Below are 57,671 nucleotides of genomic sequence, written 5' to 3'. Positions count from 1 at the left end.
AATTCTCCGAGTAGACCTGCTTGTTGAAGGTCGCGAGGTCGTAATCGAGTTCGACTTCGTCGGGCAATTCGAAAAGGTCGATCTGGCCGGTCTTGCGGTCGATGATCTCGACCTCCTCACCGCCCTGAAAGTGGATGCCCGCTTCGGCCAGGGCCGTGACGATGCGCTTGGGCGGCAAGTGGTCGATCAGGTAGCCTTCGACCACGGCCTGACGATAGCCGTAGTGATAGACGGGATGTCCGAAGATCTCCCGCGTGTGCAGGGCGGGTGTCGCGGTCAGGGCCACTTTCACCGCATCGAAATAGTCGAGCACCTGACGATAGGCGGACTGATAGTCTTCAAGGCTACGGAAGGTGATGTCGCTCTCGCGCAACTCGGCATCCAGCGTGTAGCCCCGGTGGGCCTCGTCCACGATGATGCAGTCATAGGTGCCGGGCGTCGGGCGCTTGCTGACGTCTTCGGCGTCGTTCTCGATGCGGGAAATGAGCGACTGGACCGTCGCGACGTGGACCTTGGTGTCCTTTTCCGGGAGCTTGTCTGCAAGACCGGCGACACCATAGACCTGCGCGAAGTTGAGCATTCCTTCCAGACTTGTGGTCTGGAGGGCATCCTCGGTCTGCTTGCCGAGCGCTGTGCGGTCCACCAGAAACAGAATGCGGTTGAACCGCTTGTGCTTCAAAAGCCTATACATCAGGGCGATGGCGGTTCGGGTCTTGCCCGTTCCCGTCGCCATGGAGATCAGGATCTCGCGACTGTCCTGCGCTATGGCGTTCTCGATGGCGTCGATGGCCTCTTCCTGATAGGGCCGCAGAGCGCCTTTGCCGAAGCTCTTTTCAGCCATACCTTCAGCCGCCGCATCGACATCGATTTCGAGCTTGGCGAGGAGATCCTGAGGTGCGAACCACTGGCGCATGGCAGACGGATGATTGGTGCTGCGTCTCAGGTCGCAGTGCCAAATGCCTGACTTGTTCTGCCACTGGCGAACGAAAGGACGCCCGTTCGTGGCGAAGATGAACGGCACCCGGAAGGGATCGTCCAGACCGTGCTGCCATGGACCGCCCTCGGCAACGTTCTCCGGCCCCAGAACAAGTGTCCTGGCGTAGCGCTCGGCCTGTGCCAGCACACCGGGCACGTCTGCAGCCTCACGCTTTGCCTCGATAACCCCGACGCAGGTTTCCCCGACAAACAGCGCGTAGTCCGCCCTGCCGCCCTTCGCGGGCCATTCGGCGATTGCGAGGTTTCTGCCCTTTTCCGGCCGCGTGCCCTTTCCGTGGAGCAGCGACTTACTGTCGGCTTCCCAGCCCATGTCGATCAGTTGCACGTCGATCAGAAGGCGCGTGTCTTCCTCGTCAAGCTCCAGCCTGTCAGCGGCCTTCCAGGCGGCCTTCTGGAGCGCCATCTGAAGCTGCTCCGGCTCAGCCTCGGCCTTCTTCTGCAGACCGGCCAGCTTTGCAGCGAGTTCGGCTGCCGTGGCCTCCTGAGCCAGCGCCGTCTTGGCCCATTCCTCGCTGTCCTCTTGGGCTTGCCTCGCAAGCTCCTCTGCCGCTGCCTTGGCTTGAGCCAATTCCTCCGCCGATGCCGCTGCCTTTTCCAGAAGCGCTTCGGCATCCCGGACGCGCTGCCGGTATTTCTCGATCTGCTCCTCGGTGTCCTTGTCGAGGTCGGCAGAACTCTTAGGGGGCACGAAGGGACCGGGCTTGAAATCGGGATCCCGGCCATAAGACCGGCGGTACCAGACGCCGAGGCTCCGGCAGAACTTCAGGGCCGAAAGGGCAGCACCTGGACTGCTGGTGAATTCGTGATTGGCTTCGTTGCCATGTCGACGCACCGCATGAAAGACGTCCACGACTTCCTTGGGGAGGACCTGGGAACCGGAAAGGCGGCGCAGCAGGTCGTTGGTCGTGTCTCGGCTCTCCTCATCGTAAAAACCAGAGAGCGCAGCAATCTCCTTTACCATGTACTCCGCAAACTGGCGGCTCTTCATCAATGAAGTGTTCGGATCTTCGACAAAATACCGTTCAGCCCTCAGTCCAAGTTGATGCAATTCCGGGCTGAGATCCTGCAGGTGATCGAAATTCGTTGAAGACATCAGAGGAAGCCTTTCAAATCATATATTTACAATGTCAGATTTGAGAGTTGCCGTGTCAAGGCTTCCAGCATCTCGGCTATCGCGCTGAGAGTAAAGTTGTCCGTCGCCAGTGTCTCTTGGAAGCACGGAAGCTCAAAGCCGAGTTCGCCAAGGCCGGGCCCCTTTCGCTGAGCGGCTCTGCAGCACCGTTCACTCAGGAGATCCGCCGAGCCGTCGTTAGCAATCACGGTAACTTCGGCCAGACCAAGCGCCAGTGTATCCGTCAGGCTGGATAAGGCTCCGGAACAGATCGCAGGGGTGGCAGCAGATGGCTTGAACAACGCAATAGCCCGGCAAAAACAGCGCAAAAATCCGAAGTGGCAACCTCGACTGACAATGAGTGCGGATCCCCCCCATAGGGGTCCACGACCGCCGTCACTGCCACCCCAGCATCGACACGAAAATGGACTTCGCAAGACTGGCGCACCTAGACCTGCGGGCAATTGCAGTGGTGACCGGCCTTATGCGTCAGTCGTTTGCAAACCTATACATAGTTCACACTCCTGCTTGACGCGTGAGCTTTGCGTGAACTAACTAACTGTGATCGGATGCTTTAGAGGAAAGGTGACAGCCATGATCGTCGGATATGCGCGCGTCAGTTCCATCGGACAGGACCATGCTGGTCAGATAGAGCGGCTGAAAGTGGCGGGGGCTGAGAAGGTCTACCAAGAGAAGCAGTCGGGCCTCGACCGGGATCGACCGCAGCTTGCAGAGGCGCTGCGCTTCGTGCGCGAAGGAGACGTGCTCATCGTCACTAAGCTCGACCGGCTTGCACGTTCAGCGGCTGACCTCCACAGGATCGTGGAAGACCTCGCCAGCCGCGATGTCGGCTTCCGTGTGCTGGACGATCCGTCGCTCGACACAACCACGCGTACGGGCAAGCTGGTCTTCGGCATCCTCGCATCCATCGCCGAGTTCGAGACAGCCATTCGCCGAGAACGCCAGATGGAAGGCATCGCCAGAGCGAAGGCGGAAGGCAGGACAGGCGGAAGGCCCGCGAGCGTCACTGACGAACACCGTGAGGAAATCGTTCGGCTACGCCGCGAGGGAACCTCTATCAGAGCCATCGCCACCACCGTTGGCTTCAGCACCGCGACCGTTCAGAAGGTCCTGAAAGCGGCTGACAAGTCCCCTGAACGGGCCTGAACGACCCCATCAGAGCGAATGCGGGGAACTTGAAGTGCCGGTTCGACAGCTTACACGCCCTGAGCAGCGAGAAGATCCGACACACATCCTAGAGCAGTGCTTGGAAAATTCGCAGGGCAGGAAGTGGCTGAACTGTCCTTTCATCGGACCGACCCAAAAATTTTTGGGCACAAATGATCGATTTGGGCACATGTTGCGCCCCAAAACCCGCTGAAATCATTCATTTGCAAAGGATATATTATTCTATGTGTTTGTTTTTATTGATATTTTTTTCGTTTCAGCCATTGACGCGAGCGCCGTAGCTTCCTATCTTTCGGACATCGGAGCGCTTCAGCCCCGAACGGCATACCGGTACGGCGGGCGTTCCGCCGACTTGAATCCGCGTACCCCACCCAAGCGGCCCGACGGCCCCAACCAAAATCTCAAGCGACGATCCCGAAGGGGACCCTAATCACGGAACCAGCCGGTTCCGGGAGCAGGAAAGGCGTCTCCTTCGACAGGCTCCCGCCAAACGGAGCCTGGGCTCTTTGACAATTGAATCAGAAAACCCGGAACAGCTCGAAAGGCTCAACCGGGGCTGGAATAGCTCGCCGGCTAGCAAGCAGCGGAGACGCTTCGCGCGAAGTCTTGCGAAGATGAAACAGAGCAAACGCACACGAGGCAGGAACTTGCCTTTTTATTAAAACAATCCGCTCCCGTCTTCCTGAGGGCGGATACGAAAAGGAAATGAACTATGGAATTTCCAACAATCGACAACTCCATTATTCAGGCCCTCCAAATCATGGCAGAGGAAACGATCACCGAAGTCGTGGCGGGACTGGATATAAAGACGACGCTTCACGGCACCGCGTTCACGCTTGAGGACGGCGTGTTCATCTCCCTCATGGAGGCGGGCTTGCTGTTGCAGCGAGCCGCTCGCATTCTGGCGGAGACTGAAGACCTTACGAACCCAGAGATGCGGATAACCATCGCCGAAGGGCTGCAAATCGCAATGGATGCCCAGCCATTCATTGATAAAGCAGCACGAGCGCGCGCCTCTGCATGATCCGGCAGTGCCACGTTCCGCATTGTTCGAACCCGACCGCCTCTCGTTACTCACCTTATTGTCGACATCACAAGTCCGTCTTGCGTCGTCACGGCGCGACAGGACAGAGCGGCATTCGAAAGGCTGAACTCGGGCCGTATCTATCACGCCTACGTGCCCGCGTTGCGAAGAACCCCGACAGCCCGTTATGGCCCGAACTGGATCTCGCATGGCGAACAATCGTGGCCGACGCGACAGCAACGGCCAATAGACAGGTCGGCAATCGCTACGAGCGATCCGCCGCCCACGAAATCCTGAACATCGACGCCGATGCCCCGGTAAGGGAAATCGTCCTGACGGCTCTTGCACTCTTCATCATGTGGCACGACCGACCTGGACGTTTTGTCGATGATCGCGCGTTCAGGATGCAACTCGCGAAGCGCATCCGCGCACTCTCCTCACGCCATCGCGGCTCCCGCTATGACCACGCGACCGGCCGCCAACATCACATCTACCGCGAACTGACACCCAAAGCCGGAGCCATCATCGGCCACAAGCTGGCGCTCGTCTTCGGCTTCGCGGGGCTGCAACTCGCAAAACTGGAGGAAGAAGAATGCAAAGCCGCCGAAAAATCCCGAACAACCATCATCAACTCAATCAAGGATCTGAAATGACTATCCAAACCAACAAAACCGCCCGTACCGAAGCCGACAGCCTGGACGTTCTCTTTGCCGAACTGGAGGAAAGCGGCGACCTGCGGGTGATCGAAGAGGACGAGACGACCGAGTTCAAGACAGTCTCGACCGAAGAATTATTCGACATGCTCAAGGCCCGTGTCCTGAAGGGCTTGCCCCCGCACGTCCGCCGAGAAATCGAAGCCAAAGAAACATCCAACCGCGCCTGAACCCCACCAACTGGAAAAGGAACACTGAATGAACTTGAACGCTACGAACACCGCCGTCCGGCACCCGAACGCCCCCATCCCCTCGGAAAGCGCCATCCTCGCACTTGTAGCAGAGGGAGATGAATACCCCCTCCTCCGCAAGGCCTCCCGCTTGGGCAATGAGCTCGCCCTCTTGCTTAGAGGCGGCAAGAAGGCACACCCGAACGTCACCAGCGCGGTCACCGTTGCAGCGGAACTGGAGTTGCATTTGATGGCGGTCCAGCGCTGCTTTCCGGCTCGGCAGAAACAGCACAATGAACCGGAACCCCGCCCGGACGTCCTATCCAGCAATGACCTTCCGACCGTCATCGGCTCTGCGGCCTCCGACACGCGCTATATCAAGTACCTCACGGAGGGCGGCATGGGCATGTCGGCGAATGTTGTAGGACCGCTCCGGGTGATCTGCGGGCTACGGGACAAGCTCGCCGTTATTCAGGAGCTCTGGCCCGAACTACAGGACGATGAAGCCGTAGCAGAGCGCGCCCGACCAAGCCGCTATGAGGGCCTTCTGCAAAAACTCATCGCTTCGGGCGATGTGTCCGCAGATATCCTGGCCCTGAAAAACTCAGAAAAAGCCTTTGAGCGGATCAAGGCGCCAGCCGAGCAACGGTTCGCCAAAATGACGGATTGCAGTTGGTGATAGCGGACGCCCTGCGCGAAAGGAAATTCCGTCACGAACTGTTCCCCGGAAGCGTCGCCCTTGCGGCGCTTTCCGAGGAGATTGTTACTCATGTCCTCCAGTACGAAGTCGCATCCTCCATCCGCCGGAGGCAACGCAAGGAAGCAGACCTTGAAGCATTCCGAAACGCAGTCGCTGTCATCGTCGCCAACCTTGCGCATCTCATAGTGTTTCCGGGAGATGATAGCGGCGGCATCATCCTCCCGCTGGGCCATGCTCGGGGTCACCGATCGAGTGACTTACCGGGCTTCGGGAAGGCACTAAAAGCGACAGTGGAGGCCCTTCAAGCTATTGATGTGCTTACTATCGTCTGGCCCGACAATCCCTCCCATGCTGCTTCCATTCGTCCGACCAGAACGTTTCGGCAACAGGTCGAGACCGGTGGCATCAACCAGCCGACCGACTTCGACCGGCGGTCGATGATCGATCCCGTAAGCCTGACCCGCAAGGACATCTACGGGCGGCGAGAGGAAATTCCCCTCCCGTCAGCAGCAACGGAAGCGCTCCGGGCAGAAGTTCGCCTATTCAACGCTTGGCTCATCCGTGCTGATCTTGGTTATGAGGGGCCGGAGAAGATCGACATCGCCGACAGGCTGCTGCGGAGACGGTTCAACCTGCCTCCCAACGTCGAGAGCCCGTGCCTTGATTACGGCGGGCGTCTGTTCGGCGGCTTTTGGCAACCGATGAAACGGACACTTCGGCATCACATACGCATCGGCGGCGAGCCCATCGCCGAACTGGACTACGGACAGATACTTCCGCGTCTGGCCTACGCGAGCACTCAGCAGGAGCCACCCTCGGGCGACATCTACGACCTCCCGCTGCCCGCAGCGTGGCGGACAGAGCGTTGCGTCGTGAAGAAAGCCTTCAACACGCTCCTGTTCTCGACAAAGCGGCTCAGGGCATGGCCCCTTGAGATCGCGCGCAAGCTTCCCGCTCTTGGTCCAGACGAACGGGCCTCGGTCGCGCGGTTCCGCAAAGCACTACTTCACCGACACCCGGCACTTCGTCCGATACTTGAGACTGGTGTCGGTCACGCCCTCATGCACACGGAAAGCCAAGTTCTCTGTTCCGTCCTGCACGAGTGCTTAAGCAAAGGCATCGTCGTTCTACCGATCCATGACGCCGTGCTCTGTCCCGTCTCCACCGTCCCTGCGGTGAAGATGATCATGGAGACGCAAGCTTTGCATGTCTCCGGTTGTTCCATCCCTGTCGGGGTGGAGCATTTGTAGGAGCAGACCTTCGTCTGCCCTCGTCAGTCTTGCCCCTGATCAAGGCTGGCTTCGCACACGCCCCCCTCGCCGCACCATAACCTTATCTATCCACCTCACTCCCCCTTAGTGAGGCCCATAAGGCGAGAGGGCACATTTCCGACAATCCGAACTGAAAAGACCCGAATGACACATCACGAAACTGCGCAACACATCACGATCCACACGGACGGTTCCTGCTCCCCCAATCCGGGACCCGGTGGATACGCCGCCGTGCTTCGCCGCATGGACGGCAAGACCCAACTTAAGCGGAAGATCATCAAAGGGTTTGAACCGCGAGAGACGACCAGTGTCCGAATGGAGATGATCGCCGTCCTCAAGGCGCTGGAATTCCTGAAACCCGCTGAACCGCAGCCAATCCACATCTATTCCGACAATGACCTTGTGGCCAACGGCATAACTCGATGGCTTCAAGACTGGATCGGTCGCGGCTGGCGAACGGCCCAGGGAAAGCCCGTCCAGAACGTCGACCTATGGCAAGCCATTGTCGCCGCCACGAAGGGCAAGCGGATCACTTGGAATTGGGTCAAGAGCCATGCCGGAGATCCTATGAACGAACAGGCAGACCGCATCGCCAGACGACAGATGGAAATAGCCCGCGACGAAGTCGGAGCAATCCTCTTCGCCGTCTAGCCGTCCCACATCTCCCACCACTCGGCCCCTGACGTTGCCCGCGCTGGGGGCCATTTCGTTTTCCCACTATCCCAACACACAGACAGACATCGCCATATGGCAAAAATGTTCGGAACGAATGGTCAAATCAGCCCGCTCCGTCCTATTTGACTATCAAGCGTTCAAATACGAAGGAACCTTCCTCATCTCGCGCATAAGGCCCGGTAGCAGCGCCTCGCTCCTGCCGTAGCCTTCCCCGGATTCGCCCGTCACACGCCCGGTGATGTAGTTGCGCGCAGCATCCAGCACCCCGCCGACGACACACACGTCCTCGAACAGGTGCCGCCAGCCGTGGTTCGGGGCGAGTTCGGCACGGGTTATGCCAAGCTTTCCCCTGATCCACTCAGCAACATTGCCTTGCGCTCTAGTCGAGAAAATCCGTTTCGCCGGCTTGCCCTTCAAGCCCGTCACGAAGGCAATCAAGCCCTCCCGCTCAAGGTCGGGATGCACAGGCACACGGCGTTCGCTACCGGCTGTCTTGAGCGTCTTTCCCCCCATTGTGGTCAGCCGATAAAACCACTGGCCGTCCACCTGAAAGAAGTCCGCAGCGGTCAACTGCGCCACCTCATTGATACGCGCGCCGGAATAGGCGCAGAGCCAAGGCAGCCACCGCTTGTCAGGCGAGGTTTCGAGACGCGCAGCTTCAAGCACCTTTCGCGCCTCTGCGAGCGTGAACGCCCTCTCCGCACTCGGAACGGTCTGATAGGAGGGCGGCTCGACAATGGAGAGCGGGTTTCCTGCCGGGAACAGATCGCCAAGACTGCGCCTCCGCGCCCACTCGACCACCGTCCGCAGGTTCTGAAGGCGTTGCGAAATCGTGTTGTTCGATAGCAGCTCAGCATCGAGCATGGATTGAAGCCACGCATCGGCCTCCTTGGCCGTCACGGTGCTGACTGCATCGTCTCCCCGGAAGGCCACAAACTCACTCGCTGCCGTGCGGTACTTCTTCTCGGTCGCCCTTCTCAAGGGAAGCGCAGTCATGCCGGAAGCACGGCGCTTAACCTCCTTGTCTATCACGCCCTCAAAGGTCAAAGACGGGGCAGAAACGGCCACAGGAGTCTGATCACCGGGCGAGATGAACTCAGGATACTTCCCTGCTCCTTCATCCTCTGAATAGTCCCCCTTGGCCTTTGCGAGGTTCACCCGCGCGGCTTCGGAGAGACTGAGAATGCACCGCTCAATAAGCTGGCTACGGCTTTCCGGCGTCGTCACGATGCCCTGCCCCGCCAGAACCCCGTCCACCAACTCGCCGCATCGCCGGTCCATGTCCAACGCGCGTTGCTTCTCCTTGTCCTTGTCGAGAACAATGCGCAGCGGTTCAAGACGCCCCTCCCGAGCCGCGCGATTCACCTTGAGCACGTTCTTCCATATCTCCGGAGCGCCGGGATTTTCATCGAAGGCATCGATAAACCCCTGACGAAGCGTCCCCGCCAGCGCCATTATCTGCTTGTGGCTGAGCGGCTTCGGACCACTCCGCAGCGTCTGCCAGAAACCCTGAAGCGCAGCGTGGGCTTCGCTGAAGCGCGCCTTGGCTACTTGCCGGTCAGACGTTCGCAACGAGACTTTGACGAAATCCCGGATAGTTGCGCGGCGTGGCGCTCCATCGACAGGAAGGGACACCACGCGGCCATTTGCGGCCTGTCTAAGGTCAGACGGAACGCGAACGCGCAGATACCAGACATTTCCGAACTGGGTGGGGGAAGGCATGGGAAGAAGACTCATTGTGCACCAGCGCTGTGTACCAGTTGGAGCGCCGGAAACCCAATGAAACGGGTTTATGCAATGAAATCAACGACAAAGAAATGGTGGGCGGTGAGAGACTCGAACTCCCGACATCCTCGGTGTAAACGAGGCGCTCTACCAACTGAGCTAACCGCCCTTTTCACACGCCGGTCAAAGCCGGTGCGATCTGCTGGACCGGGACCAGTCTGATCCCTTCACAGCGTGGCACCGTTTAAGGGCAAAGCTGCCAGAATGCAAGACGGTAGAGCCACCCCGCCCCCATCCGCATGTGGACAGATGCCCAGACCCTGGCCCCGCAACGCCTGCGCCTGCGCCCCTAAATGGCGCAGACTTCGAGATACAAAAAAGCCCCGTCGGCTTTGCGCGCGACGGGGCTTTTCAGACAAGCAGGAAACGATCAGGAGTTGACCGCGTCCTTCAGGCCCTTGCCGGCCTTGAACTTCGGCGTCTTGGACGCCGGGATCTGGATCGGGTCGCCGGTGCGCGGGTTACGGCCCTCGGTCGCTGCGCGCTCGGAAACGAGGAAGTTACCGAACCCGATGATGCGCACTTCGTCACCACCCTTGAGCGTCTCGGTAATCGCGGCAAAGGTCGCGTCAACAGCCTCGCCAGCCTGAGCCTTGGACAGACCGCTCTTCTCGGCAACCGCCGCCACGAGATCATTCTTGTTCATAGCAGTTCCTTTCATGCAAATGGCGGATCGCCGTCGATTCGCGCTAGGATCCGCGCGAGCGACACTCCGGTGAAACGCTCCCCAACGCAAGAGAATTTCGCGGAATTCCGCCAGTTTTCCGGGATTTTGACGATGATTTTGGGGATATTGCCCGTAATTCAGCCGGACAAGCACAGATTGTGGCGAAATCTGGTCATTTCCACGGCCTGAACACGCCCGGCGGAATCGGCCCTCAACCCCACAAACAAGCCATTTGAAGCCTCTGTTCCGTCGCGGATTCCGTCCCTTACCCGCTGCGCCTCAGCCCCTCCGATTCCCTATAAAAAAGGCAGGGCGATCGAAATCGCCCTGCCCTTGTCTTCGTCCGGCGAAAAGGAGCACAACCGCACCGCCTTGTCCGGATGATCGCCCTATGCGACCTGGCCCAACCCTAGTGGGCGGTCAGCCCGGAGGCTTCATCCTCGGCAACGGCCTTGGCCGCCGCGGCCTTGCGATCCGCCTCGTCCGCATCCCATTCGATCGGCTCCGGTGTGCGCACCAGGGCATGCTCAAGCACTTCGCTCATCTGCGAAACGGGAATGATTTCCATCCCGCTCTTCACGTTTTCCGGGATATCCGCCAGATCCTTGGCGTTTTCTTCCGGAATGAGCACACGCTTGATGCCACCGCGCAGCGCCGCAAGGAGCTTCTCCTTGAGCCCGCCGATCGGCAAAACGCGACCGCGCAGCGTGATCTCGCCCGTCATCGCCACGTCCTTGCGGACCGGGATGCCGGTCATGATCGACACCACCGCGGTACCCATGGCGATACCGGCAGACGGACCGTCCTTCGGCGTCGCCCCTTCCGGCACGTGCACGTGAATGTCGCGCTTGTCGAAGAGCGGCGGCTCGATGCCGAAATCCACCGCCCGCGAACGCACATAGGATGCGGCAGCGGAAATGGATTCCTTCATCACGTCGCGCAGGTTGCCCGTCACCGTCATCTTGCCCTTGCCGGGCATCATGACGCCTTCGATGGTCAGCAGCTCGCCGCCCACTTCCGTCCAGGCAAGACCGGTCACGACACCGACCTGATCCTCGCGCTCCGCCTCGCCGTGGCGATAGCGCGGCACACCGAGGAAGTCCTCAAGGTTGTCATCGGTCACGCGGATCTCGGTCTTCTTGTCCATGATCAGCGACTTGACCGCCTTGCGCGACACCGTGGACAGCTCGCGCTCAAGGTTACGAACGCCTGCCTCGCGGGTGTAGCGGCGGATCAGCGTCCGCAGTGCATCGTCGGTGATCTCGAACTCGCCCTTCTTCAGGCCGTGGTTCTTTTCCGACTTCGGCAGCAGGTGACGGCGCGCAATCTCGACCTTCTCATCCTCGGTGTACCCGGCGATGCGAATGATCTCCATGCGGTCCATCAGCGGGCCCGGAATGTTCAGCGTGTTGGCCGTGGTCACGAACATCACGTTGGACAGATCGTACTCAACCTCCAGGTAGTGATCCATGAAGGTGGAGTTCTGTTCCGGATCCAGCACCTCAAGCAGGGCCGAAGACGGGTCGCCGCGGAAATCCATGCCCATCTTGTCGATCTCGTCGAGAAGGAAAAGCGGGTTGGACTTCTTCGCCTTGCGCATCGACTGGATGACCTTGCCGGGCATCGAGCCGATATAGGTGCGGCGGTGACCACGGATCTCGGCCTCGTCACGCACGCCGCCAAGCGACACGCGCACGAATTCACGGCCCGTCGCCTTGGCGATGGACTGGCCGAGCGAGGTCTTGCCGACGCCCGGAGGGCCGACAAGGCACAGGATGGGCCCCTTCAGCTTGTTGGCGCGCTGCTGCACCGCAAGGTACTCGACAATGCGCTCCTTGACCTTCTCAAGGCCATAGTGCTCCGAATCGAGCAGCTTCTCGGCATAGGCGAGATCGTTCTTCACGCGGGACTTCTTGCCCCACGGAATGGAGAGCATCCAGTCCAGATAGTTGCGCACGACGGTCGCTTCCGCCGACATCGGGCTCATCTGGCGCAGCTTCTTCATCTCGGCCTGCGCCTTTTCGCGGGCCTCCTTGGAGAGCTTGGTCTTCTCGATCTTGTCTTCCAGCTCGGCCAGCTCGTCACGGCCTTCCTCGCCGTCGCCCAGCTCCTTCTGGATCGCCTTCATCTGCTCGTTGAGGTAGTACTCGCGCTGGGTCTTCTCCATCTGGCGCTTGACGCGCGAGCGGATGCGCTTTTCCACCTGCAGAACAGAGATCTCGCTCTCCATCAGCGACAGCACGCGCTCCAGCCGTTCCGGCACGGAGGTGATGGCGAGAATGGCCTGCTTTTCCGGGATCTTGATCGCAAGATGCGACGCGATCGTGTCCGCGAGCTTGGCGTAATCCTCGATCTGGCTGGCCGCACCGATGACATCGGGCGAAACCTTCTTGTTCAGCTTGACGTAGTTTTCGAACTCGCTGACCACAGAGCGGGCCAGCGCCTCAACCTCCACCGCCTCGCCAAGCTCTTCCGGCAAGGCATCCGCGCTCGCCTCATAGAGGTCGGAGCGGTCGGTGAATGAGGTGATCTGGGCGCGTCCGCCGCCTTCCACGAGCACCTTCACGGTGCCGTCCGGCAGCTTCAGCAGCTGCAGCACGGTGGCAAGCGTACCGATCTCATAGATCTGCGAGGCTTCAGGATCGTCGTCAGAGGCGTTCTTCTGGGTGGCAAGCAGGATCTGCTTGTCCGCCCGCATCACCTCCTCCAGCGCGCGAATGGACTTCTCCCGCCCAACGAAGAGCGGCACGATCATGTGCGGAAAGACGACGATGTCCCGGAGCGGCAGAACGGGGTAGACGTTCGAGCCGGCCCCTCCCGCCCGCGTTTCGAGGTCGTTCATTTCTTGTCCTCTCTGTCAGTGTCCCGGCACAGGCAGGAATGCGTGGGGACACGTCTTGCGGCTACCGAACCTGACACGCCCTCCCGCCATGGCGGGACGACAAAACGACAACCTTGCGCGCTGTCGGATGTGCCGGAACGGATATCTTCAAGCCAACTGCAACAGCCCCTTCAAAAGGCAGCCGTCGCAATCCCTGGCCGCTGGCTCAATCATTAGGTGGCGAGCCGGGGGGGAGGTGTCAAGGCTGGGACGCCTCCCTCCCCCGTAAAGATTTGGACTGCCGTGCGAAGATGGGCAATCGGAACAGGCGACGCCTCGCGATCAGGCGGAGGTGGCCGACGACTCCGCCCTGTCTTCGTAGATGTAGAGCGGCTGTGCCTTGCCCTCGACGACTTCGGCGGAAATCGCCACCTGCTTGACGTCCTTGAGGCCGGGAAGCTCGAACATGGTGTCGAGCAGGATGGCCTCCAGAATCGAACGCAGGCCGCGCGCACCCGTCTTGCGTTCGATCGCCTTGCGGGCGACCGCGCGCAGCGCGTCGTCGTGGAAGGTCAGTTCAACGTCTTCCATCTCGAAAAGCCGCGCATACTGCTTCACCAGCGCGTTCTTCGGCTCCGTCAGGATCTGGATGAGGGCATCCTCGTCGAGATCCTCCAGCGTCGCGATGACCGGCAGTCGACCGACAAACTCGGGAATGAGGCCGAATTTCAACAGGTCTTCCGGTTCCAGCAGGCGGAACAGTTCGCCCGTCTTCTGCTCGTCCGGCGCCTTCACCTTGGCCTTGAAGCCGATGGAGGTCTTCGTTCCACGATCGGAAATGATCTTGTCGAGACCCGCAAAGGCGCCGCCGCAGATGAACAGGATGTTGGTCGTATCCACCTGCAGGAATTCCTGCTGGGGATGCTTTCGCCCGCCCTGCGGCGGAACGGCGGCGACCGTGCCTTCCATGATCTTCAGCAGAGCCTGCTGGACGCCCTCGCCCGACACGTCGCGCGTGATCGAGGGGTTGTCCGACTTGCGCGAGATCTTGTCGACCTCATCGATGTAGACGATGCCGCGCTGCGCACGCTCGACATTGTAGTCGGCCGACTGCAGCAGCTTCAGGATGATGTTCTCCACGTCCTCGCCGACATAGCCGGCTTCGGTGAGCGTGGTCGCATCGGCCATCGTGAAGGGCACATCGAGAATCCGCGCCAGCGTCTGCGCAAGCAGGGTCTTGCCGCAGCCCGTCGGGCCAACGAGCAGGATGTTCGACTTGGCGAGTTCGACGTCATTGTTCTTTGCCGCGTGGCTCAACCGCTTGTAGTGGTTGTGCACGGCGACGGACAGCACCTTCTTGGCCTCGAACTGGCCAATCACGTAGTCGTCCAGGACCTGGCGGATTTCCTGCGGCGTGGGAATGCCCTCGCGCGACTTCACCAGCGAGGACTTGTTCTCCTCGCGAATGATGTCCATGCAAAGTTCCACGCATTCGTCGCAGATGAAGACCGTCGGGCCGGCGATGAGTTTGCGCACCTCATGCTGGCTCTTTCCGCAGAACGAGCAGTAGAGTGTGTTCTTCGTGTCGCTGCCGCTGGTCTTGCTCATTCGATCAACCCCGCATCGTTCGGAGGCACACTGCCTCCGCTTGAATCAGCACGGCTTTGCGGCACCTTTATGCCGACAGCCCCAGGCCGATTGACTTATAATTTTTCAGACCCACCGGAGCGCCCAATCATGACGCTGCGTTCCAACGGATCCAACCATGCTTCCATCGGAAAAATCAATATTCGCTTAAGCCGGCAAGATTGCGCCCATAGGGACGCGCGGCAACGACCATCGATCCTTCACCGCAAGACGGGCCCAGGGCCCGCCTCCGCGGAGCGATATCAGCTTTCATCCTCATCGGCGAGCGACGTCCGGTCGGCGATGACCTTGTCGATGATGCCGAATTCCTTGGCCATGTCGGCCGTCATGAAGTTGTCGCGTTCCAGCGCTTCTTCAATGTCGGCAAGCTCACGCCCGGTATGCTTCACGTAGATCTCGTTCAGGCGACGCTTCAGGCTGAGAATCTCCTGCGCATGCAGGATGATGTCGGAGGCCTGACCGCGGAACCCGCCGGAGGGCTGATGCACCATCACGCGCGCATTCGGCAGCGCATAGCGCGAACCGGGCGCACCGGCTGCCAGCAGCAGCGACCCCATCGAGGCGGCCTGACCGATGCACAGCGTGGAGATCTCCGGACGCACGAACTGCATCGTGTCATAGATCGCCAGGCCGGCGGTGACGAGGCCACCGGGCGAATTGATGTAGATGGCGATTTCCTTGGTCGGGTTCTCCGCCTCAAGGAACAGCAGCTGGGCACATACCAGCGTCGCCATGTGGTCTTCGACACCGCCCGTGATGAAGATGATGCGTTCCTTCAGCAGACGGGAGAAAATGTCATACGAGCGTTCGCCGCGATTGGTCTGTTCCACGACCATCGGAACCAGCGTGCTCATGTAGAAATCGACGGGATCTTTCATGTGTGGTCCATCACTCGGCGCTTCTCACGAGCGCACCAAAATTCGGTCTGCCGCGCCACGCAAACAGGCTTCACGAGTCGCAGCAGGGCACCCAATACATAGGGGATGATGCCGCGGCCCGAAAGAGTCGATCATACCCTGTGATCGGGCCGGATGCGAAGATAGCCCCTTATCCTTAACGAAGCGCGCACCGAAAAGGACAGACTTGCCTGCCGCGAGTTGCGGCTCCCACCCCTCGCAAGCCTGGTGGTCAAATAGGATTTCGTTTCGCCGGATCAAGGATTTCTCGGCAATGAAACGTCCTCCCCCGACAGACGAATGCCCCGCCTGTCGATCTGACAGGCGGGGCACGAAACGTCCGGACGTCCCCGTTTTCAGGGAACTGCCCACATTGGGGAAAGATCAGGCCTCAGCGGCCTCATCCTCGTCCTCGTCGGCCTTCAGCAGGTCTTCCTTGGTCACGACCTTGTCGGTGACCTTGGCCAGCTCCAGCAGATAATCGACGACCTTGTCTTCATAGATCGGGGCGCGCAGGCCGGCCAGCGCGGCCGGGTTCTTCTGGAAATATTCGAAGACCTGCTGCTCCTGGCCCGGATACTGACGCACCTGCTCGTACATGGCGCGCTGCAGCTCCTCATCGGAGACCTGGATCTTGTTGGTCTCGCCGATTTCGGAAAGAACCAGACCGAGGCGCACGCGGCGCTGGGCGATCTTCATGTAGTCGGCCTTGGTGGCCTCCTCGTCGGCGCCTTCGTCCTCGAAGGACTTGCCGGCGCGTTCCATGTCAGCCAGCACCTGACGCCAGATGTTGTCGAACTCGTTTTCCACGAGTTTTTCCGGCAACGGGAAGTCATAGCGCTCGTCCAGCTTGTCGAGAAGCTGGCGCTTGACCTTCGTGCGGGTCGCCTGACCAAACTGGCTCTCGATCTGGCCGCGGATGATTTCCTTCAGCTTGTCGAGGGATTCAAGGCCAAGACCCTTGGCGAATTCATCATCGACCACCAGCTCGCCCGGAGCCTCGATGTCCTTCACGGTGACATCGAAGGTGGCTTCCTTGCCGGCCAGGAAATCAGCGTGATAGTCATCCGGGAACTTGACGGTGACGACGGTCTCGTCGCCCTTCTTCACGCCCACGAGCTGATCTTCGAAGCCGGGGATGAAGCGACCGGAGCCCAGCACCAGCTGACCGTTCTCGTCGGCGCCGCCCTCAAACGGTTCGCCATCGATCTTGCCCACATAGGACATGGTCACGCGGTCGCCGTTCTCCGCCTTCACGGACTTGCCTTCCTTGGGCGCGAACGGACGGTTGGATTCGGCGATCTGCTCGACCTGCTCCATCACGCCTTCGTCGGAAATCTCGACGATCGGGCGTTCGATCTCGATGTCGTCGAACGCGCCGATCTCGAAGGACGGCAGCACTTCGTAGGACATGGTGTAGGAGAGATCGATCTCACCCGCGAGCACCTTCTCCGCATCTTCATCCGAAAGATTGATTTCGGGCTGCAGCGCGGGGCGTTCCTTGCGCTCATCCACGACCTTGGTCGTGGTCTCGTTGAGCATGGTGGAAACGATCTCGGCCATCGCCTGGCGCCCGTAGAGCCGCTTCATGTGCGCGGTCGGGACCTTGCCGGGGCGGAAACCTTTGATACGGACCTTGGACTTCAGGTCTTCGAGATAAGTGTCCAGCCGACCAGCGATATCATCGGCCGGGATGACGACCTTGAGCTCCCGCTTCAGCCCGTCCGACAGGGTTTCGGTTACCTGCATGGTTGTATTCTTCGTCCTCGATCTGGAACACCGCGTTCCCGGCGTTCGTAGAGATGACCGTTCGATAAACGGGCAAAGGCCTTCAACTGGCAAAGAGCCTTCAACTATTCAACTATGTGCCGAACCTGTGCCGAACCTGTCGGCAGACCAGCAACACTTCTTCCGAGCGGGCCGCACATCGGCCGGGCAAAGCCCGGATCAACACGGAACAACCGACACGGAACGTCCGAAATCGGGCCATGGTGCGGCTGGAGGGACTCGAACCCCCACGTCAGGGACACTTGGACCTAAACCAAGCGCGTCTACCAATTCCGCCACAGCCGCATCGGCGGCGACGTACTCCCATACAAGAGCGGTGAAGTCAATTGTCCTTCGACTTGCCGTCACAATCGGCGGCAAGCCGCGCAATCACTGGCTTCAGGCTCGGCGCGAGATCTTCCGCGATCAGACCGGCCCCCGCAACCCTGCCCGCTTCGCCGTGACACCATGCTCCCATGGCCGCCGCATCGAATCCGCTTAAGCCCTGCGCCAGGAGCCCGGCGATGATTCCGGCCAGCACGTCTCCAGACCCCGCGCTCGCCAGCCAGCCCGGCGCATTGTTGCAGATTGTCGCCCGTCCATCCGGATCGGCGACAACCGTATCCGCCCCCTTGAGCAGGACCGCCGCACCGCTGATCCGCGCCGCTTCACGCGCGCGCCACACGCGCGATAACGAGGTGTCGGACAATCCGGGAAAGAGCCGGGTGAATTCTCCCTCATGCGGGGTCAGAACCACATCACGGCACCGGCTTGCCCGGATCGCACCAAAAAGAGCCTGCGGATCAGCGGCAAAACTCGTCAGCGCGTCAGCATCCAGCACCACGGCACGGCGCGCGCTTTCTCCCGCAAGAACCGCCAAAACAAGCGCGCGCATCGGCTCGCCCACCCCAAAGCCCGGACCGGCGACCACCGCGTTCAGACGCTCATCGGCCAACAAGGCGGAAAAACCATCCGCATCGTCGACGGGCCGGATCATCACCGCCGTCAGATGGGCCGCGTTCACCGCCACCGCCTGTGAGGGAGAAGCGAGCGTCACAAGCCCAGCGCCGATACGCAAGGCAGCGCCCGCCGACAGCCGCGCCGCGCCTGTGGCATGCACCGGCCCACCCGCGACAACCACGTGCCCGCGCGTATATTTGTGATCCCTCGCACCCGGTACGCGCCACGCGGCCCGCCACAGGTCCGGCCCGTTGAGAGAAAGAGGTGGCACCGCCCCCGCCACATCCTCCACAACCCGATCCGGTATGCCGATATCCACAACCCGCACATCACCGCACAGCGCACGGCCGGGGAAAAGCAGATGGCCGGGCTTCAGGCGGCAGAAGGTGACCGTGACATCCGCCTCGATGGCAATCCCGCCCGCGGCATTAGCGAGAATCGCACCGGTGTCACCGGACACTCCGCTTGGCAGATCAACAGCCACGACCCTGGCGCCTGCGCGCCGACGCGCATTGACTGCTTCAACCAACTCGACAACGGCGCCTTCGAGCGGCCGATCAAGCCCCGCGCCGAACAGCGCATCCACGATGACATCAGCCTCGCGCACCTGCGCCGCCTGCGCGGGCTCCGCCGCGCCGGACATCTTTTCGAATGCCACCAGCGCGTCGCCCTTCAGCCGCTCCGGTGCGCTCAGAAGCCCCACGACGACCCTGTAACCGCGCTCCTCCAGAATGCGCGCGATCACGAACCCGTCGCCGCCATTGTTGCCCGGCCCTGCCAACACCAGGACCCGGCACTCCGGCCCGTATTCGGCACAGACCTCTTCAGCGACACCACGACCGGCCGCTTCCATGAGGTCAATTCCCGGCACACCGGCGGCGATCGTCCGCCGGTCGGCCTCTCCCATTTGCGCCACGCTCAGGACCTGCTGCATCAACACCGCCCCGCTCATTCCTTGTTCGTCAGCTGCCTATTTGATCGCATCGTCCGCCCTTGCACAATTTCCATCAGCGTGAACACGGACACATTTTGAAGGCAAAAGCGGTCACGTCCGGTCACTTGAATGGAGATTTGACCCTCCATGCCGCCTCAACGAGGCGGAAACTACATAATAATGCACCAAATCTGTGCAATCGCCCATTTTTGCGTCATACCCCACCGACACCGCGCGACCGCCGCCGCCATTCACTGCTCGAAAATCAGGCGCAATCGGCGCGGTTGAGCATTTGAAATCAACGACTGGCGCGTTGGCACGAACCATGCTTTCGTACACTGTCGAAGGGATGGGCCGGACTGTTTCTGCGCCCGCCAGCATGACCCGGAGAAAGGGAGGCGATGAAGAAGATCGAAGCGATCATCAAACCCTTTAAGCTAGACGAAGTGAAGGAGGCGCTGCAGGAAGTCGGCCTGCAGGGAATCACTGTCACCGAGGCCAAGGGCTTCGGTCGGCAGAAGGGACACACGGAGCTCTATCGCGGGGCCGAATACGTGGTCGACTTTCTGCCGAAGGTTAAAGTGGAGATCGTCCTCACGGATGATCTGGTGGAAAAGGCCGTGGAGGCCATTCGCACTTCCGCTCAGACCGGACGTATCGGCGACGGAAAGATTTTTGTTCTCAACATCGAAGATGCGGTTCGCATCCGGACTGGCGAGACAGGAAACGACGCGATCTGATCCTTGCCGGCCATTCCCTTCAGGATCAAAGGCCGCAATCTCGAATTCTAACATGTGTCCGAGGAGAGGCCGGTTTTCGCCATCTGGAACTTGAAAACCGGTACGAACACATCACACCACCAAGGCTCCATCCTAATAATTCCAGGAAGGTACAAATGAGCACTGCCAACGACGTCCTCAAGACGATCAAAGACAAGGACATCAAGTTCCTTGACCTGCGCTTCACCGATCCGCGCGGCAAGATGCAGCACGTCACGATGGACTGCTCGCTCGTCGACGAGGACATGTTCGCCGAGGGCGTCATGTTTGACGGCTCTTCGATTGCTGGCTGGAAGGCCATCAACGAGTCGGACATGACCCTGATGCTCGATCCGGAATCGGCCCACATCGATCCGTTCTTCGCTCAGTCCACCATGGCCATCTTCTGCGACATCCTGGAGCCCGCCTCCGGTGAGGGTTACAACCGCGACCCGCGCATGACCGCCAAGAAGGCCGAGGCTTACGTCAACCAGCTGGGTATCGGCGACACCGTCTTCGTCGGCCCGGAAGCCGAGTTCTTCGTGTTTGACGACGTCCGCTTCGCGGCCGACCCGTACAACACCGGCTTCAAGCTCGACAGCCAGGAACTGCCCACCAACCTTGATGCCGAATACGAAGCCGGCAACATGGGACACCGTCCGCGCACGAAGGGTGGCTACTTCCCCGTCCCGCCGATCGACCAGGGCCAGGACTACCGTTCCGAGATGCTGACCGTGATGGCCGAAATGGGCATCGAGGTCGAAAAGCACCACCACGAAGTGGCGGCTGCGCAGCATGAGCTCGGCATGAAGTTCGACACCCTGACCCGTCAGGCCGACAAGATGCAGATCTACAAGTACGCGGTGCACCAGGTTGCTGCCGCCTACGGCAAGTCTGCCACGTTCATGCCGAAGCCGGTCTTCGGCGACAACGGCACGGGCATGCACGTCCACCAGTCCATCTGGAAGGACGGCACTCCGACCTTCGCCGGCAACCAGTATGCCGACCTGTCGGAAACCTGCCTGTACTACATCGGCGGCATCCTGAAGCACGCCAAGTCGCTCAATGCCTTCACCAACCCCTCGACCAACTCCTACAAGCGTCTGGTCCCGGGTTACGAAGCGCCGGTGCTGCTGGCCTATTCCTCGCGCAACCGTTCCGCGTCCTGCCGCATCCCGATGGCTTCGTCTCCGAAGGCAAAGCGCGTCGAAGTCCGCTTCCCCGATCCCACCGCGAACCCGTATCTGGCCTTCTCTGCCATGCTCATGGCTGGCCTCGACGGCATCAAGAACAAGATCCATCCCGGCGACGCGATGGACAAGAACCTCTACGACCTTCCCGCCGAAGAGCTCAAGGACATCCCGACCGTCTGCGGCTCGCTGCGTGAAGCTCTGATGTCCCTGGATGCCGACCGTGAATACCTCAAGGCCGGTGGCGTGTTCGACGACGATCAGATCGATGCCTATATCGAGCTGAAGATGGAAGAGAACATGCGCTACGAAATGACCCCGCATCCGGTCGAGTTCGACATGTACTACTCGGTCTGATCCAGACCGTCGGATTTGCGCAAATCTTGCGCAAGCCAGAAGAAGGGGCGCCGATACCGGCGCCCCTTTTTTCGTTCCTGCATACCTTTTTCCGACCTGAAGGGAGCCACCGCGTCTCCTACCGGCTCATATCCGTCTCTTTTCCCCGATACCCGCCGACGCGGCCGACCTCTCATTCGCCCTGCATGAAAAGCAGGCACCCTTGACGGCCATTATCACGGGACATCCGCAAAACTGTCACGCACCTGTCATCCGTCGACTGTAGCGAGTGTGAGCCGACAGGCGGGCGCACCGCCGGGCGGTTCATGCATCCAGTATTCGGGGACTTTCACATGAAGCTCTTCATCGCCGCGCTGCTTGCAGGCGCCTCGATGGCCACCACCTGTGCCCTCGCGCAGGACAGCCTGCCGCAAGCCGGCAGCCCGTGGTTCAAGGTCGGTCAGGACACCCTCGCCGCCAATCTCGCCAAGAAGCCCAACACCAATCGCGCGAAGAACATCATCCTGTTCACCGCCGACGGACAGGGCGTTGGCACCAACTACGCCGTGCGCATTTTCTCCGGCCAGCTTGAAGGCCTGATGGGATCCGAATATGTCCAGCCCCAGGAGACCTTCCCGCACCTGGCGCTGGTCAAGACCTACACCACCAACGGCCAGACCCCGGACAGCGCGCCGACCGCAGGCGCGATGAACACCGGCGTGAAGCAGAAGAACGGCATGATCAATGTCGATCCCTCTGTCGCGCGCAGCGACTGCGCCGCCATCACCGGTCACGAGCTGACCACCTTCGGCGAGATCGTGAAGGCTCAGGGCAAGTCCGTCGGCGTGGTCTCCACCGCCCGCCTCACCCACGCCACTCCGGCCGGCGTCTACGCCAAGACCGTCGACCGCAACTGGGAAGACAATTCCAAGCTGCCGGAAGGTTGCACCGCCCAGAAGGACATCGCCGCACAGCTCTTCGATGCGATCGAGGCGGGCAAGATCGACATCGCGCTCGGCGGCGGTCGCCGCCACTTCCTGCCGAAAGAGGTCAAGGGCGATGAAGGCAAGTCCGGCAAGCGCACCGACGGCCGCAACCTGATCAAGGAAATCCAGGATCTCGGCGGCCAGTACGCCTGGAACCAGGCCACCTTCGAGGCCCTCGATCTCGCGAGCGACAAGCCGGTCATCGGCATGTTCGAATCCTCGCACATGAAATATGACGTCGACCGCACCGACGAGCCGTCTCTGGCCGAGATGACCGCCGCCGCCATCGAGAAGCTCTCCAAGAACGAGAAGGGCTTCTTCCTCGACATCGAAGCGGGCCGCGTCGACCACGCCAACCACGACGGCAACGGCGCGCGCGCCATGCATGACGGCAAGGCCTTCGCCGACGCCATCGCCAAGGCCATGGAGATGACCGATGAGGCCGACACGCTGATCATCGTCACCGCCGACCACGAACATGCCATCGCCTTCAACGGCTATTGCGGTCGCGGCTCGCCGATCCTCGGCCTGTGCTACGACGTCAACAAGGCCGGTGAAATGCACACCGACAAGCCGCTTCTGGCCGACGACGGCAAGCCCTACACCGTCATTGGCTACCTGAACGGCGTCGGTTCCGTGCTGAAAAAGCAGGACGACGGCAGCTATTCCGGCTCCCGTCCCGACCTGTCCCAGGAAGAGGCCCTCGACAAGGATTACGTCCAGCAGGCGCTGATCCCGATGTCCTCGGAGACCCATTCCGGCGAAGACGTCGCCGTCTATGCCCGGGGCCCGTGGTCGCATCTCTTCGATGGCACCATCGAGCAGAACTACATCTTCCACGTCATGAATCACGCTGCCAACAACGGCGAATAAGGTTCTGATCCGAAAGAGGGAAAGGGCTGTCTTCAAGCCCTTTCCCAACCTGTCCGAATTACCGAGCACCCGATCCCTGGCAGCGCTGTCCGCACGGCGCGCGCCACGATGGGGCACCCCACAATGAAGTCCGCGCCATGAACCGCCGCCAGTTCCTTCTCGCCACTGCCGCAACCACATTTCCGGGCACCCTGCCGGGCGCGCTTGCGGTCCTTGCCGGGGATGCCCCCTTGCGCATTCGCGATCTCTACAACAAGGACCTCTCCTTCTCGCCCTATGCCACCGCGCATCAGGACAAGGAGGTGTTCGTGCGCGGCTACATGGCGCCCCCGCTCAAGGCGCAATCGAAGTTCTTCGTCCTCACCTCCCGCCCCATGGCCGTGTGTCCCTTCTGTGAGAGCGAGGCTGACTGGCCCGACGACATCATCGTCATCTACACCGACGAGATCATCGACGCGGTCGCCTTCAACGTGCCCATTGAAGTGCGCGGCACATTGGAACTGGGCACCTACAAGGACGAGGAAATCGGCTTCGTCAGCCGCGTCCGCGTGACCTCCGCCAGCTTTGAGCGGATGTGAGCCCGTGGTCCTGGCTTGCGCACATTTTCATCGCCAGCGCCCCCTTGCTCGAAAGGAGCGGCGCGGCATGAACAGGCGCGATGGCCCGTGGATACGGAAAGCGCCCAACCCCTCACCCGGACCTGCGGCCCGACCTCTCCCCATGGGAGAGGTGCGCGGGCCGGGCTCTTCTTCGCCGCCGATGATGGGGCCGGGAAATGCGCTTGCATCCTTGAGCTTCCTGCGAGCTGCAATCTCAGCGTCCTATCGATACAGCCCCCTCTCCCCTGGGGAGAGGGTTGGGGTGAGGGGGGCAGCTCTCTCGTGGATACGAGAATCCCGCCCACTGAACTCACCCCGCCCTTTCCGCCACGATCCATCAGGCCTGCCCCATGTTCGCGATTGAAAACCTGAAACTCAGCTACCGTGACGACGGCAACCGCCCCTTCACGGTGCTGGAGTTGTCATCCCTCGACCTGAACGCGGGCAGCCTCGTCGTCGTGACCGGACCTTCCGGCTCCGGCAAGTCGAGCCTGCTTTATGCGCTTTCCGGCCTGCTGAACCCGACCACCGGGACCGTTTTTCACGACGGTGCCGATATCTACGCCTTGTCGGAAGCGCGGCGCGACCGCTGGCGTCGTGACACCATTGGCTTCATCTTTCAGGACTTCCACCTGATCCCGGAGCTGTCACCACTCGCCAATGTGACACTCGCCACCCATTTCGGCGGTGTCGGCGCTGGCGCCCGTCACAAGGCGCGCGCCGCTTCGCTGCTTGAAGACCTCCAGGTGCCAGGTGGGCGCCACCACGCCTCGCTTCTGTCGCGCGGCGAGCAGCAACGCACCGCAATCGCACGCGCGCTGCTGTTCGATCCGCCCGCCATCCTGGCCGACGAACCGACGGCAAGCCTCGATTCCGATGCCTCCACCCTCGTTGCGAACAAACTCCAGGACCTCGCGCGCAAAGACGGTCGTCTGGTGCTCTGCGTCAGCCATGATCCGATCCTGATCACCCGCGCCGACCGTGTCCTGCACCTGGACCGCGGTCATCTCAAGGAAACCACTCCGACCGGCAACGCAAAGAACGAGATCCCGGCATGATGAACCCCCTCCCCCTCGTGCTGGCCACCTTGCGCCGCAATCCGATCACGACCGTGACCTTCATGGCGCTGATCGCGGCCGCCGTCGGCCTCGGCGTGGCCATCACCGCCCAGGAACGCGCCCTGAAACGCGGCAGCGCCCATGCGGCGGATCGCTTCGACCTCGTCATCGCCGCCCCCGGCAGCCAGACCGACGCGATGCTGAAATCGGTTTTCCTGCGCACCGGCACCATCGAACTGCTGAAACCGGATGTGGTGGCGCGCGTCTTTGCCGAACCAAATGCGGAAATCGTCGCCCCCATCGCCTTCGGTGACAGCCATGACGGCGCGCCCATCGTCGGCTCGGTGCCTGACTTCGTCACGCATCTGAGCGGCGGCGCCCTTTCCGAGGGCCACGTCTTCGCCGACCACGAGGAAGCCGTCGTCGGCCATGCCTCGCCGCTCAAGATCGGTGACACGTTCCACCCCACCCACGGCGAGGGCCGAATGGGCGAGGAACACCATGACGACGATGACCATGATGAAGACCACGCCCATGAACATGGCGTGGAACTCACCGTCGTCGGCCGCATGGCCCCCACGGGCTCACCATGGGATACGGCCATCGTCGTGCCGGTGGAGCTGACCTGGGAACTGCATAACCTGCCCACCGGCCATGAAAAGGGCTCCGAGCAGGTCGGTCCGCCCTATCTGTCCGAACGCCTGCCGGGCGTCCCCGCGCTTGTCGTGAAGCCGGATTCCGTGGCCGCTGCCTATGGGCTGCGCGCACGCTACAAGGCACAGGACAGCACCGCCTTCTTCCCAGCCGAGGTTCTGGTGGAGCTTTACGAACTTCTGGGTGACATGCGCTCCCTGATGAACGTGATGGCGCTTTCCACACAGACGCTCGTGATCATCGCGATCCTCGCAGGCGTCATGGTTCTCCTGCGGCTCTACCGGGTGCAGTTCTCGATCCTGCGCGCTCTTGGCGCGCCACGCGGCTTCATCTTCCTCACCATCTGGAGCTACGTCGCGCTGATTGTGACCGTGGGCGCAATGGCCGGGCTCGCATTGGGCATGGGTCTGGCGGGCATCGTCTCCACCGCTTTCACAGCCGAAACAGGCATCGCCTTGCAGGCGTCACTTGGCGGACCGGAACTGGCGCTCGTGGCAGCCATCATCGCCATTGGCATGGCGGTCGCCACCGTGCCGGCCGCACTTCTCTATCGAAAGCCCGTCATCGACGCGCTCCGCTGAGCCCAAGGCTCCGCGCGCGCCGTCATCGCGGTGTCATCGGCATCGGCCACAGTCCGCCCGGGTCGATCGACACCCGATCTAGACCACACCCGCATCACTCAGGCGACCCGTCGGGTCGCCTTTTTTTCTCCCGGAGATGCGCGGCAAATGGCAGTTTTCTGCCGCAAACTCCCCTGGCGTCACATGCGCCCCCGCACACAATGTCGCACCGGGTGCATTGTTTCTTCCTGCATGATTGACAAACGGCTCAAGACGCCCCAGATTAATACTGCAAACAGAAAGCGGGAGGTCTAGAAAAATGACACCGCCGGCTAGTATAGTCTGAGGATCGCAGTCCGGAGTGACAACGGTTGCGGTCAATTCTGAAGTAAAATTTACTACCCTTACTGAACGGCAAGAGTTCCTTGTGAGACGTGATCGTCTACGTACGGGAGCGCGCTTCCTCTGAGCATCGCAAGATCTGCGAGCCAAGCCCATAGGCTTTTCAACGGAAGGACCGCCCGTGAGATCGAGAGCCCGAACGAGAAACGAGGCCGTGGTAACTCCACCCTTGAGGATATCCGTCTACAGCCACGTCTAGGAGCGTACGACGCCGACGTTGATTTGAAAACTGACGGACGAAGGGAACAGGGCCCTGCGGCAGAGATGCGCAGGGCCCTTTACTTTGGGGCCCGCAAAACGCGGCGCAGCCCTTTCACCGAAAGAGAAAAGAGCGACCGTCAGGCCGCCGCGCCCTTCGGGCGAACCAGCCATTCACAGGGCCACGCCTTCAAGTGGTCAGGCCCATCAGGCGGCCATATCCCGCTCGCCCCGAGCCGCACCATCACGCCGTTGCGGCGCCAGCACGGAAAGCCCCGCCCCGGTCTTGCTTTCCAGCATCCGTCGCGTGCGGTCCAGCGACGGCCCGCCGGAATGATCACCCGCCACGAGCACCACATGATCGGCCCGGGCAAGGAACTTGGCTGTCGAGACGGAAGGGGTCAGGCGGCCGAGATCGACCACAATGTGATCGTAAGTGTGCGCCAGCGCCTCCAGAACCGTGTCGAAGAGCGGCGCATCCGCCTCCTGATCGGAAAGCGGCCGCCCAGCCCCCGCGATCACATGAGCGCGCGAGCGCGGGTCACGCATGATCACCTGCGAGAAAGACGCCTCACCATTGAGCAGATCGACGAAGCCGCGATGCGGCTCGCCGTCCTCGCCACCCGTCACTGCAAACTGAGGTTCAGCGGACACTTCCAGCAGGATCGGGCACGTATTGTCGCTGACCGCCGCGCGCAGAAGCGCGATGGCGGCCCGACTGGCCATTTCATCGTCATCGGTGGAGACAACCACCAGACACTTGGGCGGAACATCCAGTTCCATCAAACGCGCCCACAGGTTCGCAGGGCTCGTCTCCACATCGGACAGCGGCGCAACAGGCACCTCTGGCGAGTCCATCTGCATCTCCGTCGCGCCCGCATCCTCGGCGTCCACCGCCCCCGTTTCACGGGACCGGTCGCTGCCGCGCACGAGAACGGCGCCGACAAGAAACTCGCGCATCAGAATGAAGGCGATGGCCAGAACGATCACCGCCATGGTCACCAGTGCGGTGATCGCGCTCACGCGCGGCGAATAGGGTTTGTGAGGCACACTGGCGCGCGAGATCAGGCGCGCATCGGCAGGCAGACCGGCGGCGTTCACACGCGCCTCCTGCTCCCGGTACCGCTGCAGCAGCGCTTCCAACTGCGCGCCCTTGACCTTGGCGTCGCGTTCAAGCTCGCGCAGACGAATACGCGCGTCATTGTTCTGGGCGACCTGCGCCTTCAGCTGATTGAGACTCCCCAACAGCGACACTTCGCGGCTTTCCGCAACCCGCACATCGCTTTCAAGCCCCGCAAGGATCTTGCGGCCCTCCGCCACGATCTGACCATCGAGGTCACGCAGCTGCCGCTGCAGGGCGCGCAGGTCCGGATGGCTGGGCAGGAGCGACGTGGAAAGATCGGCGATCCGCGCCTGAAGCGCCACCTGCCGTTCGCGAAGACGCTGGATCAGCGGCGAATTCATCACTTCGGTGGCGGAAGCAAGAGCGCCCTGCTCCAGCATGGACTGCAACTGGCTGGCTTTGGCTTCCACCTCCGCCTTCTGGGCGCGTGCCGTGGCGAGTTGGGTGTTGAGATCGGCGAGCTGCTGCTGGACCAGGGTGACATTGTTGGAGCCGATCAGAAGGTCGTTGGAGGCGCGATATTCCTCCACGGCCCGCTCTGCCTTCTCCACATCGCCGCGAACGCGCTCCACCTCAGGCCCAAGTGAATCGGCTGCCTCCTCGGTGTTGTAGCGCTTCGCCGCAGCCTGCAGATCCAGATATTCCTGAACGATGGTATTGGCCGCATTCGCCGCCAATTCGGGATCGCGGGAGGAAAACTCCACCGTGATCACGCGGGTCTTTTCCACCTGATAGACGACGAGCCGGTCGAAATACCCTTCAAGAACACGCTCCTCGACTGAGGCCTTCTGGCCGGAGCGGCTGAGGCCTATGAACTTCAAGGCTGTTCCAAGCAGCGATTCCTGATCGGCCTTGCCCGGGTTGAACTCGGCGCGCTTCGACAGCTCCAGCTTCTTGGCAACGCGGCGGGCCAGATCATAGGAATTCAGGAGCTGAACCTGGGAGGCGACACCTTCCTGATCGAGCAAGGCGCGTTCACCTTCGACATTGCGGTCGATGCCCGGATAGACGGCCCCCTGGCTTTCGATCAATATCTTGGCCTGGCCGCGATATTTCGGCGTCACCGCCTGCATGGCGGCGAAGGTCCCGACTGCCGTGATCAGCACAAGCGGCACGAGCCAACGCTTTGCCCGCCATAGCGCTCTGCCAAGCGCAGTGACATCGACCGAAACGTCCTCGTCCACCCCGCGGTACTCCCGTGCCATCCGCCCGATACTCCTGACTAACTAAAGAGATTCCTAGTCCGTTAAGGTAAGCGGAGTCTTAAAGATGGTCATTTACCGCACAGCGATACTTAATACTTTGGTAAGACTCCCCAATACGACCTCTCACGTAGCTCGAAAACGAACTTCATAAAGCAAGCATGTGCCGCGACCTTTACTCGTCATTAACCCTGATCCGGGAAAGTCAATCGTGGTTAATAACGGGATCTCCCAGCTCATGCGCGCCTCCACCATCCTCCTGCTTGGCCTGTCCCTCGTGATGGCTGGATGCAGCAGCTACCGCCGTCCGCCTCCGGCGTTTCACGAGGTGCTGACAAAGCCCTATCGCGTGGATTCCGGCGATCGGCTGCGCGTGGTCGTGTATGATCAGGAAAAGCTCTCCACGACCTACACCATCGATCCCGGCGGCACGTTGTCCATGCCGCTCGTGGGGGACGTGACGGCGCGTGGCAAGACCACCAAGGAGCTTGAAAGCATATTGGAAACAAGGCTTTCAAAGGGATTTCTGCGCAATCCTGACGTGTCCGTTGAAGTGGACCAGTACCGCCCGTTCTTCATCATGGGCGAAGTGAAAACCGCAGGTCAGTTCCCCTATGTGGCCGGCCTGACGGCCCAGACCGCCATCGCCATCGCGGGCGGCTTCTCCGCGCGCGCCCAACAGGCCAGCGTCGACGTCACCCGTCAGATCGAGGGCGAGATCATGACCGCGCGCGTCCCCCTTTCCGAGCCCCTGCGCCCCGGCGATACCGTCTATGTGAGAGAGCGCCTGTTCTGAATTGCGAATCGCTATTTTTGACAGCGTTGAAAATTCACGTTAACCGCAGACTCACCTCTCGCCATTAGTCTTCTCACTGACAGGAAGGTGCCTGTCGGCACAACTTTGGGTTCAGCAAACCGTCAGAGTGTGCCGTCGGGCCGGGACAGGCCACGCTTTCCAGCGCGCGCCAGATAGTGGTCGGGAGAAGTCATGACAGCGCATCCCTTGAGGATCGTGCATTGCCTGCGCGCGCCCGTGGGCGGTGCCTTCAGGCACGTTTGCGACCTGATATCCGCCCAGCGCGTGCAAGGTCATCGCGTCGGGCTGATCTGTGACGCATCCACCGGTGGCGCATTCGCCGAACAACGCCTGTCAGATCTCTCCCGCGATCTGGAACTGGGCCTTGTGCGCATTCCCATGCGCCGCACCCCCTCCCTTTCCGATCTTGCCACCATGCGCAGCGCCTATCGCGACCTGAAGGCCATGGCCCCGGACGTGGTTCATGGCCACGGCGCGAAGGGCGGCGTGTACGCCCGCATTCTGGGCACGTTGCTGCGCCGCTCCGGACTCGACACACGCCGCTTCTACACCCCCCACGGCGGATCGCTCCACTATGACCCCAAGGCCGTATCCGGACGGGTCTTCTTTGCGGTCGAACGCGCGCTTGAGCGCGTCAGCGACGGCCTTTGTTTCGTCTGCGACTATGAAGCCGACCAGTACCGCACCAAGGTCGGCGCGCCACGCATTCCCCATCGCACGGTCCATAACGGGCTGCGTCCGCAGGAGTTCGAGCCGGTCATCCCGGCGCCGGATGCGCGCGATTTTCTCTTCATCGGCGAATTCCGCGAGTTGAAAGGCCCGGACGTGTTCCTGAAGGCGCTCCGCGACCTCGGCGATGAAACCGGCAAGACACCGACAGCCCATATGGTGGGCCCGGGCGAGGCCCGCACCGATTACGAGAAGATGGCCCATGACCTGGGGCTGGGTGAGGCTGTCGCCTTTCACGGCGCGATGCCCGCCCGCACGGCCTTTTCTTTCGCGCGCGCCGTCGTGATCCCCTCACGCGCGGAGTCTTTACCATATATAATACTTGAGGCGATCGCAGCCGGTCTGCCCGTCATCACCACGCGGGTCGGCGGGATCGCGGAGATATTTCGTGAACAGGAGAAAGAGCTTGTGCCAGCGGGAGACCACGCGGCACTGGCACAGGCGATGCAGCGCGTGTTGACGGCTCCGCAGGAGACGCGCCGCAAGGCGGAGCAACTGCGTGACAGCCTGAGCGACGGGTTTTCATTGAAGGCCATGTCGGATGGCGTGCTCACGCTCTACGCCGAGGGCGGCGTGTCCGGGGCCGTCTCAGATGAGACAACGCACGACCCGCGTCATTTGCAAGCGGCAAACCAGTCAGGTCCGGATTGCCGCGCGGCAGATGGATCGGCGCGCGCATGAACGACAAGAATGGGGACCGGTCGCAGGCTTTTGGGGTAAAGGCCGCACCGGCGGGAGTGTCAGGCACATGAACATGGCAGAGAATGATTTCCGGAAGCGGTTTCGCGAGGCGGTCCAGTCAAAGGCTGGCGAATTGCGCGAAGGCGAAACCGGACAACGCGCCAAGGTGGAACTGAGCGTGCGCGCCATGGAAGTGGCGAAGATGCTGTCGAGCCGGCAGATCTCCATCACGGTTCTTTGTGCCGTGGTGCGGGTCAGCGAGGCGCTGGCCATCTTCGCAATCGGCCTCGCCTGCTTCTTCGGCTACGTCTATCCCGATGAACGGTTCTCGCTGTTCTACGCGGCTCCCCTTCTGCTCGGATCGCTTCTGGCCGTGGGGCTCATTCAGGCCGCCGATGGCTACCAGCTTTCCGCCTTCCGCTCCTATGCGGCCCAGCTCGGGCGCATTTTCGCAGCCTGGACGGTCGTCTTCGCCTTTTTCGCGCTGGCCATGTTCTTCGCCAAGCTGGGCGACACCTATTCGCGCGTGTGGTTTGTGGCCTGGTATGCGGCGGGCCTCGCCTTCTTCGTGGTTTCGCGCGCCGTCATCGCACGGCTGGTGCGCAAATGGTCCGATGACGGCCGCCTTGAGCGTCGCGCCATCATCGTCGGTGGCGGGCAACCGGCGGCCGAACTCATTCAGGATCTGGAAGCCCAGGCCAACAACGACATCCGCATCTGCGGCATCTTCGATGATCGCTCCGACGACCGCTCGCCGCCCATCGTGGCCGGCTATCCGAAGCTCGGAACCATTGCGGAACTGGTGGAATTTGCGCGCCTGACCAGCATCGATCTGCTGATCGTCTCCATTCCGCTTCGCGCGGAGGAGCGCCTGCTCCAGCTTCTGAAGAAGCTCTGGATCCTGCCGATCGACATTCGCCTGTCCGCCCATTGCGACAAGATGCGGTTCCGGCCTCGGTCCTACTCCTATATCGGCAAGGTGCCGCTATTGGACATGTTCTCCAAGCCGATTGCCGACTGGGACGCCATTTCAAAGCGTATCTTCGATCTCGTTTTCGCCTGCATCGCCATTGTCCTGCTTTCGCCTGTCATGGCGGGCGCAGCGCTTGCAGTGAAAATGACGAGCCGCGGCCCGATCCTGTTCAAGCAGAAGCGCTATGGCTTCAACAACGAGGTCATCGACGTTCTGAAATTCCGCTCCATGTATGTGGACCAGGAAGACCTGATGGCCCGCAAGGCGGTGACGCGCGACGACCCGCGTGTGACGCCGGTGGGCCGCTTCATCCGCAAGAGCTCCATCGACGAGCTGCCGCAGCTCTTCAATGTGCTGCGCGGAGAGCTTTCGCTGGTCGGCCCCCGCCCCCATGCGCTGGGCGCCAACACCAATGAAAAGCTTTGGGATGAGGTGATCGACGGGTATTTCGCCCGCCACAAGGTCAAGCCCGGCGTCACCGGTTGGGCGCAGATCAACGGCTGGCGCGGCGAATGCGATACGCCCGACAAGATCCGCGGGCGCATCGAGAACGATCTCTACTATATCGAGAACTGGTCGCTCGGGCTGGATCTCTACATCCTGTTCATGACGCCCTTCCGCCTGTTCAACACGGAGAACGCCTTTTGAGCGAGGTCACCGCCCCCTCGGGCGCGACGTCTCCCGTTGCGCCTGTCGGCCTGAACGGCCGCCTGCCGCTTTCCATGATCGCGGCGGCGGTGTTGTGGCTTTGCGCCTTCTCCGGCTTCTTCGTTCTCAGCGAACCAGCTCCCTATGATCTGCTGATCATCGTGTCCGCAGGCCTCGCCTTTCTGTGCGGGCTGCCCATGCCGCGCGCCATCGCGCCGATGATCGGACTGCTGCTTGCCTATATGAGCGGCGGCATCCTCGCCTCCACGCAGGTTCCCACCTTCGACCGCGCGCCGATGTATATGGCCGTGACCGGGTACCTGATCGTCAGTTCGATCTTCTATGCGTCGGTCGTCGCCCATAGCGCGCAGCTTCTCCGGGTCATCGTCTATGGCTACGTCGCGGGCGCCATCTGCGCCGCCCTGGCCGGCATTGTCGGCTATTTCGGCCTGGTGCCCGGGTCGGACGTTTTTCTGCTCTATGGGCGCGCCAAGGCGACCTTTCAGGATCCCAACGTCTTCGGGCCCTTTCTGATCTTCCCCGCAACCTGGCTCACCTACATGATCCTGACACAGCCGCTGCGCCGCGGGGTCTTCGCCGCCGGGCTGCTGCTGATTCTGGTTGCAGGGCTGTTCCTTTCCTTTTCGCGCGCCGCCTGGGGCATGATCGTCTTTGCGATGTGTTCCACCGGTTTCGTGCTGTTCCTGAGCACGCGCAACCCCCTCATGCGACTTCGCATCATCGGGCTCGCCATCGCGGGGTTTCTGGTGATTGCGCTGGGCCTGATGGCCGCCTTGAACACCGACGCGGTGGGCGCGCTGTTTGCCGAGCGTGCCGAACTCGTCCAGTCCTATGACGCCTCGCATCTTGGCCGCTTCGCCCGCCACGCGCTCGGCTTCATGCTGGCCGGAGAACGTCCGCTGGGCATCGGCCCGCTGCAGTTCTACAAGACCTTCACCGAAGACCCGCACAACATGTACCTGAAGTCGTTCATGGCCTATGGCTGGATCGGCGGGGTGACATGGATCGTGCTGATGGCCTGGACACTGGCGCGGCTGTTCCCGCTGATCTTCCAGCCCCGGCCGACACGCGGCATCGCGATCGCGCTTTTCGTGACACTCGTGGGCCACGCCATGGTCGCGCTGGTCATCGACATGGATCACTGGCGGCACAACTTCCTGCTGATCGGTCTGGCCTGGGGCCTTTTTGCACAGGAGGCCGCCTTGAAACGCGATCGCGCGAAAGCGGCACGCCGACTGTCCTGAGAGGGCCACTTTCCGCCATTTCCGCCGCGCCGTGGGTGGGATGCACGTTTGCCGGACACGTTTCAGCGTCAACTTGCGGTGACTTTCGCACACGGAAGGAGCGAACAGCCTTGCGCGAGCGCACCGAAGCAGTTAGGAGAGATCCCGTCGGAGCGTAGCGCAGCCTGGTAGCGCACTTGACTGGGGGTCAAGGGGTCGTGGGTTCGAATCCCGCCGCTCCGACCATTCAAACTCCTGATATCTCAGCGAGTTCCTTGCATCCCCCAGAACATCCCATCCTTTTGGAAAATGGCATTGCCGAAATCGGGAACGCTGAACGATTTGCCTTTTGAGGCAGTCGGAAGCAAGCGCCGGATGCGCAGCCTCACCGCAGGACCGCCGCGTCGAGGCAAGGACGACTGTGCGCACGGCTTGCCGTACCTCTTCGACGTGCGTGGCGCCCCTCGCCTGATTGCCGCGTCAGGCTTTCCGAAGGCGCGCATCCGGGCCTCCCTCAGGCGGGGAGCGCCCCTCTGGCGCTCCGTTCGGCCCGGAACGAGATCAGGCACTTGTCGCCCTCATCCCAAAGAACCAGCCTTACGCATTTGAAGCTCTCCAGAAACGTGATCCGGCCGACCTGCTTCAGTTCGGGATAGTCCCGGAGAACTTCGGGCAGACGGTAGAACGGGATTCGCGCGGCCAGGTGATGCACATGGTGGATGCCGATATTGCCCGACAACCAACGCAGCGGACGCGGCAGATCGTAATGTGAGCTGCCATGAAGGGCGGATTTTTGAAAATCCCAATCCTCCTGTTCCGTCCAATGCGTCTCCTCAAACTGATGCTGGACATAGAACAGCCAGACCCCGGCCGTCGCCGCCATCAGTGTGATGGGAACCTGAACCATGAGAAACGGCACAAAGCCGATCAGCCAGATCAACACCGCGATCGGCAGAGCAATGGCGAGATTTGTGGAAAGGGTCGAAATCCACGGCTGAGCGCCAGCGCGCATGAAGCCGAGCGGCACACGGTACTGACAGACAAACAGCCAGGCAGGGCCAAGGCCAAACATCACCAGCGGGTGGCGATAAAGCCGGTAACGCGCGCGAGCCCACGGCGAAAGAGCGCGATACTCGGCGACGGTCAGCGTATCGACGTCCCCGATCCCGCGCCTGTCCAGATTTCCCACCGAGGCATGATGGACGGCATGGGATCGGCGCCAATAGTCGTAAGGCGTCAGCGTGAACACGCCGAGCAGACGCCCGATCCAGTCATTCAGACCGCGGCGCATGAAAAGAGCGCCATGGCCGCAATCATGCTGGAGAATGAAAAGCCGGACCAGAAATCCGGCGGCGGGAACCGTGAAGCACAGCCCCCACAAGGACCCATGTGCAACGCACACCGCCGCAGTCGCCCAGAAGGCGATGAATGGCAGGACCGTCACGATGATCTCGAAAAGACTGCGGATCTGGTCAGGCTGTCGGTACGTCGCCAGAACCTTGGTCCAGGAACGCGCGCTTCCCTGCCGCCCGGCATGCGCCTCGGCACCGCTCATCATGTGACGCCCTGTCTTCAATGAATGTGGAGGAAGAGTGTCAGCCGATGACCGCTGTCCCGTCGAAGGGGATCTCAGGACTTGGCCCGTGTTCGCTTGGTCGCCTTGGTCACCTTGCCCGCCTTTGACTCAGCGAGCGCTCGCTTTTCCGAGCGCGCTTCCATGGCGAGCCGGGCCAAACGGAGCTTTTCGGTCTTTTCCTGCCGCCGTTCGGCTTCCACGCGCTGGATTTCCTGCGAAACCCGCGTGGTCGTTTCCGCCTTGGATTCTGCAGTCGCCCGCCTGGTCTGGCCGAGCGTGTCGCGATTGTCTGAGGGGGGCATGGATCCCGGTCCTTTCAAAGTGCGCAACGAAAAAAGGCCGGGAAATTCCCGGCCTCTCCACTCGTCCGAACAGCCCGCGCCAGCATATCCGTGGTCACGGGCCGCGAAAGAGAACTTAAGCTTCCTGCAGGTTTTCTGCAGAAGACTTGCCAGAGCGGTTGTCCTTGACGATGTCGAAGGAGACCTTCTGGCCTTCGACAAGCGAACGGATACCGGAGCGCTCAACGGCAGAAATGTGGACGAACACGTCCGGAGCGCCGTCTTCCGGCTGAATGAAGCCGAAGCCCTTGGTGGTGTTGAAGAATTTAACGGTTCCAGTTGTCATAACGATTACCTTTCAATCGGTCATGATGGTATGCGCCGCACACGCAAGCGTGGCAGCTATGATGTCGATGTTGAAAGGGAAGATCGTAAGGTCGCAGATCGCGCCAACACAAAGTTCAACAAGCAATACCGATGAACTGGAACATAGACATAATCAGTGTCCGGAACAAGCCAAATAAAAATAAACTTTCCCGCGCGCCCAATCCCGCACAGATCGCGCCAAAATCACGAAGGGTTTTGCAGGATTCCGATGATGCGGAAAGAAAACTAGCGCGCCTGATCAAGGATGCGCTTGCACTCCAGAAGCTCGAACAAAGTCGCCTGCAAGCGGCGCACATCGTCCTTGCCGAGCCCGGTTTCAGCATCCCCGCGCGCATCGCCGCGCAGGCGTTCCATCAGGCTGAATGACGAACGTTGCGGCTCAACGCGCGCATCGTCGGCAAGCACATCGCGCGGAAGCGGCTCATCGGCAGGCACGATCGTCGGCGCACGGCGCAGCGCCTGCGCAGGCAATTCGCCCTGCGCGACGTGAGATCCATGCTCCGGCACACGGACTGCGGTCTGGGTCGCCCGCGCCATCGGCAAGGCCGGCTGCTCAGGCACATCCTCTTCGAGGTAGGCATCGTCCTCCACCCCGTCGTCGTCGTCCTGCTGGGATGCGCCCGGCGCACCGCTTTCGAGGCCACGTCCAACATCCATGACCCAATGGATGCCGTTTTCCTTCAAGAGACGCTGCACGCCCTTGATGGTGTAGCCTTCTCCGTAGAGGAGCTTGCGGATGCCAGCCAGCAGGTCGACGTCGTCGGGACGATAGTAACGACGCCCGCCGCCACGCTTGAGCGGCTTGATCTGGGTGAACCGCGTTTCCCAGAAACGCAGGACATGTTGGGGAAGGTCAAGCTCCGCAGCGACCTCGCTGATCGTGCGAAAGGCGTCGGGGCTCTTATCCACTGGCTTCAATCTGTCCCGTCATCGTTTTGCAACCCGGCTTCACGGACGAAGCCGCATTCAGGGCGGACCGCCTTACTGGCTCCCCACCCTTTGCAAGGGAACCGGAGACAAGCCAGCCGGCCACCGCTTGCGCTATGTTGGAAGGGCAGCCTCGAAAAGGACTGCCTGGGCCGCGAAGATCAGTCGCCCACAAGCGACTCGTTGATCTTCTGCTTGAGCACGTTTGACGGCCTGAACACCATCACGCGCCGCGGCGAGATCGGCACTTCTTCGCCCGTCTTCGGATTGCGGCCAATCCGTTCGCCCTTGGAGCGAACCAGGAACGAGCCGAACGAAGACAGCTTCACCGCTTCTCCCGAAACAAGACAATCGGAAATTTCCGAAAGCACCTGTTCGACCAGATCCGCGGATTCCGTACGAGAAAGACCGACTTTCTGATAGACCGCCTCGCAAAGATCAGCGCGCGTCACGGTTTTGCCGCTCATGGCCCCTCCTTCGGGCAAACGTCCACAATACTGAATTCACTAGGAAACTGGCTTGAGAGACTACGGTATGCGTTCCGTGGGGAACGGTCAACTGCCCACATCGCCTTGAGATGGCAAACATCTGGCGGCGAAGGCACGGCCGATCAGGAACCCTGAGATGGATATCGCCGCGCCCGTCCCTGAGCGCGGCGATCCAGGTCGCTACAGGCGCGCGGCGAACAAGCCCCCGCGCGCTCCCCCTTGGTGTTACGCGCTTTACCAGCGCAGCAAAACGGATCCCCAGGTGAAGCCGCCGCCCATGGCTTCCAGCATCACCAGATCGCCCGGCTTGATCCGGCCCGCCTTGCGGGCAGTATCGAGCGCGAGCGGAATGGAAGCAGCAGACGTATTGCCGTGACCTTCGACGGTCACAACGCATTTTTCCGGCGCGATCCCCAGCTTCTTGGCGCTGGCATCGATGATCCGGCGGTTGGCCTGATGCGGCACGAACCAGGTCAGATCATCGGCCGTCAGGCCTGTAGCCTCGAAAGCGTCGTGAATCACGTCCGTGACCATGCCCACCGCGTGCTTGAAGACTTCCTTGCCTTCCATGCGCAGGTGGCCGGTGGTCTGGGTGGAGGACGGTCCGCCATCCACATAGAGCTTCTGCTTGTGGCTGCCATCGGAGCGCAGATGGCAGGTGAGGATGCCGCGGTCGGTCTTGACCTCGCCCGGCATCTCCTGCGCATCCAGTACAACCGCGCCCGCACCGTCACCAAACAGCACGCAGGTGCCGCGGTCGGTCCAGTCGAGGATGCGAGAGAAGGTTTCCGCACCGATCACCAGCGCGCGCTTGGCAAGGCCTGCGCGCAAGTAGGCATCGGCGGTCGTCATCGCGAAAATGAAGCCCGAACACACCGCCTGAAGATCGAAGGCAGCCCCGGTCGTGATGCCAAGCCCGTTCTGAACGGTCACGGCGGTTGCGGGGAATGTGTTGTCGGGGGTGGATGTCGCCATGATGATGAGATCGATGGTCTTCGCCTCGACACCCGCATCCGCCAGCGCGGCCTCGGCGGCCTTCAGGGCCAGGTGGGAGGTGAACTCGCCTTCCCCGGCAATATGGCGTTCGCGAATGCCCGTGCGCTGCACGATCCATTCGTCTGACGTCTCGACGATCTTCGACAGATCGTCATTGGTCACGACTTTCTCAGGTAGATAACTGCCGCAGCCCAGTACGACGGATCGCGTCAAGCTCACTAATCACCTGCCTTTTGGCTTTGCGCCTTCTCATTGTCGATCCGATCCTGGAACCCGCTGCGGTGATAGAACACCATGTCCTGCGAGATCTTTTCCAGGAGCTCATTGCGTACCATGTCGTAGGCGAGGCCTACCGCACTGGCGAAGCCCTCGGCATCCGTGCCGCCATGGCTCTTGATGACGATGCCGTTCAGGCCGAGGAACACCCCGCCATTGACCTTGGAGGGGTCCATCTTCTCGCGAAGCTGGTCAAAGGCACTCTTGGCCAGAAGATAGCCCAACTTGGCCAACCAGCTGCGGGACATCGCCGAGCGCAGATATTGGGCGATCTGCTTGGCGGTTCCCTCGGCGGCCTTCAGGGCGATATTGCCCGAGAAACCTTCCGTCACCACCACATCGACCGTGCCCTTGCCGAGATCGTCGCCCTCGACGAACCCGGCATAGTTCAAAGAGGTCAGATCCGCCTCGCGCAACATCCTTCCGGCCGTCCGCACCTCCTCAAGGCCCTTGACCTCTTCGACACCGATATTCAGCAGGCCGACTGTCGGCTTCTGGATGCCCAGAAGTGCGCGCGCCATGGCCCCGCCGAGGATAGCATAGTCGATGAGCTGCTGCGCATCCGCGCCAATCGTCGCGCCCATGTCGAGCACGATGGATTCGCCCTTCAGCGTCGGCCATATGGCAGCGATCGCGGGACGCTCGATATTGGCCATGGTGCGCAGACAGAAGCGCGACATTGCCATCAGCGCGCCGGTGTTGCCGGCGGAGACCGCGACATCTGCATCCCCCTCCTTCACCGCTTCGATGGCACGCCACATGGAGGAGTGTCTGCGCCCGGAGCGCAACGCCTGGCTGGGCTTGTCGTCCATCTTCACCGCAACAGTGCAGTGATGAACGCTCGAAGCGGCCTTCAGACGGGGATACTTGTCCAGAATCGGATTGATCTGAGCCTCGTCCCCGTAGAGCAGATACTCGATGTCCGGTTGGCGTTCGAGGGCAATATCGGCGCCGGGCAGGACCACGTCAGGTCCTCTATCACCGCCCATGGCGTCCAGTGAAATGCGAATCTTGTTTGACATGAAACGTCAACCGGATCCCGAAACATGGAAAGAATATGTGCCTGCAGCGCCACGCACAGCGCAATTATCGGGCCGTCGGAACATAGCGATTTAACGGCTAGTGACAACAGCTTTGTAAACAGCCTGACTGCCGCAGCTTCCGCGCCCGCCCGATAAGACACCGGGTCGGGGCGCATGAAAGCTGCGCGCGCCGTCCCTCCGGCGCAAATTCGGCCCGACGGCCAGAGCCTCAGCTCTCGCCGTCACGGGCCTTCATCATGTCCTTCAATCCCGCAAACGGCTTGCGGCGATCATCTTGGCCCGCCTCTTCCGCTTCAAGGGCGGCCTCGAAGCTCACGCCCGGCGCGCGCGGGTAGGGATCGAGCCCGAGCGCGAAATATTCCGCGGCCAGCGCGCCCAGATCGATCGCGTTGCCTTCAAAGAAATCCGGCGGATCGTCAGCTTCCACATCGACGACAATCTCGCCATCCTCGTCCGGGGCCTGAACCCATTTTTCGGCCTCGCGCAAGGGCACGAATTTCACGCTGACCTCTTCATCGACACGCTGGCTCACCGGCTCCAGACTGACGACGCAGGCCTGCTCCACATCCGCCGTCACCCGGCCAATGACGGAGTACCCGGTCTTGCGCCAGGGCTTGACGGTGAAATGCGCCTCCATGCGAGATACGGTGATAAGCCCGCAATTCTCGCGCAAGGCCTCGCGCTCATCCGCATCCGCCACCCGGTCGAACGCGAGCCCGGACGAGAGGACAGCCTCCACCGGCTGAGGCCAGTTCAGCACCTGCGCCGGCGCGTCGTCGCTGTCCAAGCGGTTACGATCAGCCATGATCAGTCGTTCCTTCATTCATATCCTGTGAGGCGGGCACAAACGCCGCCGGATCGATCCACGCGACCTTCCCGGCGATGATTCCCGCACCATCCTGTTCGGCCAGATGATCCCTCAGCGCCGTCATATAGGTCGCGAGCGCCGCGCCAAGCGGCGCCGCATCCTCGCGCCCCGCATAGATGTTGCGCTGGAGCGCCAGCGCGAGTTCTCCGCGGGGCTTGCCCTCCGCCGCGGCCGCATCGTCTTCTTCAAGCGCGCTCATATAGGATTGCGACGCGCCGTAGAAAAGCTCCGCCATGCGTTTCACCTTGCGCGGCACCGATGTGTCGCTTGCGCCCAGTTCGCGCAGAGCGTGGTCCATATCAACAAAAAACAGATCGAACACCGCCTGCGAGCGTGTCTTGCCCGCATAGCCTTCTCCCCGTAAGCGGGTGAACACAAGCATCGCGTGCAGACTGATCAGGTCGAAGCGCCCGTCAATCGTGTCGGGCACATCGAAATTCGTATAGAACTGCGGCTGCCGCGCCTGCGCCACGATCGCGGCATAAAGATCGCGCGTCGCTTGTTCGGGGCGACGGCGGAAGAATGAAAAGACCATGGCGAGTTCGCTTTCCTGACAGGCACTGGCATGTTTCCCAGACCCTGGAGGGCACCGCCACCTGCACACGCGCCTCTTTGGCGGGTGCGGAACGTCAAGGAAACTTGCCAAGTGGCCTAACGCAGGTTAGGGACTTTGCCAAGTTCCGTTGGAAAACATGCTGGTTTCAAGAAGGGTACCTGCAACATGCGCCTGACCGTCTCCGGAGAAAAGCCTGGCTTTGCCAGGACCGTCAGAAACATCGCGCTGGTTGCCACCGTATCGCTGGCGCTTGGCGGTTGTCTTACCAAGACGCTGAACCGCGGTGCGATGATCCCGCAGGAATCGCTCCAGCAGGTGCAGGTCGGCTCCAGCCGCGAGCAGGTGGAACTGGTGCTGGGCACGCCCTCCACCACCTCCGTCACCAGCGGCGAGACCTACTACTACATTTCCCAGAAGGAAGAGCAGACCGCCTTCCTCGCGCCTGACATCGTGGAACAGCGCGTCGTCGCCGTCTATTTCGATGAGGAAGGCCGCGTCGCCAAGGTCGCCGATTATGGCCTGAAAGATGGCAAGGTCTTCGACTTCATCGCCCGCGAAACCCGCACCGGCGGGTCGGACTACGGCTTCATCAGCCAGGTCATTCGCGGCGCCAAGTCGCCCTCACTCGGGCTTTGACGCTGGCTTGAAAGCCGCCTGAGGCGGACACGAAGCTTGAATTCGGCAGCAGGGCGCGGCGGGACATCCCGACCGCGCCTTTTGCTTGTCCGGCTCGCCCCACCCGCAAGCGTCCACACAAACGAAAAGCCCCCCGCAACCTTCGTCGCGAGGGGCTCGATCCTGTCATCCGATGGAGATCAGTGAGACATCACGGCCAGCAGCAGCAGCGCCACGATGTTGGTGATCTTGATCATCGGGTTCACCGCCGGACCGGCCGTGTCCTTGTAGGGATCGCCCACGGTATCGCCGGTGACAGATGCCTTGTGCGCATCCGAGCCCTTCTGGTGGGTGACGCCATCCTTGTCGACGAAGCCGTCCTCGAAGGATTTCTTGGCGTTATCCCAGGCACCACCACCCGACGTCATCGAGATGGCGACAAAGAGACCGGTCACGATCACGCCCAGCAGCATCGCACCCAGCGCCGCGAAGGCATCGGCCGGCGTGGCAACCAGATAGATCACGCCGAAGCAGACGATCGGCGAGAGCACGGGCAGCAGCGACGGCACGATCATTTCGCGGATCGCAGCCTTGGTCAGCATGTCCACGGCACGGCCGTAGTCTGGCTTCTCCGTGCCCTGCATGATGCCCGGCTTTTCCTTGAACTGCCGCCGCACTTCTTCCACGACTGCACCTGCGGCGCGGCCGACGGCGGTCATCGAGATGCCGCCGAAGAGGTAGGGCAGCAGGCCGCCGAAGAGCAGACCGGCCACGACATAAGGGCTCGACAGCGAGAACAGCGAGCCGACGTCGATGCCCTCAAAGATCGAGCCGGGTTCCGCGGTCGCCGCGAAGTGCCGGAGATCCTCCGTATAGGCGGAGAACAGCACCAGGGCGCCGAGACCGGCAGAGCCGATGGCGTAGCCCTTGGTGACCGCCTTGGTCGTGTTGCCGACGGCATCGAGCGCGTCGGTGGTCGTGCGCACTTCGGCTGGCAACTCGGCCATTTCCGCAATGCCGCCCGCATTGTCGGTGACCGGACCGAAGGCATCGAGCGCAACGACCATGCCCGCCAGCGCCAGCATCGTGGTCACCGCGATGGCGATGCCGAAGAGACCCGCCAGCTGATAGGTGACGATGATGCCCGCGATGATGATGATCGCCGGAAGAGCCGTCGCTTCGAGAGAGACCGCAAGGCCCTGGATCACGTTGGTGCCGTGACCCGTGACCGACGCCTGTGCGATGGAGCGCACGGGACGGTAGTCGGTGCCGGTGTAGTATTCCGTCACCCAGATGATCAGCCCGGTGATGACCAGACCCGAGATGCCACAGGCGAAGACGCTGAAGCCGGTGAAGGTCAGGCCGCTGGTGGTGGTGAACTCGGTACTGAAACCGAGCCAAAGCGCCACGATCAGGCCAAGCGCCACAGCAGACAGCACAGCCGTTGCGATGAAGCCCTTGTAGAGCGCGCCCATGATGGAGTTGGACGCGCCGAGCTTCACAAAGAACGTGCCCGCGATGGAGGTGAGCACGCAGGCGCCACCGATAACCAGAGGCAGCATCATGAGCTGGCCAGCGACCACGCCGGAGAAGAAGATCGAGGCAAGCACCATGGTGGCCACGACCGTCACGGCGTAGGTCTCGAAGAGGTCGGCAGCCATGCCGGCGCAGTCACCGACATTGTCGCCCACGTTATCGGCGATGGTGGCCGGGTTGCGCGGATCGTCTTCGGGGATGCCCGCTTCCACCTTGCCGACCAGATCGCCGCCGACATCCGCACCCTTGGTGAAGATACCGCCGCCGAGACGGGCAAAGATGGAGATGAGGGAAGCGCCGAAGCCCAGGGCCACGAGAGAATCAATGACCACACGCGACGTGCCTTCATAGCCCATGGGGCCGGTGAGCACCCAGAAGTAGACGGCCACGCCGAGAAGCGCGAGACCGGCGACCAGCAGGCCGGTGATCGCACCCGACTTGAAGGCGATTGCGAGACCGGCACCAAGCGAACGGGAGGCAGCCTGCGCGGTACGAACATTCGCGCGGACGGAGACGAGCATGCCGATGAAGCCGGCAAGCCCGGAGAGAACCGCGCCGATCAGGAAGCCGATGGCCGCAGTGATGGACAAAAGCCACCAAGCGATAAAGAAAACCACCACGCCAACGATGGCAATGGTGGTGTACTGCCGGGTCAGATAGGCCTGAGCCCCTTCCTGGATCGCGGCTGCGATCTCCTGCATTTTCTGATTTCCGGCGTCGGCCGCCATGACGGACTGGATCGCCCAGGCGCCATAAACGATCGAAAGTAGACCGCACAAGATTACGATATAGAGCACGATTGGGCCCCTCCCCTTCTTGTAAGGATTAGCCCGGCTCGCGCCTTGCGGCCCGACCGGGCACTTTCAACGCAGACGCGAACGTGTTGCCCCGCTCCCGCCAATAATGCGCATGAAAAAACTATCCTTACCTGTGACGAGGTCAAGCGTCCGAATGTGCCTTGGGCGAAAGTAGGGGGTGTCAGAACGACGCGCGCCGCTCCCGCAGGACGAGCCAGCCAAGAAGGGCAAGGCACACCAGAACCACCGGAAACAGCACCCAGTTGATGGTCTGCCAGCCGAAATCATTGAGCACATTGCCCGATGAGAAGGAGGCAAGTGCGACAAAACCGAAGATCAGGAAATCGTTGGTTGCCTGCACCTTGTTGCGCTCCTCGGGCCGATAGACATCGGTGACCATCGACGTGGCGCCAATAAAGGCCAGATTCCAGCCAATCCCCAGCAGAACCAGCGCAAACCAGAAGTTCTCCACCTCCACGCCCGCCAGCGCCACGATCCCGCACCCGACCAGCAAGGTCAGTCCGAAGGCGACCACATTGGCCTTGCCGAAACGGGTGATCAGCGACCCGGTGAAGAAGCTCGGCGCGAACATCGCCAGCACATGCCACTGGATCGCCAGAGCCGCATCCGTCTGGGTGTGACCACAGGCGATCATCGCCAGCGGCGTCGCCGTCATCACGAAGCTCATCATCGCATAGGAGCCGATGCCGCAGGCGGCCGCCACGATGAACCGTTCTTGGGAGATGATCTGGAGAATCGGACGGCCGGTTTCCATCCGCTCCGAGACGGTGGGGCGCGGAATGCGCACGAAGGCCAGAAGGCACAACCCCACCAGGTTCAGCACCGCGATGGTTGCAAAGGATCCGGCGAACATGATCGGCAGAAACAGATCCGCGGTCAGGATCACCGATTGCGGCCCGATGATCCCCGCGATCAGACCACCGGTCATCACCCACGAGATCGCCTTGGGCCGGAAACTCTCGCTTGCCGTATCGGCCGCGGCGAAACGGTAGCTCTGCACGAAGGCACCGGCGAACCCGGCGCACATGGTGCCCAGCAGCAGGGTAACGAAACTGCCCTGAATGATGCCCAGACAGGCAAGCACCCCACCGAAACCGCCAAGGACCGCCGCCGCCATATAGGCGGTGCGACGCCCCAGATGACGCATCAGATACCCCGCAGGCAGCGTCCCGCAGGCTGTGCCGAGCACGAAGAAGGTGACAGGCAGCGTTGCAAGGCTCTTGTCGGCGCCCAGCAGCTCATGACCAGCCAGACCACCCAGCGCCACCACGATCGAGGCCGTCGCCCCACCCATGGCCTGCGCCGCCGCCAGAAGAAGCGCGTTGCGACGGGCAAGGCGATCGCCGGAGACAGGATCGGGCTTGGGGGCGCTGGTCATATCGGGATCCGGATTGTAGGCGGGATCCCCCGATAGGGGCGTTGGGACGTCGTTGCAACACATTTTAGACCTTGAATAAGTCCGAAGAGGCGCTCCAACGCCTGCTACTGCCGTTGATTCATTTTGTCAAAGACCTGAATCAGAGCGCAAGCCGGATATTGTAATTTATTGATATTCAATACCTTTGAGAGACCACACCCGGGTCGTCACGCGCACGCGCCCGCCCCCATTTGAAACAGGCACGGTTCGCAGAGTTTATTTTGAAAATCGGGGCCCGCACGCGCCGCCTGCGGCAGGCGCGGTTCACTAGAAATGCGTGTAGCCGCCACTGCCTGCGAAATCGATCCGCTTGCCCATCTTGAGATAGGTTACCCCTGCGCCCTCGCGCACGGTCCCGATCCGCGAGGGATGTAGCCCCGCGCTCAGCATCGCATGTTCAAAGGCCACCGCGTCTTTCGGAGCGACCGAGGCCAGAAGCTCGTAATCGTCGCCCCCCGTCAGCGCGGTTACAACAGCGGCCGGGTCCGCCTCGACGGCCTTTTGGGCCGCTTTGGAAAACGGAACGGCTTCCAGCAAGACATCCGCCCCGATGCCCGCCCCGGAAGCTCCCAGCATCTTGCCGAGATCGGCAACGAGACCATCGGAGACATCCATGCAGGCGCGCGCGTGGCACCGCACCGCCTCCGCGCCTTCGGTGCGCGGCTGGGGCAGAAGGTAGCGATCCAGGAGATGCGCGCGCTCGGCCTCTTCAAGGCCCCACGCCTCGCCCTTCGACGGGTCAAACCTGAGCGCCAGCCCCAGCGCAGCGTCGCCGATCGTGCCGGTCACATAGAGATGGTCGCCGACACGCGCGGGAAAACGGCGCACCGCGGTTGCCCGCGGCACAGTGCCGATTGCCGTGACCGAAAGCACCGGCCCCGCCGCCACCTTGATCGTGTCGCCACCAAGAAGCGGGAAATCATAGGCCTGCTGATCGGCTTCAAGCCCGGCGCAGAAATCGGCGAGCCACGCCTCATCCCAGCCCGGGGCAAGACCGAGCCCCAAAAGGTAGCCGAGCGGCCTTGCGCCCTTGGCGGCCAGATCGGAGAGATTGACCCTGAGCGCCTTGCGCGCGATTGCAGACGGATGGTCTTCGGCAAGGAAATGGACGCCCTCTGCAAGGGCGTCCTTGGTCAGAACCAGATCACACCCGTCGGGCGGCGTGAGCACAGCGGCGTCATCGACAAGACCGACACTGCCGGGATGGGTGGCAAGAGGCGCAAGATAGCGTTCAATCAGCTCGAATTCGCCGATCCCGCCACCCTTGCCGTCACCATCACCCATGGGGCCTCTCCGTCTGACGCCGATTGCGCGCGACGCTGTCAGCTTGCGGGCTTCGGATCGAAATCGTCCGGCCGGATCTCGCGCCCGATACGGTCGAGCACGCCGTTGACGACCTTCGGCTCGTCCTCGGAAAAGAAGGCCTTCGCCACCTCCACATATTCGGAGATGATCACTCGGGCGGGCACTTCCTTGCGACGCAGGAGTTCATAGACGCCGACACGCAAGATGGCGCGCAGGATGGAATCGATGCGCTTCAAGGGCCAGTCCTGCTGCAACGCGTGATGGACCTGCGGGTCAATCTCGCGCTGCCTGGCGACCATGCCCTGCATCAGATCCTTGAACCAGTCGCTATCGGCTTCACGATACTGTTCGCCATCGATTTCCTTGCCCAGCCGGTGCATCTGGAATTCCAGAATGACATCAGCCAGCGTCTGGCCGGAGATCTCCATCTGATAGAGCGCCTGCACGGCGGCGAGCCGCGCCAGCCCACGCTTGTTGGCGGGGCGCGTCTCGCGTTCAGAGGCCTTGCTGGCCTTGCCTGCCTGCTGATCGGCATTGTTGTCCGAAGACATTCGTTCAGGCTCCGATTTTCTCGCGTACCGCGATCATGGCCAGCGCCGCTTCGGCTGCCGCACCACCCTTGTTCTTCTCGCTCACCCGGGCACGGGCCCAGGCCTGGTCGCTGTTTTCGACCGTCAGAATACCGTTACCGACCGCAAGGCCCAGATCGACGGTCATGTCCATGACGGCTCGTGCGGATTCACCGGCGACGATGTCGTAGTGCGACGTCTCACCGCGAATGACACAGCCAAGCACCACATAGCCATCGTAATCCGTGCCGTCCTCCTCGGCCGCAATCAGCGCCATGGAAAGCGCTGCCGGAATTTCCAGCACGCCGGGAACGGAGACACGGTCATAGGTTGCCCCAGCCGCATCGAGGGCTTCAACGGCCCCGCGCACAAGTTCGTCCGAAAGCTCGTCGTAGAAACGCGCGTCGATGATAAGCAGGTGGGCGGATGCCATGACCGGTAAGCCTTCTGGTTATTGTCGCTGAGTTGGCGACAGGAACCACTTTGCAGCCCCTTTGTCCAGACCCGAGATGCCCCTCACCCTGTGCAAGTGGCGCGAAGTGCCAAATGTCGCAAGGCGAGCGCCGTGAAATGACGCGCGCCTTGTCCGCTTCGGCACCGGCCCTCTTGTCAGTCGAAGGCGCGCAGTCGCGCCACATAGCGCGCCATCATGTCGACTTCCAGATTGATCGCCTCGCCCGTCTGACGCTCGCTCCAGGTCGTCTCCGACAGCGTGTGCGGAATGAGGAAGACGGAAAACTCGTCGCCTTCCGCCTCGTTCACCGTCAGGGAGCACCCGTCGAGGGCAACGGACCCCTTTTTGGCGATGAAAGGCGCAAGTTCCTGCGGTGCGCGGAAGCGGAAATAGACGCTGTCGGGATGATCCCGCCGCTCCACCACTTCCGCCGTGCCGTCCACATGGCCGAGCACCAGATGCCCGCCCAGCTCGTCGCCCATGCACAGCGACCGCTCAAGGTTGATGCGCGTGCCAACCTGCCAGGCTCCGGCTGTGGTCAGTTTGAGCGTCTCCGCCCCCGATTCCACCTCAAACCAGTTCTGGCCGTCGTCACAGCCCTTGGCCGTGACCGTGTGGCACGGCCCACCACAGGCAATCGACGCTCCGATGTCGATGCCCTCGACATCGTAGCGCGTTGCAATGCGCGTACGACGGCCTGCGGGGATATCGGTAACGCAGAGAACGCGGCCGATATCGGTGACGATGCCCGTGAACATGAGGCTATTCCTTGCGACGGTAGTGAATGACCCGATCTGGCCCGAGACGGCGCTCGCTGACGCGGGCATAGGCCGGGTTCTCTGTTATCGCTGCGAGCGGCTCCAGCCCAAGTGGCGCAATGCCGCCCTGCCCGATCTTTTCAGGCCCTGTGGAGATGACGGCCTCATCCACCAGCCCGCTGCGAAGGAAGCTTCCAGCCGTCTGGGCGCCGCCTTCCACCATCAGACGCGTCACACCGCGATGGGCAAGCGCACTCAGCGCCGCCGCCACATCGATGCGGCCTTCGCCATCCGCGGGCACGGTGATGATCTCGATCCCGGCTTTCATCAGCGGCGTGGTGCGCTCGATGGGAGCGGCAGCGGTCGTCAGCACCTTCACCGGAACCTGCGCCGCGGTCTTCACAAGCTGGGAATCGAGCGGGAGCCGCGCCGCGGAATCGAGCACGTAGCGCACCGGCGAGCGGTCCCCCAGCCCCTCAAGGCGCACATCCAGCATCGGATCGTCGGCCAGAACCGTGCCGATGCCCACCATGATCGCATCCGCTTCCGCGCGCATGATGTGAACGAGCCGCTGGGTTTCAGGCCCAGTTATGTGCACCTGCCCCGCGCCTTCGCGCCCGATGAAACCATCGGCGGATACGGCGAGCTTGAGCTGAACCTGCGGACGCCCTTCGGCAAAGCGGCGGAAATGCCCGATATGGGCCTGACGGCATTCCTCTTCCAGAACACCGCTCACAACCTCAACACCCGCCGCGCGCAACATGTCGACGCCCTTGTTGGCGACCCTCGGATTGACGTCGGAAATGCCGATGACCACGCGTGCGACACCGGCTTCGGAGAGTGCCAGCGCGCACGGCCCGGTCCGCCCCCAATGGGCGCAGGGCTCCAGCGTGACATAGGCGGTCGCCCCGCGCGCCGCCTCACCGGCCTGACGCAGCGCCATGACTTCCGCATGCGGGCGGCCCGAAGGCGCCGTTGCCCCCCGCCCCACGACGACCGGCACGCCGCCATGGTCGGCGACGATCACCGCACCGACGGACGGGTTGGGCCAGGTGATGCCGCGCGTGCGCTGGCCCATGGCCAAAGCCATGCGCATGAAGCGCTCGTCATGAGGAAGGACCTTGCCGCAAGCAGGCCTTGATGACACCGGCCCATTGCCGCGATGGACTGCCTCCACGTCGTGGCCAGCCTCCCTTTCGGCGACATCACCGGTCACATCAGTCGTCACGACTCGTCCGCCTCCGGCTCCCGTCCCCCATTGACCGGCGTACCGTCGGCATTGAGTTCACCCAGGAGCGCCTCGAAATCGCGCGCTTCACGGAAGTTCTTGTAGACGGAAGCAAAGCGCACATAGGCGACATCATCGAGGCCGCGAAGCCCCTCCATCACCAGCGTGCCGATTTCCTCCGCCGGAACCTCGCTCTCGCCCGAAGATTCAAGCTGACGCACGATTCCGGAAATCATCCGCTCGATCTTCTCCGGATCCACCGGACGCTTGCGCACGGCGATCTGGACGGAACGGGCGAGCTTTTCGCGGTCGAACACGACGCGGCGGCCATTGCGCTTGACGACGGTCAGCTCGCGCAGCTGCACGCGCTCGAACGTCGTGAAGCGGCCACCGCATGTGGAACACACGCGGCGACGCCGAATAGCGGTATTGTCCTCGGTCGGACGACTGTCCTTGACCTGTGTTTCATCGCCACCGCAATAGGGACACCGCATACGTGCTCTCTAATCCTGATAGATCGGGAAGCGATCGGTCAGCGCAATCACGCGTTCCTTCACGCTGGCTTCCACCGCCGCATTGCCCTCTTCGGAATTGGACTGGCGCAGACCATCGAGCACTTCCGCAATCAGCTTGCCGATTTCGGTGAACTCCGCCACGCCGAAGCCGCGCGTCGTGCCTGCAGGCGTGCCGAGACGGATGCCGGAGGTGACGAAGGGCTTTTCCGGGTCGAAGGGAATGCCGTTCTTGTTGCAAGTGATGTTGGCGCGACCGAGCGCGGCCTCAGCCTTCTTGCCGGTGGCGTTCTTGGGACGCAGATCAACCAGCATGGAGTGGTTGTCGGTGCCACCCGAAACGATGTCGAGACCCTGCTCCTGGAGGCTGGCCGCCAGCGCGCGCGAATTGGCAACGACATTGGCCGCGTAGGTCTTGAATTCAGGCTGAAGGGCTTCCTTCAACGCCACCGCCTTGGCGGCGATGACATGCATCAGCGGCCCGCCCTGAAGGCCCGGGAACACGGCGGAATTGACCTTCTTGGCAATCGCCTCGTCATTGGTGAGGATCATGCCGCCACGCGGTCCGCGCAAGGACTTGTGGGTCGTGGTGGTGACCACATGGGCATGCGGGATCGGCGACGGATGAGCGCCACCGGCCACGAGACCGGCGATATGGGCCATGTCGACCATCAGATAGGCGCCGACCTCGTCCGCGATCTCGCGGAAGCGCTTCCAGTCCCAGATGCGCGAATAGGCGGTGCCACCGGCCAGAATGAGCTTCGGCTTGTGCTCGCGCGCCTTTTCCGCAACCGCGTCCATGTCGATCAGGTGATCGTCTTCGCGCACACCGTAGGAGACGACGTTGAACCACTTGCCGGACATGTTGACGGGCGAACCGTGGGTCAGGTGACCGCCGGAATTCAGATCGAGCCCCATGAACGTGTCGCCCGGCTGCAGCAGCGCCAGGAAGACGGCCTGATTCATCTGGCTGCCGGAATTCGGCTGAACGTTCACGAAGCCGCAGTCGAAGAGCTTCTTGGCGCGCTCGATGGCCAGTGTTTCGACGATATCGACATACTGGCAACCGCCGTAATAGCGCTTTCCGGGATAGCCTTCGGCATATTTGTTGGTGAGAATCGTCCCCTGCGCTTCGAGAACGGCGCGCGAAACGATGTTTTCGGACGCGATCAGCTCGATCTCGTGACGCTGACGACCCAGTTCCAGATCAATCGCCTCCGCGATTTCCGGATCAGCCTCGGCCAGAGACTGGGTGAAAAAGTCCAACTGAACCGGCTCGGTAGCGGAGTTTTTCGAAATCGACATCAGGCGCGCCTTCCTGCAATTCGGTGACAAATCAGCATTTGCGGAACGAACCCTTCCCGGTCCTTGTCCCGCCGTCGCCGCATAGCATACCCGATGGGACGAACCAAGCACGATCACATTCGACACTCGGACAGGTCACAAATCCGGTCACGAGCGCGCCCGTCATCCGCCTAGCGCGCGCCCTGTTCGAGCCTGCGTTTGAGCTTGCGCACGGCCAGACGGCCCAGCTCATCCTGCGACACCGTCAACGGCCCCATCATGGACACCTCCACGCCGGTCGCCTCGTCGATGGCAGAGACCTTCACCTGCCGCCCTACGCGCGTGAATTCCAGAAACACCCGCCCCCCGCCCGACGGCGTCTTGCCGGTTGTCATGCCCGCACCCTCTCGTCATTTTTTGCAATAAAACAAGACCCTGGCGCATGACACGCGGGCCAACCATTCGTATAAGGCATAAGGCGAACGATACACATGGCAACATGAGGCTGAAGATGAATTCGGATTCCTTATCGACAGACAAGTCGCCTCCCATCCCGTCGCGCGAAGGCACCTGCCGTTGCGGTGAGGTGAGGATGAAGGTCACCTGCGAGCCGGTCACCACCTTCGCCTGTCATTGCAGGGGCTGTCAGCGCATGACCGCAAGCGCCTTCTCGCTCAGCGCCCTGATCCCCATCGACGGTCTCCAGATCGTCACGGGCGCGCCCGTTCGCGGCGGCGCGCATACCGACGGAATCAATCATTATCATTGCCCGCGCTGCATGAGCTGGCTTTTCACGAAGATCGACATGCTCCCGCAATTCGTCAATCTGCGCGCGACAATGTTCGACGAACCCGATTGGTCCCGCCCCCGTGTGGAGACAATGACCTGCGAGAAACTCGACTGGGTGACCACGCCGGCCCAAGACAGCTTCGAACAGTTCCCCTCGCCGGAGGAAGTCCAATCCCTGTTGCAGCTCGGTTGAACGAGACCGGACCTTCCGCGCAGCCGAACCGCCGAGATACGAAAAAGGGCGCCCTCGTGTGAGGGCGCCCTTTCTGTCTTGCGGATACGCGAGTGCGGATTACTGGAGAAACACCTGCGGTCCTTCGATCACGGGTTCCCCGTTGAGCCCATCGCGGTTGTAAATGTCCTCACGGAAATTCACGACGCCCTTGTCATTGGCCCACGCGGTCACATAGGCCAGATAGAGCGGCACCTGCGTGGCGAGTTTCACATCCTCACGCGCGCCCGATGCGATGACCTCGTCCACCCGCGCGCGGTTCCACTCCGGCGTCGTGCTCTCCAGGAGCCAGGACACGAGATCGCGCACATGATCGACGCGAACGCAACCGGAGGAATCGAACCGGTAGTCCTGCGTGAACAGGCTCTTGGACGGCGTGTCGTGCAGATAGACCTGATGGGTGTTGTGGAAGTTGATGCGAATGGAGCCGAGCGAATTTTCCTTGCCCGGATCCTGCCGGAACTTCAGCTTCACCGCCTCATCGGTCGTCCAGTCCACATCGGAGGCCTGCAGCTCGTTGCCGTGCCAGTCGAAGATCCGGATGTTGTTCTTGGCCAGATACTGCGGATCCTGCTGCATCTTCGGAATCAGATCCTTGCGGATGATCGAACGCGGCACCGTCCAGAACGGATTGAAGTTCAGCTCGTAGATCTTGGAGGCGAGGATCGGGGTTTGCCGGTCGATCTTGCCCACGACTGCGGTGTGGCGCGAGCGCACGATACCGTGGTCGACGGCCTCGATCTCGGCGGCCGGAATGTTCACCATCACATAGGTATCGCCGAGATAGCCGGACATGGCGCGCACACGCACCAGGTTTGTCTCAAGCTGCCGCAGACGCACGGAGGCCGGGACGTTGAGCGCAGCCTGCGCCGCCTGCCCGACCACGCCGTCAGGGCGCAAACCATACCGAACCTGGAAGCGACGCACAGCCGCGTCGACGTCACCGTCGAAACGCTGACCGGACGCGAATTGCGGATCAAGATCGCCCGAGGTCACCAGCCGCTGGCGCAGGGCCACAACCGCACTGTCCCAGGAACCAAGGCGCAGGTTGCGACCATTGGTGTTCACCTTGGCCCAGCCACCATTGGAGACAATGCGCCGGTATTTCGCGATCGCGTTCTCGATGTGGATCACCGTTTCGGCGGAAAGCGTCGGCTGGTTCGTGCGGATCTGGTCGAGATTGCGCAGCGTGTCATCGAGCTTGGCTTCCCACTGCTCGTGTTCCTGGTAGTGACGCAGGGCTTGAAGCGGGCTTTCCGCCCGAGCGCTCGTCCCGGTCAGGGTTGCAGCAACAAACATCGCAGCAACGACCGCAAAGCGGCCTGACGTCGAGAGGGTCTCGCCAGCGGCGAACAGTCGATTCACGGAGCAATCTCCCAGGTGCGTTTGCGCGGATGGTGCGAGCCAGGTCCGCATTTCCTGATTGTCTTCGGTTTGCGGTACCACCTGCGCCGCAGCGAGGCAACAAAAGCAGACCTCGAATACGCATTTGTGCTTTCCCGGCCACATCGCCCGAAATCACAAGAGCGCCAAGCAGGCCCGCTGGCCCTTGCCCTTTCAGGCCTTGCCATCGGGTCGACCGGCCGATCCGCATTTTTACACAAACAATCCTTGGCAGAATCCGGTTAACGGTTTCTGCGCCTCAGCACGGTCCTTTTCATTTCATTATGGCAAGTTCATGTCGCAAAGGCACCTGCATGCCCCGAAGTCCAGACATGAAAACGCCGCCCGCGGGTGACGGACGGCGTTTTGAAAGCCCGAACGGCGACTTCGGACAGGCAGCGCCTAGAGCCGATAGAGGATCTGGTCCGTCCAGAAACGCTCCAGCCGACGCAGTGACTGGTTGAGCTGCTGGAAGTCCTGTGCGGCGATTTCGCCGACCGCTTCGACAGAACGCATGTGGCGCTCGTAGAGGTCATTGACGATCTTCGCCACTTCCAGCCCCTTTTCGGTCAGGCTGACGCGAACCGAGCGGCGATCCACACGGGAGCGCTCGTGATTGATGAACCCGGTGTCGACCAGCTTCTTCAGATTGTAGGAGACGTTGGAACCGAGATAGTACCCCCGGGTGCGCAACTCGCCGGCGGTGAGGACGCTGTCGCCGATGTTGAACAGCAAAAGCGCCTGCACACTGTTGACGTCCGAACGTCCCATGCGATCGAATTCATCCTTGATTACATCAAGCAAACGACGATGTAACCGCTCAACGAGAGTAAGCGCCTCAAGGTAAAGCGGCTTGATTTCCGTATTACCTTCGTCTTGCGCCACGACCTCGACTGCCCTTTTTGCCGTGATCATCTGGTTACGCCCCTTGTGTCCTGTTTATGTGCGGTTTTGTTCCGCTTGAGGACAACACTAGTCGGGCTGATATAAAATCTGCTTAAAAAGCAGCATGAATCTTCTCTTAAAGACCCATTGGAAACTTTAGAGGATTCCTGTTGCGCAAGTCGGGCACCCCATCCCGATTCCGCGCAGGTTTCCGCCACAAGCGGATGGCTGACAAACCCTTAATCGGCATCCGCACCATTTTCGGACACCATTGCAGAGCGCATTTTTTTCTAAAATCGGAGCGTTTTTTACAAGGTGTGGGCGTCCTGTGAAGGCGCCTCGGCGATGCTCCGCACGGCACATGCCAGAGCCCCGCTCTTTCGCCCCTATCCCTTCCGCTTCTCGCGCTCACACAGGATGGTGAGCACGAGATAGATGGCGATGGTCGCCAGATAGAAGGAAATCTCGTAGGGCCGCGATCCGAATGTGTCGGATAGGATCGTGTGCATGACGACCTGGGAAAGCGCCCTCAAGAGCCACATGACCGGCCCCCACGAGGCCGCCAGCCACAAGCCGATGCCCGCCACCATGTCGAGCACACCGAAATAGGCCGTCGCTGCCTGCCAGTCGGTCGGCATGTCGGCGAACATCACTCCGCGCCAGGGCACATACCCCACGATCCGCGCCCAGTGAATGATCCCCCCGCCGATAAGCAGGATAGCCATCAGGCGCAGATACCACACCAGCAGGGTGCGCCACGGCGGGCGGGCCTTGATCATGTCCTGCAGCATGGTCACCATGAAAGACGCATTCCCCTCTCGGCCGTTGCTTGTGGCCGTCACATTCCGACCCGCCGTTCAATCGGCGGCGGGCCGATCATTTCCGGACAAGCTTTGCCCGAGGCTGCGCCGGATCAGGGGGCCTCCCCCACCGGGCGCAACGCAAGTCTTATCGAAGGACGAGATCGCCATCCTTCGGCTCATTGAAATACGTGTCGACCTCCTCCATGTCCACATCCTCAAACCGCCCTGGCTTCCAGGCAGGCATGTTGTCCTTCTCCACCAGAACCGAACGGATCCCCTCGTAGAAGTCGTTGCCTTGCAGAATGCGGTGGAGGATGCGGTATTCCATGACCATGCAATCATCGAATTCCATCTCCGCGCCCCTGTGAATCTCCGCGAAGGAGACATTGACACTCATCGGGGAGCGCGAGCGGATCATGCTGGCGGTTTTCTGCGCCCATTCCGCATCATCGCCGCTGACGGCATCGAGTGCGGCCAGAATCTCCGCAACGCTGCCTTTGGAGAAACACGCCTGAAGCGCGGCCTCATGGGCGGCAAGTCTGGACGCTTCCGACGGCTCGACCGCGAATTCGGCCAGCACGGCGTCAATGTCACTGGTCGCCGTCAGCGCCGCAAGCAGATCTTCGAACCGCTCGCTCGCCACGCAATGGGTGAGAAAGCCCGCCCACATGCAATCGGCCTGCGACAACCGCGCCCCCGACATCGCGCAGTAGAGCCCGGTTTCCACGGAGCGCAGGCGCGGCAGCAGATAGCTCGCCCCGACATCGGGGAAGAAGCCGATCCCGACTTCCGGCATGGCGAAGAGCGTCTTTTCCGACCCGATCCGGTAAGGACCATGCCCCGTCAACCCGACACCGCCCCCCATGACGATGCCGTCAATGAGCGAGACCACCGGCTTGGAGTAATGCTTGATGCGGCTGTTGAGGCAATATTCATCCGCAAAGAAGGCCGACCATGTCGGGTCGCCCGCCTTGGCCATCTCATAGACGGCGCGCACATCGCCACCGGCGCTAAACGCCTTGGGCGAGAGGGAACGCAGGATGATGTGGGTGATGGCGGGATCGTTCTCCCACGCATCGAAATAATGCCGCAGGAGCTGGATCATGCCGTGGGTCAGCGCATTCAGCGCCTGCGGCCGCGACAGCGACAACACCCCCGCATTCCCCTTCACATCCACCAGAACCTCGAACTGGGCGAGGAGATCATCCACGTTTTGCTGCTGCATCTGCATCCTATGTCTTTCGTCTCTTAACCCCTGCCCCGCCCTTTGCGACCGGGACACCGCCATACGGCAAAAGCCTTACAGATCAGCGCCTTGACGCCAAAGAC

The 57,671-nt window shown here is 61.6% G+C and carries 51 protein-coding genes and 3 tRNA genes (1 of these 54 cut by a window edge); 20 read left to right on the top strand and 34 right to left on the bottom strand.

Annotated features, from left to right (window positions below):
• Positions 1 to 2,089: the 5' portion of a type I restriction-modification system endonuclease gene (gene hsdR / locus ABGM93_RS02865; protein WP_321503308.1), read on the bottom strand. The gene continues 1,328 nt to the left of window position 1, outside the view; 2,089 of the gene's 3,417 nt are visible here — the first part of the coding sequence; its start codon is at positions 2,087 to 2,089; the stop codon falls past the left edge of the window.
• A 612-nt stretch (positions 2,090 to 2,701) separates the two neighbouring features.
• Here hsdR and ABGM93_RS02860 point away from each other — a divergent pair.
• From ABGM93_RS02860 to rnhA, 7 genes are all read left to right on the top strand, one after another.
• On the top strand, positions 2,702 to 3,274 hold the full coding sequence (locus ABGM93_RS02860) for a recombinase family protein (protein ID WP_321503304.1): 573 nt from the start codon (positions 2,702 to 2,704) through the stop codon (positions 3,272 to 3,274).
• A gap of 733 nt (positions 3,275 to 4,007) precedes the next feature.
• Positions 4,008 to 4,319 carry a hypothetical protein gene (locus ABGM93_RS02855; RefSeq protein WP_321503300.1) on the top strand — a complete coding sequence of 104 codons (312 nt, stop codon included), beginning with the start codon at positions 4,008 to 4,010 and terminating at the stop codon, positions 4,317 to 4,319.
• A gap of 221 nt (positions 4,320 to 4,540) precedes the next feature.
• Positions 4,541 to 4,972, top strand: a complete 432-nt coding sequence (locus ABGM93_RS02850; protein ID WP_321503296.1) for a hypothetical protein — start codon at positions 4,541 to 4,543, stop codon at positions 4,970 to 4,972.
• Positions 4,969 to 5,202 carry a hypothetical protein gene (locus tag ABGM93_RS02845; protein ID WP_321503294.1) on the top strand — a complete coding sequence of 78 codons (234 nt, stop codon included), beginning with the start codon at positions 4,969 to 4,971 and terminating at the stop codon, positions 5,200 to 5,202. Before ABGM93_RS02850 ends, ABGM93_RS02845 begins: the two co-directional genes overlap by 4 nt.
• A gap of 28 nt (positions 5,203 to 5,230) precedes the next feature.
• The gene (locus ABGM93_RS02840; protein WP_321503292.1) at positions 5,231 to 5,881 is read left to right on the top strand and encodes a hypothetical protein; all 651 of its coding nucleotides are present in this window, start codon (positions 5,231 to 5,233) and stop codon (positions 5,879 to 5,881) included.
• Positions 5,869 to 7,152 carry a hypothetical protein gene (locus tag ABGM93_RS02835; protein ID WP_321503290.1) on the top strand — a complete coding sequence of 428 codons (1,284 nt, stop codon included), beginning with the start codon at positions 5,869 to 5,871 and terminating at the stop codon, positions 7,150 to 7,152. Before ABGM93_RS02840 ends, ABGM93_RS02835 begins: the two co-directional genes overlap by 13 nt.
• A 165-nt stretch (positions 7,153 to 7,317) precedes the next feature.
• Positions 7,318 to 7,824, top strand: coding sequence for a ribonuclease HI (rnhA, locus tag ABGM93_RS02830; protein ID WP_321503288.1), 507 nt, complete (start codon positions 7,318 to 7,320; stop codon positions 7,822 to 7,824).
• Between the two features lie 153 nt (positions 7,825 to 7,977).
• Here the strand turns inward: rnhA and ABGM93_RS02825 are convergent, their stop codons facing one another.
• The 9 genes from ABGM93_RS02825 to ABGM93_RS02785 form a co-directional block, all read right to left on the bottom strand.
• Complete coding sequence (locus tag ABGM93_RS02825) at positions 7,978 to 9,570, bottom strand: DUF6538 domain-containing protein (protein WP_321503286.1); 1,593 nt, start codon at positions 9,568 to 9,570, stop codon at positions 7,978 to 7,980.
• 96 nt (positions 9,571 to 9,666) lie between these two features.
• Positions 9,667 to 9,742 (bottom strand) — tRNA-Val (locus ABGM93_RS02820).
• Between the two features lie 261 nt (positions 9,743 to 10,003).
• Positions 10,004 to 10,279 (bottom strand): HU family DNA-binding protein, encoded by a 276-nt coding sequence (locus tag ABGM93_RS02815; protein ID WP_319773366.1) that lies wholly within the window; start codon positions 10,277 to 10,279, stop codon positions 10,004 to 10,006.
• 430 nt (positions 10,280 to 10,709) lie between these two features.
• Complete coding sequence (gene lon / locus ABGM93_RS02810) at positions 10,710 to 13,142, bottom strand: endopeptidase La (protein ID WP_321503284.1); 2,433 nt, start codon at positions 13,140 to 13,142, stop codon at positions 10,710 to 10,712.
• A 321-nt stretch (positions 13,143 to 13,463) separates the two neighbouring features.
• Positions 13,464 to 14,729: an ATP-dependent Clp protease ATP-binding subunit ClpX gene (gene clpX, locus ABGM93_RS02805; protein WP_321503282.1), complete on the bottom strand. Its 1,266-nt coding sequence runs from the start codon at positions 14,727 to 14,729 to the stop codon at positions 13,464 to 13,466.
• 281 nt (positions 14,730 to 15,010) lie between these two features.
• Complete coding sequence (locus ABGM93_RS02800; RefSeq protein ID WP_321503280.1) at positions 15,011 to 15,646, bottom strand: ATP-dependent Clp protease proteolytic subunit; 636 nt, start codon at positions 15,644 to 15,646, stop codon at positions 15,011 to 15,013.
• Positions 15,647 to 16,048: 402 nt separating this feature from the next.
• Entirely contained in the window at positions 16,049 to 17,413 is a 1,365-nt protein-coding gene (gene tig / locus ABGM93_RS02795) for a trigger factor (RefSeq protein WP_321503278.1), read from the bottom strand.
• Between the two features lie 240 nt (positions 17,414 to 17,653).
• Positions 17,654 to 17,737, bottom strand: a tRNA-Leu gene (locus ABGM93_RS02790).
• A 37-nt stretch (positions 17,738 to 17,774) separates the two neighbouring features.
• Positions 17,775 to 19,343, bottom strand: coding sequence for an NAD(P)H-hydrate dehydratase (locus tag ABGM93_RS02785; RefSeq protein WP_321503276.1), 1,569 nt, complete (start codon positions 19,341 to 19,343; stop codon positions 17,775 to 17,777).
• A gap of 383 nt (positions 19,344 to 19,726) precedes the next feature.
• Between ABGM93_RS02785 and ABGM93_RS02780 the strand changes: the two genes are divergently transcribed.
• The 6 genes from ABGM93_RS02780 (at position 19,727) to ABGM93_RS02755 (ending at position 26,360) form a co-directional block, all read left to right on the top strand.
• On the top strand, positions 19,727 to 20,065 hold the full coding sequence (locus tag ABGM93_RS02780) for a P-II family nitrogen regulator (protein WP_107990266.1): 339 nt from the start codon (positions 19,727 to 19,729) through the stop codon (positions 20,063 to 20,065).
• Between the two features lie 155 nt (positions 20,066 to 20,220).
• The gene (gene glnA, locus ABGM93_RS02775) at positions 20,221 to 21,630 is read left to right on the top strand and encodes a type I glutamate--ammonia ligase (RefSeq protein WP_321503273.1); all 1,410 of its coding nucleotides are present in this window, start codon (positions 20,221 to 20,223) and stop codon (positions 21,628 to 21,630) included.
• A gap of 332 nt (positions 21,631 to 21,962) precedes the next feature.
• On the top strand, positions 21,963 to 23,468 hold the full coding sequence (locus ABGM93_RS02770) for an alkaline phosphatase (protein ID WP_321503271.1): 1,506 nt from the start codon (positions 21,963 to 21,965) through the stop codon (positions 23,466 to 23,468).
• Positions 23,469 to 23,605: 137 nt separating this feature from the next.
• Positions 23,606 to 24,046: a hypothetical protein gene (locus ABGM93_RS02765; protein ID WP_321503269.1), complete on the top strand. Its 441-nt coding sequence runs from the start codon at positions 23,606 to 23,608 to the stop codon at positions 24,044 to 24,046.
• Positions 24,047 to 24,417: 371 nt separating this feature from the next.
• Positions 24,418 to 25,125 carry an ABC transporter ATP-binding protein gene (locus ABGM93_RS02760; protein WP_321503268.1) on the top strand — a complete coding sequence of 236 codons (708 nt, stop codon included), beginning with the start codon at positions 24,418 to 24,420 and terminating at the stop codon, positions 25,123 to 25,125.
• Positions 25,122 to 26,360 carry an ABC transporter permease gene (locus ABGM93_RS02755; RefSeq protein WP_321503266.1) on the top strand — a complete coding sequence of 413 codons (1,239 nt, stop codon included), beginning with the start codon at positions 25,122 to 25,124 and terminating at the stop codon, positions 26,358 to 26,360. Before ABGM93_RS02760 ends, ABGM93_RS02755 begins: the two co-directional genes overlap by 4 nt.
• Positions 26,361 to 27,146: 786 nt before the next feature.
• On the opposite strand, the gene ABGM93_RS02750 is transcribed toward ABGM93_RS02755, so the two are convergent.
• The gene (locus tag ABGM93_RS02750) at positions 27,147 to 29,267 is read right to left on the bottom strand and encodes an exopolysaccharide transport family protein (RefSeq protein ID WP_321503264.1); all 2,121 of its coding nucleotides are present in this window, start codon (positions 29,265 to 29,267) and stop codon (positions 27,147 to 27,149) included.
• A gap of 208 nt (positions 29,268 to 29,475) precedes the next feature.
• Here ABGM93_RS02750 and ABGM93_RS02745 point away from each other — a divergent pair, with 208 nt between their 5' ends.
• The 5 genes from ABGM93_RS02745 (at position 29,476) to ABGM93_RS02725 (ending at position 34,602) form a co-directional block, all read left to right on the top strand.
• Complete coding sequence (locus tag ABGM93_RS02745; RefSeq protein WP_321503262.1) at positions 29,476 to 30,060, top strand: polysaccharide biosynthesis/export family protein; 585 nt, start codon at positions 29,476 to 29,478, stop codon at positions 30,058 to 30,060.
• A gap of 192 nt (positions 30,061 to 30,252) precedes the next feature.
• On the top strand, positions 30,253 to 31,491 hold the full coding sequence (locus ABGM93_RS02740) for a glycosyltransferase family 4 protein (protein WP_321503260.1): 1,239 nt from the start codon (positions 30,253 to 30,255) through the stop codon (positions 31,489 to 31,491).
• 73 nt (positions 31,492 to 31,564) lie between these two features.
• Entirely contained in the window at positions 31,565 to 33,112 is a 1,548-nt protein-coding gene (locus tag ABGM93_RS02735) for an undecaprenyl-phosphate glucose phosphotransferase (protein WP_321505713.1), read from the top strand.
• Complete coding sequence (locus ABGM93_RS02730) at positions 33,109 to 34,377, top strand: O-antigen ligase family protein (protein ID WP_321503258.1); 1,269 nt, start codon at positions 33,109 to 33,111, stop codon at positions 34,375 to 34,377. The genes ABGM93_RS02735 and ABGM93_RS02730 overlap by 4 nt, the downstream gene beginning before the upstream one ends.
• A 148-nt stretch (positions 34,378 to 34,525) precedes the next feature.
• Positions 34,526 to 34,602: transfer RNA gene (locus ABGM93_RS02725), tRNA-Pro, on the top strand.
• Positions 34,603 to 34,870: 268 nt separating this feature from the next.
• On the opposite strand, the gene ABGM93_RS02720 is transcribed toward ABGM93_RS02725, so the two are convergent.
• The 9 genes from ABGM93_RS02720 to ABGM93_RS02680 form a co-directional block, all read right to left on the bottom strand.
• Positions 34,871 to 35,914 (bottom strand): fatty acid desaturase, encoded by a 1,044-nt coding sequence (locus tag ABGM93_RS02720; protein ID WP_321503256.1) that lies wholly within the window; start codon positions 35,912 to 35,914, stop codon positions 34,871 to 34,873.
• A 71-nt stretch (positions 35,915 to 35,985) separates the two neighbouring features.
• The gene (locus tag ABGM93_RS02715) at positions 35,986 to 36,234 is read right to left on the bottom strand and encodes a hypothetical protein (protein ID WP_321503253.1); all 249 of its coding nucleotides are present in this window, start codon (positions 36,232 to 36,234) and stop codon (positions 35,986 to 35,988) included.
• Positions 36,235 to 36,349: 115 nt separating this feature from the next.
• Positions 36,350 to 36,559: a cold-shock protein gene (locus ABGM93_RS02710; RefSeq protein WP_321503251.1), complete on the bottom strand. Its 210-nt coding sequence runs from the start codon at positions 36,557 to 36,559 to the stop codon at positions 36,350 to 36,352.
• 266 nt (positions 36,560 to 36,825) lie between these two features.
• The gene (locus tag ABGM93_RS02705) at positions 36,826 to 37,518 is read right to left on the bottom strand and encodes a MerR family transcriptional regulator (protein ID WP_321503249.1); all 693 of its coding nucleotides are present in this window, start codon (positions 37,516 to 37,518) and stop codon (positions 36,826 to 36,828) included.
• A gap of 170 nt (positions 37,519 to 37,688) precedes the next feature.
• Positions 37,689 to 37,994, bottom strand: coding sequence for an integration host factor subunit alpha (locus ABGM93_RS02700; RefSeq protein ID WP_319773347.1), 306 nt, complete (start codon positions 37,992 to 37,994; stop codon positions 37,689 to 37,691).
• A gap of 255 nt (positions 37,995 to 38,249) precedes the next feature.
• Positions 38,250 to 39,230: a beta-ketoacyl-ACP synthase III gene (locus ABGM93_RS02695; RefSeq protein WP_321503247.1), complete on the bottom strand. Its 981-nt coding sequence runs from the start codon at positions 39,228 to 39,230 to the stop codon at positions 38,250 to 38,252.
• Positions 39,230 to 40,309 (bottom strand): phosphate acyltransferase PlsX, encoded by a 1,080-nt coding sequence (gene plsX / locus ABGM93_RS02690; protein ID WP_321503245.1) that lies wholly within the window; start codon positions 40,307 to 40,309, stop codon positions 39,230 to 39,232. The genes ABGM93_RS02695 and plsX overlap by 1 nt, the downstream gene beginning before the upstream one ends.
• A gap of 229 nt (positions 40,310 to 40,538) precedes the next feature.
• Entirely contained in the window at positions 40,539 to 41,135 is a 597-nt protein-coding gene (locus tag ABGM93_RS02685; protein ID WP_321503243.1) for a DUF177 domain-containing protein, read from the bottom strand.
• On the bottom strand, positions 41,128 to 41,733 hold the full coding sequence (locus ABGM93_RS02680; RefSeq protein WP_321503242.1) for a ubiquinol-cytochrome C chaperone family protein: 606 nt from the start codon (positions 41,731 to 41,733) through the stop codon (positions 41,128 to 41,130). The genes ABGM93_RS02685 and ABGM93_RS02680 overlap by 8 nt, the downstream gene beginning before the upstream one ends.
• A 186-nt stretch (positions 41,734 to 41,919) precedes the next feature.
• On the opposite strand from ABGM93_RS02680, the gene ABGM93_RS02675 reads away from it, so the two are divergent.
• Positions 41,920 to 42,390 (top strand): outer membrane protein assembly factor BamE, encoded by a 471-nt coding sequence (locus tag ABGM93_RS02675; RefSeq protein WP_321503241.1) that lies wholly within the window; start codon positions 41,920 to 41,922, stop codon positions 42,388 to 42,390.
• Positions 42,391 to 42,569: 179 nt separating this feature from the next.
• On the opposite strand, the gene ABGM93_RS02670 is transcribed toward ABGM93_RS02675, so the two are convergent.
• The 10 genes from ABGM93_RS02670 to ABGM93_RS02625 all read right to left on the bottom strand — a co-directional run bounded on the left by ABGM93_RS02670 (position 42,570) and on the right by ABGM93_RS02625 (position 52,645).
• Positions 42,570 to 44,705 (bottom strand): sodium-translocating pyrophosphatase, encoded by a 2,136-nt coding sequence (locus tag ABGM93_RS02670; protein WP_319774226.1) that lies wholly within the window; start codon positions 44,703 to 44,705, stop codon positions 42,570 to 42,572.
• 178 nt (positions 44,706 to 44,883) lie between these two features.
• A complete protein-coding gene (locus tag ABGM93_RS02665) occupies positions 44,884 to 46,101 on the bottom strand; it encodes an MFS transporter (RefSeq protein ID WP_321503239.1) in 1,218 nt (405 codons plus the stop codon).
• 306 nt (positions 46,102 to 46,407) lie between these two features.
• A complete protein-coding gene (gene thiL / locus ABGM93_RS02660) occupies positions 46,408 to 47,424 on the bottom strand; it encodes a thiamine-phosphate kinase (protein ID WP_321503237.1) in 1,017 nt (338 codons plus the stop codon).
• A gap of 38 nt (positions 47,425 to 47,462) precedes the next feature.
• Entirely contained in the window at positions 47,463 to 47,996 is a 534-nt protein-coding gene (nusB, locus tag ABGM93_RS02655) for a transcription antitermination factor NusB (protein WP_321503235.1), read from the bottom strand.
• 4 nt (positions 47,997 to 48,000) lie between these two features.
• On the bottom strand, positions 48,001 to 48,447 hold the full coding sequence (gene ribH, locus ABGM93_RS02650; RefSeq protein ID WP_319773338.1) for a 6,7-dimethyl-8-ribityllumazine synthase: 447 nt from the start codon (positions 48,445 to 48,447) through the stop codon (positions 48,001 to 48,003).
• A 176-nt stretch (positions 48,448 to 48,623) separates the two neighbouring features.
• A complete protein-coding gene (locus tag ABGM93_RS02645) occupies positions 48,624 to 49,226 on the bottom strand; it encodes a riboflavin synthase (protein ID WP_321503232.1) in 603 nt (200 codons plus the stop codon).
• 4 nt (positions 49,227 to 49,230) lie between these two features.
• Complete coding sequence (gene ribD / locus ABGM93_RS02640) at positions 49,231 to 50,454, bottom strand: bifunctional diaminohydroxyphosphoribosylaminopyrimidine deaminase/5-amino-6-(5-phosphoribosylamino)uracil reductase RibD (RefSeq protein ID WP_321503230.1); 1,224 nt, start codon at positions 50,452 to 50,454, stop codon at positions 49,231 to 49,233.
• Positions 50,451 to 50,948, bottom strand: a complete 498-nt coding sequence (nrdR, locus tag ABGM93_RS02635; protein WP_319773335.1) for a transcriptional regulator NrdR — start codon at positions 50,946 to 50,948, stop codon at positions 50,451 to 50,453. The genes ribD and nrdR overlap by 4 nt, the downstream gene beginning before the upstream one ends.
• Positions 50,949 to 50,957: 9 nt before the next feature.
• Positions 50,958 to 52,271 (bottom strand): serine hydroxymethyltransferase, encoded by a 1,314-nt coding sequence (gene glyA / locus ABGM93_RS02630; protein WP_321503227.1) that lies wholly within the window; start codon positions 52,269 to 52,271, stop codon positions 50,958 to 50,960.
• A gap of 170 nt (positions 52,272 to 52,441) precedes the next feature.
• On the bottom strand, positions 52,442 to 52,645 hold the full coding sequence (locus ABGM93_RS02625) for a serine hydroxymethyltransferase (protein ID WP_319773333.1): 204 nt from the start codon (positions 52,643 to 52,645) through the stop codon (positions 52,442 to 52,444).
• 197 nt (positions 52,646 to 52,842) lie between these two features.
• Between ABGM93_RS02625 and ABGM93_RS02620 the strand changes: the two genes are divergently transcribed.
• The gene (locus ABGM93_RS02620; protein ID WP_321503225.1) at positions 52,843 to 53,232 is read left to right on the top strand and encodes a GFA family protein; all 390 of its coding nucleotides are present in this window, start codon (positions 52,843 to 52,845) and stop codon (positions 53,230 to 53,232) included.
• 99 nt (positions 53,233 to 53,331) lie between these two features.
• On the opposite strand, the gene ABGM93_RS02615 is transcribed toward ABGM93_RS02620, so the two are convergent.
• The 4 genes from ABGM93_RS02615 to ABGM93_RS02600 form a co-directional block, all read right to left on the bottom strand.
• Positions 53,332 to 54,636, bottom strand: coding sequence for a L,D-transpeptidase family protein (locus tag ABGM93_RS02615; protein WP_321503223.1), 1,305 nt, complete (start codon positions 54,634 to 54,636; stop codon positions 53,332 to 53,334).
• Positions 54,637 to 55,056: 420 nt separating this feature from the next.
• Positions 55,057 to 55,569: a MarR family winged helix-turn-helix transcriptional regulator gene (locus ABGM93_RS02610; protein ID WP_319773330.1), complete on the bottom strand. Its 513-nt coding sequence runs from the start codon at positions 55,567 to 55,569 to the stop codon at positions 55,057 to 55,059.
• A gap of 356 nt (positions 55,570 to 55,925) precedes the next feature.
• Entirely contained in the window at positions 55,926 to 56,339 is a 414-nt protein-coding gene (locus tag ABGM93_RS02605; RefSeq protein ID WP_321503219.1) for a DUF6163 family protein, read from the bottom strand.
• A 148-nt stretch (positions 56,340 to 56,487) separates the two neighbouring features.
• Complete coding sequence (locus ABGM93_RS02600) at positions 56,488 to 57,567, bottom strand: enoyl-CoA hydratase/isomerase family protein (protein WP_321503215.1); 1,080 nt, start codon at positions 57,565 to 57,567, stop codon at positions 56,488 to 56,490.
• Between the last annotated feature and the right edge of the window lie 104 nt (positions 57,568 to 57,671).

It is taken from the genome of Breoghania sp. (assembly GCF_963674635.1).
Taxonomy (GTDB): Bacteria; Pseudomonadota; Alphaproteobacteria; order Rhizobiales; family Stappiaceae; genus Breoghania.
Note: the sequence above shows the minus strand (reverse complement) of the source record. Positions and strands in the feature narration are given on the sequence as shown.

Excerpts from the sequence above, each read along its gene's own strand:
- ABGM93_RS02860 (WP_321503304.1), top strand. The coding sequence starts at position 2,702 with ATGATCGTCGGATATGCGCGCGTCAGTTCCATCGGACAGGACCATGCT.
- ABGM93_RS02855 (WP_321503300.1), top strand. The coding sequence starts at position 4,008 with ATGGAATTTCCAACAATCGACAACTCCATTATTCAGGCCCTCCAAATC.
- ABGM93_RS02845 (WP_321503294.1), top strand. The coding sequence starts at position 4,969 with ATGACTATCCAAACCAACAAAACCGCCCGTACCGAAGCCGACAGCCTG.
- ABGM93_RS02840 (WP_321503292.1), top strand. The coding sequence starts at position 5,231 with ATGAACTTGAACGCTACGAACACCGCCGTCCGGCACCCGAACGCCCCC.
- rnhA (WP_321503288.1), top strand. The coding sequence starts at position 7,318 with ATGACACATCACGAAACTGCGCAACACATCACGATCCACACGGACGGT.
- ABGM93_RS02825 (WP_321503286.1), bottom strand. The coding sequence starts at position 9,570 with ATGCCTTCCCCCACCCAGTTCGGAAATGTCTGGTATCTGCGCGTTCGC.
- ABGM93_RS02815 (WP_319773366.1), bottom strand. The coding sequence starts at position 10,279 with ATGAACAAGAATGATCTCGTGGCGGCGGTTGCCGAGAAGAGCGGTCTG.
- lon (WP_321503284.1), bottom strand. The coding sequence starts at position 13,142 with ATGAACGACCTCGAAACGCGGGCGGGAGGGGCCGGCTCGAACGTCTAC.
- clpX (WP_321503282.1), bottom strand. The coding sequence starts at position 14,729 with ATGAGCAAGACCAGCGGCAGCGACACGAAGAACACACTCTACTGCTCG.
- ABGM93_RS02800 (WP_321503280.1), bottom strand. The coding sequence starts at position 15,646 with ATGAAAGATCCCGTCGATTTCTACATGAGCACGCTGGTTCCGATGGTC.
- tig (WP_321503278.1), bottom strand. The coding sequence starts at position 17,413 with ATGCAGGTAACCGAAACCCTGTCGGACGGGCTGAAGCGGGAGCTCAAG.
- ABGM93_RS02785 (WP_321503276.1), bottom strand. The coding sequence starts at position 19,343 with ATGAGCGGGGCGGTGTTGATGCAGCAGGTCCTGAGCGTGGCGCAAATG.
- ABGM93_RS02780 (WP_107990266.1), top strand. The coding sequence starts at position 19,727 with ATGAAGAAGATCGAAGCGATCATCAAACCCTTTAAGCTAGACGAAGTG.
- glnA (WP_321503273.1), top strand. The coding sequence starts at position 20,221 with ATGAGCACTGCCAACGACGTCCTCAAGACGATCAAAGACAAGGACATC.
- ABGM93_RS02770 (WP_321503271.1), top strand. The coding sequence starts at position 21,963 with ATGAAGCTCTTCATCGCCGCGCTGCTTGCAGGCGCCTCGATGGCCACC.
- ABGM93_RS02765 (WP_321503269.1), top strand. The coding sequence starts at position 23,606 with ATGAACCGCCGCCAGTTCCTTCTCGCCACTGCCGCAACCACATTTCCG.
- ABGM93_RS02760 (WP_321503268.1), top strand. The coding sequence starts at position 24,418 with ATGTTCGCGATTGAAAACCTGAAACTCAGCTACCGTGACGACGGCAAC.
- ABGM93_RS02755 (WP_321503266.1), top strand. The coding sequence starts at position 25,122 with ATGATGAACCCCCTCCCCCTCGTGCTGGCCACCTTGCGCCGCAATCCG.
- ABGM93_RS02750 (WP_321503264.1), bottom strand. The coding sequence starts at position 29,267 with ATGGCACGGGAGTACCGCGGGGTGGACGAGGACGTTTCGGTCGATGTC.
- ABGM93_RS02740 (WP_321503260.1), top strand. The coding sequence starts at position 30,253 with ATGACAGCGCATCCCTTGAGGATCGTGCATTGCCTGCGCGCGCCCGTG.
- ABGM93_RS02735 (WP_321505713.1), top strand. The coding sequence starts at position 31,565 with ATGGCAGAGAATGATTTCCGGAAGCGGTTTCGCGAGGCGGTCCAGTCA.
- ABGM93_RS02720 (WP_321503256.1), bottom strand. The coding sequence starts at position 35,914 with ATGATGAGCGGTGCCGAGGCGCATGCCGGGCGGCAGGGAAGCGCGCGT.
- ABGM93_RS02715 (WP_321503253.1), bottom strand. The coding sequence starts at position 36,234 with ATGCCCCCCTCAGACAATCGCGACACGCTCGGCCAGACCAGGCGGGCG.
- ABGM93_RS02710 (WP_321503251.1), bottom strand. The coding sequence starts at position 36,559 with ATGACAACTGGAACCGTTAAATTCTTCAACACCACCAAGGGCTTCGGC.
- ABGM93_RS02700 (WP_319773347.1), bottom strand. The coding sequence starts at position 37,994 with ATGAGCGGCAAAACCGTGACGCGCGCTGATCTTTGCGAGGCGGTCTAT.
- plsX (WP_321503245.1), bottom strand. The coding sequence starts at position 40,309 with ATGTCAAACAAGATTCGCATTTCACTGGACGCCATGGGCGGTGATAGA.
- ABGM93_RS02685 (WP_321503243.1), bottom strand. The coding sequence starts at position 41,135 with ATGGCTGATCGTAACCGCTTGGACAGCGACGACGCGCCGGCGCAGGTG.
- ABGM93_RS02680 (WP_321503242.1), bottom strand. The coding sequence starts at position 41,733 with ATGGTCTTTTCATTCTTCCGCCGTCGCCCCGAACAAGCGACGCGCGAT.
- ABGM93_RS02675 (WP_321503241.1), top strand. The coding sequence starts at position 41,920 with ATGCGCCTGACCGTCTCCGGAGAAAAGCCTGGCTTTGCCAGGACCGTC.
- ABGM93_RS02665 (WP_321503239.1), bottom strand. The coding sequence starts at position 46,101 with ATGACCAGCGCCCCCAAGCCCGATCCTGTCTCCGGCGATCGCCTTGCC.
- thiL (WP_321503237.1), bottom strand. The coding sequence starts at position 47,424 with ATGGGTGATGGTGACGGCAAGGGTGGCGGGATCGGCGAATTCGAGCTG.
- nusB (WP_321503235.1), bottom strand. The coding sequence starts at position 47,996 with ATGTCTTCGGACAACAATGCCGATCAGCAGGCAGGCAAGGCCAGCAAG.
- ribH (WP_319773338.1), bottom strand. The coding sequence starts at position 48,447 with ATGGCATCCGCCCACCTGCTTATCATCGACGCGCGTTTCTACGACGAG.
- ABGM93_RS02645 (WP_321503232.1), bottom strand. The coding sequence starts at position 49,226 with ATGTTCACGGGCATCGTCACCGATATCGGCCGCGTTCTCTGCGTTACC.
- nrdR (WP_319773335.1), bottom strand. The coding sequence starts at position 50,948 with ATGCGGTGTCCCTATTGCGGTGGCGATGAAACACAGGTCAAGGACAGT.
- glyA (WP_321503227.1), bottom strand. The coding sequence starts at position 52,271 with ATGTCGATTTCGAAAAACTCCGCTACCGAGCCGGTTCAGTTGGACTTT.
- ABGM93_RS02625 (WP_319773333.1), bottom strand. The coding sequence starts at position 52,645 with ATGACAACCGGCAAGACGCCGTCGGGCGGGGGGCGGGTGTTTCTGGAA.
- ABGM93_RS02620 (WP_321503225.1), top strand. The coding sequence starts at position 52,843 with ATGAAGGTCACCTGCGAGCCGGTCACCACCTTCGCCTGTCATTGCAGG.
- ABGM93_RS02610 (WP_319773330.1), bottom strand. The coding sequence starts at position 55,569 with ATGATCACGGCAAAAAGGGCAGTCGAGGTCGTGGCGCAAGACGAAGGT.
- ABGM93_RS02605 (WP_321503219.1), bottom strand. The coding sequence starts at position 56,339 with ATGGTGACCATGCTGCAGGACATGATCAAGGCCCGCCCGCCGTGGCGC.
- ABGM93_RS02600 (WP_321503215.1), bottom strand. The coding sequence starts at position 57,567 with ATGCAGCAGCAAAACGTGGATGATCTCCTCGCCCAGTTCGAGGTTCTG.